Source organism: Burkholderia sp. WP9, assembly GCF_900104795.1.
Taxonomy (GTDB): domain Bacteria; phylum Pseudomonadota; class Gammaproteobacteria; order Burkholderiales; family Burkholderiaceae; genus Paraburkholderia.
In genome coordinates this window covers 2,924,268-2,981,938 of the sequence record NZ_FNTG01000002.1, presented here as the reverse complement: position 1 = coordinate 2,981,938, position 57,671 = coordinate 2,924,268, and the positions used below count along the sequence as shown (strand labels likewise).

Here is a 57,671-nt window from a genome sequence, read left to right as displayed (position 1 = left end):
CCGATCGTGCTGATCAACTCCAGCACTTCGATCAACTCGTCGCGCGTCGCGCCAAAAGACAGCGCCCGTTCAATATGGCGCGCGACACCCGGTGCGTACAACTGCGTCGCGCAGGCATCGGCGGCGAGCGCAATGAACGCGCGCGTCTTGTCGTCGAGATGATTCCTGCGCCGCGGTACGCCCGCGAACTTCAGGTACGCATCCACGAAACGCGGGTCGAGGCGCACGAGGCTGTCCCATTCGGGACTCGCCTTGCCGTGCAGACTGACGAGTTCATCGCGAAGACGCGACGCGTCGGGCTGCGGTGTGGTCTGGGTCATGATCTGGATTTCCTCGTTGGCGATACAGCGCGTGATTCTTTGGCGCGTGCGGGAGGGCTCACTGCGAACGCCAGTGCCCCGCACGCGCGGTCATGGTGCTCGCGCTAAGTTGCTGCCGTTGCCACGACCGTTGCCGCTACCGTTGCCGCTACCGTTGCCGGATAGTCCCGCTGCGCGACTTCTTCCTGCCACGTGCCCTTACCAATCGACGTCGCGATGTGAACCATGTAGCTGCCTTCGCTCGCACCATGCCAATGCCGCTCGTTCGGTCCGATGAACACAATGTCGCCCTGGCGAATCGGCTGCGGCTCTTCCCCGTCCAGACAGATCCAGCCCTGACCGGCCGTGACCTGCAGGACCTGGCCGTGCTCGTGCGTGTGCCAATAGGTGCGGCCGCCCGGTGCGAAAAACACCGTGTTAATGGTGACGCCGTTAGTGGCCGGCATTACCGGGTCGGCCCAGACGGTGCCGGTAAACGTGTCGCTGCGGCGCTCGGACATCGCGCCTGCCGCTCTGCCGTGAAAGACCTTCATGTGTTTTCCTCCTTGTGTGCTCCGTCGAACAGCCGCACGCCGCCCGACACGTCGCCGATCGCATCGACGACACGGTTGCTGATCACATCGCCATAACCAAGCGCCGTGCCCAGGCCAAAGCTCGCCAGAGGCCCGGCCGAATTCAGTGACATCACGCCGAGTTCGCGAACGCGGTCGACGTACAGCACGACGTCCTTGGTCATCAGCTTGCCGGTCAGGCCGCCTTCCAGATAGTCACCGTCGACGATCTTCGGGAACCTGTTGAGCGTGGCGAAGTTGACACCGCTGCTGCTGTTCAGCACGTCGAGCAGCAAGTGCAGATCGAGCCCCGCCTTCTTGCCCGCCACCATCACTTCGGCACTGGCGGCAAGACTCACGGCGTTCAGAAAATTGTTGAGCAGCTTGGTCGTGTGGCCGGCGCCGCTCGCTCCCATGTATGCGACTTTCGCGCTGATCGGCGCGAACGCCCATTGCAGCGCGGCAACGGCATCCGCGGCGCCGCCCACCATCAGCGTCAGCGAGCCCTTCTCCGCCGCTGCGGCGCCACCCGAAATACCCGCATCGACATAACGCACGCCGCGCTCGGCAAAACGCCGCGCGAGGCGGATCGTCGAACTCGCCGCCGCCGTGCTCAGATCGACCACGATCTGTCCTTCGCGGCAGTGCGCGAGCACGCCGTCCTCGCTCTCGACAACCGCTTCGACCACCTTGCTGTCCGGCAGCGACATCATCACGACGTCCGCAAACGCGAGCACTTCGCCCACTGTGCCCGCTGCCTTCGCGCCCGCCGCGTCGACGCGTTCGCGCGCGGTGTCGTAACCGAGCACCGCGATGCCTGCGTCGACGAGGCGCCGCGTCATGCGCCCGCCCATGTTGCCGAGACCGATAAAGCCGACCCGTTCCTTGTTCATGAATTCCATTCCTCCTTCAAAATCAGAAATCGACATCCTTCGTTTCCGGGCCCATCAGCGCGCCGATCATGCCGATCAGGCCACCCATGCACAGCAGCACGACCGAGGTCAGCCGCAGCGGCATGAAAGCGCCGAGCCAGTTCATATAGAACGCGTAAAACGAAGGGATAATCACCGACAGACTGAAGCCGACGCCGAAACCGGTTGCGCGCACATCCGTCACGAAGCGCTCGTTGATGTACGTGACGATCACGCCCCACGGCGACGTGACGAGCACCGCCAGCACGCACACCAGCGCCATGATGGCCGGCAGCGACAGCCCGTCCACATTCGCCAGCACGTACAGCAGCACCGCGCCGACCGTGGCGATCAGCGGGCCGACGATCACAAAGAAGCGGCGCCGTCCAATGCGCTGCGCAATCAGCCCCGAGCCGATGTAGCTGAAAAACAGCACGAAGTACGTGACCATCAGCGTCGCGGTCATCTGAAAGCCTGTCAGATGCAGTGTCTTCACCAGCAGGCCGGTCGGCAGATAAATCGTGATGATGTTTTGCGTAAGCCAGAAGCCTGTCATCATCACCAGCACCTGCAGCAGGTTGCGCCCGCTCTTGCCGCGCAGCAGGTCGGAGAGCGGCAGCTTTTCGGTGGTGGCCGCCTTGTCGGCCGCCTCGCTCTCCCAGATCTCCGATTCGGCGACCTTGCGTACGTAGTACATCGTCAGCAGGCCCGCGAGCGCCGCGCCGAGCACGAACGGAATGCGCCAGCCCCATTGCGCATACGGCGAATGCATGCCGTTCAGCGGAAACAGCGCGAACATGAGCATCGCGACGAGGTTGATCGTCACGTACGCGGCCGGAAAACCGGCAATGATGAAGCCGCCGACAAAGCCGCGTTGCTCTTTCTTCGAGTACTCGATCGCGAGCGGCATCGCACCCGTATACCCGCCGCCCAGAAAAATCCCGTCGACAAAGCGCAGCAGCACCAGCAGCCAGTAAGACACAATGCCGATGCTTTCATAGCCGGGCAGCAGCGCGATCAGCAGCGTCACCACCCCAAAGCCCGATACCGACCAGATCGACGCCATGCGGCGGCCAATGCGGTCCGCGATCATGCCGAACAGCAACGACCCGACCGGACGGCCGAGCAGCGTCGTGATAAACACGAGTGACGCCAGGACCGTCTCCATGCCGGTCGACAGATGCGGCGGCTGGAAATATCCAAGCACCGGTGACAACACCACCACCGGCAGATAGATATCGAACATATCGATGAACTCGGAGAAGAACGCGCCCTTGATCGCGTTGTGCCTCTTCGTTTCAATCGACTGCTCGCCCTCCGACATTGCAACGTCATTCCCAGTCAACGCTTTCATCTCTGTCTCCATTCGTTATTCGCACCGCGCGGTGCGATTCCCCTTGCGCTTTCCCGTGTGCTGTCAGCCGTTAGCTGTCCGGATGGGTTGCCGCGTCAGGCCGCGCCTGTTTCCGCTTCGTATGTCCTGATCGCCTCGCTCGCCACGCGGAAAGCCGCGAGCGCGAGCGGCGCGCCGCAATAAACGGCGGCCTGCATCAGCACCGCGCGGATTTCTTCCTTGCTCACGCCGTTGCGCAGCGCGCCCTTCACATGCACCGACAATTCGTGATGCTGGCTCATCGCCGTCAGCATGCCGAGGTTCAACATGCTGCGCGTCTTGAACGACAGCGTCGGGTCGCCCCAGATGTCGCCCCAGCAACTTTCGGTGACGAACTTCTGCATCGGCCGGTTGAAGTCGTCGGCATTGGCCCACGATTTTTCGACGTGAGCGGCGCCCAGTACTTCCTTGCGATTTTCGAAACCCTTGTTGAAGCGGTCGTTGGTATCCATCGTGTTTCCTTTGAAGTTCAATCCGGCAGGTGTTTGCCTGACTGGATGATTGTCGGACAAGTCAGGCGGAGAAAATTTTTTCGGCCTGCTGCGAGCCGCAGCGCGTCAATCCACGCCGTAGCCGACCAGCGCCTTGGTTTCCAGATATTCGCGCAGGCCCGCTTCGCCCCATTCCCGGCCATTGCCCGACCGCTTGTAGCCGCCGAAGGGCGCGCCGAAATCGGCGGGCGGGTAATTCAGATGCACGCCCCCCGCGCGCAACGCGCGTCCCACCTTGCGCGCACGCGCGACGTCCGCGGATTGCACGTAGCCCGCGAGGCCGTATTCCGTACCGTTTGCAATGTCGATCGCCTGCTCCTCCGAGTCGTAGGGAATCATCGACAACACCGGCCCGAAAATTTCCTCGCGAGCGATGGTCATGTGCGGCGCGACATCGGCGAACACGGTCGGGCGCGCATAGTAGCCCTTGTCGATGCCATCCGGCCGGCCCGTGCCGCCCGTGACGAGACGCGCGCCTTCGTCGATGCCGGTCTGGATCAGCGCTTGCACGCGCTTGAACTGGTTCGCGTTGACGAGCGGGCCAAGCTGCGTCGCAGGGTCGTCGGTCGGTCCGAGCCGATACGCCTGCGCGGCGCGCTTCGCGATCTGCGCGGCATCGTTCATCAAATGACGCGGCACCAGCATGCGGGTCGGAATCGAGCACGACTGGCCCGAGTTGGTGAAGCAGCCGGCGACGCCGCGCGTCACCGCCTGATCCAGGTCGACGTCGTCGAGCAGGATGTTGGCCGACTTGCCGCCCAGTTCCTGAGCGACGCGTTTGACCGTTTCCGCAGCAGACTGCGCGACCAGCACGCCGGCGCGGGTCGAACCGGTGAACGACACCATGTCGATATCCGGATGGCTCGCGATCGCCGAGCCGACCCCAGGCCCGTCGCCGTTGACGAGATTGAACACGCCGGCCGGCAGACCCGCTTCGTCGAGCACTTCGGCGAACAGCAGAGCGCTTAGCGGCGAATACTCGCTTGGCTTGAGCACCATCGTGCAGCCGGCCGCGAGCGCCGGTGCGATCTTCACGACGATCTGGTTGACCGGCCAGTTCCACGGCGTGATCAAACCGCACACGCCGATCGGTTCGAGCACCACACGCGTGCCGCCGCGCTGCTCCTCGAACTCGAAGCGTTCGAGCACGTCGATCAACGCATTCAGATGCGCCGGGCCGCGCGCCGCCTGACCGTTGCGCGCGAACGTGATCGGCGCGCCCATTTCGCGGCGCATCACCTCGGCGAATTCGTCGTAGCGGCGCTCGTAGATCGTGACAATGCGCTTGAGCAATGCGACGCGTTCAGCGACGCTCGTCGCCGCCCAGGCCGCGAACGCGCGGCGCGCAGCGGCGACAGCGCGATCGACATCTTCAGCGTTGCCCATCGCGAGTTTTTCGAAGGACGTTTCAGTCGATGGATCGACGATGTCGAACCAGACGGCGGACGCGGGCTCGACCCAACGTCCGTCGATATAAAACTGGGCTGCACGTGGCATGACAGGCTCCGGAATCAATGGATCAGAAAACAGGTTCAGGACGCGGCGCCGGGCAGGAGCCGGTATAGCTCGGTGTGGTCGGTGGCGGGCGTGGAGCGCTGTGCCGCTTCGTCCCACACGTCGACGCAGGTCGCACCGAACGTCATGGGATGCCCCACCGCCTGTGCAAGCGCGCGGGCAATCTTCAAATCCTTGTTCATCAACTGCAACGCGAAGCCGGAAGCGAACGTGCCGCTCAGCATGAACTGCCTGGCCTTGTTCTCCGACGTATTGCTGCGGCCCGTCGACGCATTGAGCACATCCGTCATCACCGCCGGCTCGATACCAAAGCGGCCGGCGATTTGCAGCGCCTCGACTGTCGCCGCGACACTCGCCGCCGACACATAGTTGTTGAGCGCCTTGGCCGCATGCCCGGCACCCGCCGCGCCGATATGCAGCACGTTCGCGCCCATCGCGGCGAGCAGCGGCTTGCAGCACGCGAGCACGTCCGCATGGCCACCGGCCAGAATCGCCAGCGTGCCTTCCTTCGCGCGTTTGACGCCGCCCGACACGGGCGCATCCAGATACGCGAGGCCCTGCGCTTCGAGCGTCTTGCCGAGTTCGCGCGAACGCTCCGGCTCCGACGAACTCATATCGATCACTACCGCGCCTTTCGCGAGCCGCGCGGCCCAGCCCGTGTTGTCCCCGTCGCCGAGCACCACGGCCTCGACGATCGCCGAGTTGGGCAGCATGGTGATCAGGACGTCGAGCGCACCCGCGTTATCCGCGCTCAGACGGTGCGCGCCGGTCTGTTCTGCCAGCGCATCGGCGCGCGCCGCGTCTGCGTCGTCGATGAACAGTTCGAAGCCCGCGTTGCGAAGGCATTGCACCATCGGTGCGCCCATCATGCCGAGGCCGATGAAACCGACCCGTTTGGCTTGTGTCATGAGAAAGCTCTCCTAGCGCAGCGCCGAGAAGGCGGTCGGCGTGAGGAAGTGGTTCTCGATGCGCTCGACGATCGGCTTGTCAGCTTCTGTCGCCGCCCGTTTGGCGATCCAGTCGGGATCGGCCTGGAACGCGTTCCATTTCTGCTCGCGCTCCGCGAGGCTTTCCCACTTCACCATATAGGTCAGCGCGTGATTGCTCGGACCGATCAGCGTGGTCCAGAAACCAATCTGTTCGATGCCGTACTTTTCGAAAAAGCCGAGCGTGGTCGACGTGAAGCGTTCGAGCAGTGCCGGCAGGCGCGTCGGCGCACAATGGTAAATACGCATTTCAACGATCATGTACCTCTCCTTCGAGATAATCAGATGGCCGCAGCCAATGAGTTTCGCTCGCGGCGAATTCAGTCTTTCAGTCCTTCACCCGACGACCAGCGTTCGACGTACTTGACGAGTTCGGTCATGTCGCGTTTCGAGCCGTCCTGCATCGCCGCGTAATTCCACACCTGACGCGCGACGCTGCCGACCCACATCGGCACGCCGAGCGCCTGACATTCGTCGACCGCGAGGCCGATGTCCTTGCACACGCTGCCAACCGGAAAGCCGAAATCGAAGCTGCCCGGCAGCACATGCTTCGGGAATTTGTCCATCGTCGCGCCGTTCTTGCCGCTGCCCGAATTGATCACCGACATCATCACTTCCGGATCGAGGCCGCCACGCACGCCGGCGACAAACGCTTCCGACGTAATCGCAAATGCCGTGGACGACAGCATGTTGTTCAGCAGCTTGAGCAACTGCCCCTGGCCCGGCTGATCGCCGACCACGAACACCTTGCCGAGCACCTCGAAAAGGCCGCGCACCTGGTCGAGCGCGGCCGGTTTGCCGGCCATCATGATCGCGAGCGTGCCCTTCTTCGCTCCGGCGGCGCCGCCGCTCACCGGTGCATCGACGGTGTCGATACCCTTCGCGAGCAGACCGTCGGCCACTTCCTTTTCCATGCGCGATCCGACCGTGGACAGATCGACGAGAATCTTCAGCGCGCCGCCCTCGATCAGTCCGCCTTCGCCGAGCGCGACCTGCCTGAAGATTGCCGGCGTAGGCAGACTCGTAAATACGATGCGCGCGGTGTCGGCCAGCTCTTTCACGGATTTCGCCGCGCGCGCGCCGAGCGCCGTCAATTCCGCGACCGCCTGCTCGTCGCGATCGAACACGACGAGCGTATGACCCGCCTCGATGAGACGGCGCGCCATCGGCCGCCCCATCACGCCTACACCGACAAACCCGATCGTGTTGTTGCCTTCATCACTGCTCGACATGACTGTCCTCATCTGTTGGAAAGCTGTTTTCGTTGCGCCATTCAGGCCGCGCGCGCGAGTCGCATTAGCGACGCGGCATCCGGTTCGCGGTCGAAACGCCACAGCGCGTCGATCAGCGGTTGCGGCGCCACGCCCGAGCCGCCGTGGGCGCTCAGATCGCGCAGTTTCGCCGCGAGTTCGACATCGGCGAGCGGTGCCGCGAGACTGCCACGCGCCGCGTGAATACGCCGTGACACCGTTTCGCCCGAGCGCAGCACGACGGCCACCTGGGCGGATTCCACCGGCCACGATGCATCGTCGATAAAGCGCAGACGCGCGCCGAACGCACGCAGCGACGGGTTGGCCACCGCGCTGTCGTCGAACTCCGTGAGGCTCGCTTTGCCCGTGGCCAGCGCGACCGCTACCGCATGCTGGGCACTGACCTGTGATTCCCGCCCGGTGCGCACGTTCGGCCTGTCGGTGCGCTCGCGCAGCAACGGATGTCCGGTCAGCTCGACACGCTCGACGTCGTCCACGCTCCAGCGCGCATCGCGGCGCAGATCGAGACACGCATCGATCACAGGGTTCAGCACCACGCCGCACGGGTACGGTTTATAGGTGTTCGACAGCAGTGCCCATTCGTGGCCGAGCTCACGCGTCAACGCCTCGACATCCGGCTTCGTTGCGCTCACGCGCAGGAAACCGCGCGTGCCTTCGAGCGGAGCGTCGGGACCGGAGAAGTCGTCGGCGGCGAGCAGCGCGGACAGCAGGCCGTTGCGCGCCGCATTGCCGACACTGATGCTCTTCGACATCGTGCCGAGCGTCTCGACGAGACCGCCCGCCTGCGCCGACGCGTTGCCGAGTGCCCAGCCGATCTGTTGCACACTCAGGCCTTGTGCTTTGGCAATCGCCGCCGCCGAGCCGAACACGCCGCAGGTCGACGTGATATGCCAGCCGCGCCGATAGTGCTCGGGTGAAACCGCATTGCCGATCCGGCATTCCACTTCCACGCCGACGACGAACGCGAGCAGCAGCGCTTCGCCAGTCAGCGGACGGGCGTCGGGAACGATCTCCGCGAGCGACTCGGCGAACGCGAATAGCGCGGCGGCGACCGGTGCGGTTGGATGGATGATCGTCGGGATGTGCGTGTCGTCGAAATCGAATACGTTCGCGCTCATGGCATTGAGCGCCGCGGCGTTCAGCATGTCGAAGCGCTCCCCGCGGCCGATCACGCTCGAACCCTGCCCGGCGCTAAAACGCTGATACGTGCGTACCGCCTTTTCGAGTGTCGGGTCGGAGCAGCCCGCCAGCGCGACGGCCACATAGTTGACGAGCGAGCGCTTCGCTTCGTGGCGCACGGCGGGCGGCACGTCTTGCCACGTCGTGTCCGCCACCCATTGCGCGACGCGCTGCGTCACGCGATCGGCGTCGCTGTTCGTGATGGTCTGGCTTGAACTGCTGTCTGACTGCGCTGCCATGTGCGGGTGTGTCCTCTACCGGATGTTTCTCTTGATTCGCTGCGTTACCTTGTGCGGATGCGCCGCTCGCAATTCGCGCTTACGGTTCCGTGGCCGAAGCCGCGCGAGTGCTGACTGTCTGGCCGGACGCGTCGATCGTGTCGCTGACTTCGGCGGCGATCGATTCGAGCGAACGCTTCCGGGTCTCCGCACCAAGCACGCCGACGATCAACGCCTGCACGAGCAGCGTGCCGACGATCAGCGTCAGGACACCGGCAATGCCGAAACCCGTGAAAGCCCAAGCCACGACGTAGGGCACGGTGATGCTGACCGCGCGCCCTGCTGTGTTCGACACGCCCGAACCGCGCAGCCGCAATTCGGTCGGGAACAGTTCCGGCACGTAGGTCGCGACGCTGAACGACGACAGCACGTAGATACAGCAGGTGATCGCAAAACCAAGCGCGGTGATCGCCACTTCCGATTGCGCGAACGGATAGGCCGCGCCGAAGGCCGCGCATATCAGCGAAAACAACACAATGCCCCATTTGCGGCCGACGCGTTCGGCGAGCGCAAAGGCGATCAGCGAGCCGACCGGACCACCGGCGAACATCACGCTCGTCAGGCCGAGCGAATTCGACACGCTGTGGCCCTGCTTGACGAGGAAGGTCGGAATCCAGCTGACGAACGCGTAATTGACGATGAAGAGCGCGACCAGCACGGTGATGCCGGTAACGGTGCGCGTGAGGAGGCGCCGCGAGAACAGATCGGCCAGACGCCCGTTACCCGGCGCGGCGCGGCGCGGTTGCTGGGCGGCTGCCGCGATCGCCGTGGCGGAATCGACCCCGCACGCTTTTTCGATAGTCGATACGACCTGATCCGCTTCTTCGGCGCGATTGCGCGAAGCGAGCCAGCGCGGCGACTCCGGCATCGACTTGCGCAGGAACCACACGAAGAGCGCGCCGCAGCCCGCGATCGCGAACATCCAGCGCCAGCCGTAGTGCGGCACGATCAGCCAGCCGAGAAAGGTCGACAGGAACAACGAAGTGTTGATGATCAGATTGAGGATCGTGCCGAAGCGGCCCCGCCACGCGGCCGGAATGAACTCGCTCAACGTGCCGTAGCCGACCACGATTTCCGCGCCCATACCGACTCCCATCACGAGACGGAAGAAGATCAGCCAGTACATGGACGGCGCGAGGGCCGCGGCGATCGACGCGAAGCCGTAAATACCGAGGTTGAACTGGTAGCAGAAGCGCCGCCCGAACCGGTCGCCGAGCAGGCCGGAGAGCCAGGCGCCCGACATCATGCCGACGAACGTGACGGACACGAATATCGCATTGAGTTTCAGCGTGGATTCGCCACTATGGATCATCGCGGCAAGCACCGTGCCGGCGATGTAGATATCGAACGAATCGAAGTACATGCCCGCGGCAATCAGCCCGAGCAACCGCCAGTGATAACCGGACAGCGGCAGGCTGTCCAGCCGGTATCCAATCGTTGCTTCGTTCTGCATGGATGCAGTCTCCGTCAATGGCTTTGTTCTGGTTGTTCTGGTTCTGCTGCCTTTACCACCACTCCACCACCGAATGTGAGCGGTAACATGAGAGTGGATTATATTCCTGTCATACAATCGGTCAAGACGAGATTGTGTGTTCCGAGGCTTCTTTTTGTGTTGCAGTGCATGACGTTCAGGCGTGTCCACGCATAGGCAATTCTGCGCGCATTTGAGAGGCACCAGCTACGGTGCCACACGCTGCGAGCGCCATTTTCAAGTCGTCGCGGCGAGTTGGCGTGGTCCGTTATCAAGCAATATAGGATAGCGCTATCATACGAACAGCGTGTGACGCGACAAAAACGGAGCGCCTCACCTTCTCCGCGCCTCGATCAGACACCTCGCAGGATTGAAGCGCGCCGCTACAGGTAGCGGGTTCAGACCCTGCCCGGACGAGGCTCGACCCTGACCGTCACCTGGAAGTTACGTCGCCAGCCAACCACCGTCGACGGGCAGCATCGCGCCCGTCATCTCCGCCGCCGCGTCGCTGCACAGGAACACCACCAGATCCGCGACATGCGACGCCTGGACAAAATGGCCGGTCGGCTGTTTGCCTGCCAGAAAACGCTCGATTGCCATTGCGCGGTCCAGCCCCTCGACTTCCATCAGCGCCTGGATGCGGTTCTCGCTAGTGGGCGTATGCACGGCGCCCGGACAGACCGCATTGCAAGTGACGCCCTGCCCCATCGTTTCGGCGGCCACCGCGCGCGTCAGACCGAGGAGCGCGGACTTGGTCGTCACGTAATCGACGCGATTCACCGTGCCGCGCATGCCATACACCGAAGTCATGTTGAAAATGCGGCCCCAGCCGCGTTCACGCATGCCCGGCAGCGCCAGACGGATCGCATGGAATGCCGCGCTCAGGTTGACTGACAGCGCCTGGTCCCATCTGTCTACGGGAAACGCTTCGATCGGCGCGAAATGGCGCACCACGGCATTGTTGATCAGCACGTCGATCGCACCGACCCGTTCGATCGTTTCGAACATCATCCGCTCGACCGCGCGTGCATCGCCGAGGTCCACCTGCAGATAGTCCGCGCGATAACCATGCTTGTGCTCGAAGGCCGCACGCGCCGGTTCGACCTGCTCGGCCGTTTCGACACCATGCAGCACGACCCGGCAGCCGGCGGCTGCAAGCGCATCGGCCATCGACAAACCCAGCCCGTGCGACGAGCCGGTGACGAGTGCAATTCTCCCCTTCATTCCGCGATTTTCCCTGTCGAAAGCATGCCCGTTGCCAGGCCGTGGCGAAACACCAACGTTCGCCGCTTTGAATGATAGCGCTAACTTAACCGAAAAGAACGGGCGCCGCAATATCGGGAATTGCCCGGGAACAGGCAAGAAGTGCACGACCGAACGGCCACAGCGCCGCTGCGCAGCCAGCGTCGAGCCACGCGGCAAGCCGTTCGAAAGGCACAAAAAGAAGGGGCGCATTGTGCGCCCCGCAGGTTCAACAGCAATGAAACCGCAGCCTCAGGTGCTTTCGCGCTGGATGATTTCGAACCCGAGGTCGAGTCGCGCCGGCACGACCGGCTCGTCGCGCATTCTTTGCAGCAGCGCTTCGGCGCTGCGTCGGCCGATCTCGAGGCGCGGCAGGTTCAGGCACGTCAGGCGCGGCACCGTGTGGCGCAGGATGTCGAGATCGTCAAAGCCGGCAATCGCAATGCGTTCCGGCACTTTCCAGTTACGCCGCTGCGCTTCGAAAAGCGCGCCGACGGCGAGCACGTCGCCAGCGAAGAAGATCGCGTCTACTTCCGGCGCGCGCTGCATCATGTCCACCATCGCATGTGCGCCGGAGGTCAAACCGCCCTCCACTTCGCGCACCAGGGCGGGGTTGCGCTCGCGACCGAGCGCGGCGAGCGCCGCGTGATAGCCCTTCAGTCGCTCGCGGGCACGCATGTTGTTTTTGGTGGCGAGGCAGACGAAACCGATCGACTTGTAGCCGCGTCCTGCCAGATACAGCGTCATTTCCTTGGCTGCGTTGAAATTCGAGTAGCTGACCGCCATGTCGAGCGGCGTGCGCACCAGGTCGCCCGTTTCAACAATGGGAATGCCGGCGGCGCGGATCAACTGGATGGCGCGCGGCGTATGCACGGTGTCGTGCAGCACGAGGCCGCTCACACGCTGGGCGATGAACGCATCGATCAGCGCCTCTTCTTCTTCGAGCGAGTAGCCGCTGTCGGCCAGCAACAACTGCTTGCCAGCGGCACGCAGCACGTCGGCGCAGCCCTTGATACTGTGCGAATACAACGAGTTCTGGATACTCGGGACGATCTGACCGACCACGTTGGAGCGTGCCGACGCGAGGTTCGACGCGATGTGATTCGGAACATAGCCCACGCGGCGCACCGTATCGAGCACCAGCTTGCGGGTCTCCTTGGAGAGCCGTTCAGGTTCGTTGAGCGCGCGCGACACTGTCATCAGGGACACGTTCGCCGCCTTCGCAACGTCGATCATGCGCACCGCCTGTCCACCCGGGCGCGTCTTGCCCACGCTCCCGCCCGTCTTCCGCGCAGCTCTCGACGTGGTTTTCACTTCCGCTGCCGGCCCGCCTGCCAACCCGATCTTCCCGTCATCGACGGCCGCCACACGCTTTTTCACTCGCCCATCCGGCTCTTTGATTTGATGGCTGATTGTAGCCTATGGCAGGCGGCGTTCTGGGCCGTGTTGCGGCAACCGGCGCAGCCCGACACGGTCCGAACCGTGCCCGCAACAACGCAACACAAGCCGACGGACGCTTGCTATGATAGCGCTCTCATACATTGGGAACAGGAGGCCTCTGCCATGACAACCGCACCTGAAAACTACAAGATTTACGCGATCAAGTACGCCCATCACGACCGTCCCGCCCGCGACAACTTCATTGGCGGCGACCCGCACGATGTGAACATGCCGCTCGATTATTTCGTGTGGGCGGTGGTCGGCGAAAGCCGCACTTTTCTCGTCGACACGGGTTTCGATGCCGACGTGGGCGCGAAGCGCCGCCGCATCATCACGCATTCTGTCGAAGAAGGGCTCGGCGCAATCGGCATCCGTCCCGACACGGTCGAAGACGTGATCGTCACGCATATGCACTATGACCACGCCGGCAACCGCTCGCTGTTTCCGAAGGCGCGCTACCACCTGCAGGATCGCGAAATGGCGTATTGCACGGGCCGCTGCATGTGTCATGGCGCACTGAACCACCCGTTCGATCCGGAAGACGTCAAATCCATGGTCGGCCGCGTTTTCGACGGCCGCGTGGCGTTTCATGACGGCGCGTCGAACATCACGGCGGGCTTGAGCGTGCATCGCGTCGGCGGCCATACCGACGGCTTGCAGGTGGTGCGTGTGCATACGGAGCGCGGCTGGGTGGTGCTCGCTTCCGACGCATCGCACCTGTACGCGAACATGGAACAGAACCGCCCGTTCCCGGCCGTCTACAACGTGGGTGACATGATCGAAGGCTACCGTCGCGCGTACGAACTGGCGGACTCCGCGCAACACGTCGTGCCCGGTCACGACCCTGCCGTGCTGACGCGTTATCCGGCACAGAGCAAGGAAACGGAAGGATGGATCGTGCGGCTCGACGCGCCACCACGGTGAGAACGTGCCCGTCATCGTCGAATATGCGCACCGTGATGCAGCGTTTCCGGCACCGTAATGGTGAGTTTTAAGCGAAGACTAAAGAAGTTCTCCAACCGGTCGATACCATGATCAGGGGGTTTTTCCGCCTTCGGACCTGACCCGGGTCCGGCGCTCCCCGCATGGAGAAACGCAGTGAAACGTCTGGCTTATGGCGCACGCGGTGAAAGCTTCGCGGTCGAGCGGCAGCGCCTATGAAACGCAATCTGTTCTTCCGGTTTCTCGCGCGCCTTCGCGTCGGCCGCAAGCTGCTGCTGATCTATCTGCTCGACCTGAGCGCGGTGCTGTACATCAGCGGCATTCTGATCCACGAGAAATACATCGCGATCGACTTCTCCGACAAGGAGCTGGTCGGCAACGCCTACGTCGCGGCCGTACACGACGCGCTCATCGACTTCGCGCTCGCGGGGGCCGGGCAGCCGCGAACGGCGGCCCAGTTGCAACGCACGGCGGACGGGCTCGCCGACGCGGAGCGCCGCTATGGCGCGAACATGCAAAGCGCGGAACTCAATGCGCGTGTGCTCGCGGCGCTGACGGCCAGCGCCGCGCCGCATGCGGGCGCCGCGACAGTGGACGTCGGCCTCGAAGCGACACGCGAGCTGGTCACACGCGTCGGCAACCAGTCGAACCTGATTCTGGACCCGGACCTCGACAGCTACTACTCGATGTCGCTGTCCATCCTGCGCTATCCGGAGCTGCTCGGCGACGTCAACCGGATGGGCCGGCACCTGCACGACGCCGGCGCGCGTCTTCACGCTGCACGGATGAGCCACGACGAGATGCGGACCCGCTACCTCGTACTGGAAGGCCAGCTCGATGCGGTATTGCAGGGACTGCGTTCCGACTATGCGGAGGCCGCGGCCACGAACGGCACGCTGACCACGACGATCGGCCCGCCCCTCACGCGCATGCTCGCCGCGATCGACGCGTATCGGCGTGTGGCCGGCGCCGCCGTCGATGCCGGCTCGGATGACGCCACCCTCGCCGCGCTCGATGCCGCCCAGCAGCGCGTGGTGATGAGCGTGAGCGACGCGTGGAGCGCGACCGGCAACCAGCTCGAACGACTGCTGCACGAGCGCGTGCGCGGCCTCTTTGAGCGCATGTGGCTGCATCTCGGCACAGCGCTATTTCTGCTGTGCGCGATCCTGAGCATGGTGTATTTCGTCGCCCAGCAGATTTCGCGGCCACTGCGCCAGCTCGCGCGCGTGATGGACACGGTGCGGCGCACGGGCGACCATTCGCTGCGCGCCCGCTGGCATAGTCAGGACGAAATCGGCCAGCTGGTGCGCGGTTTCAACGACATGCTCGCGCAACTCGATCGCGAGCGCGACGTGCAGAAGGAACTCGCCGCGACCGCACGCGCGTCGGCCGCCCAGTACGCGCTCGTCGAGGCGACCCCGGTGCCGATGGTCGTCACGTCGATCCCGGGGCACGAGGTGTTGCACGCTAACAAGCCCGCGCTTTACTGGCTGAACGGCTGTACGGTCGACCCGTGGGCCGTCGGCCTCGACTCGGAGGTGCGCGCGCGTTTTTTCCAGCAGCTCTCCGACCGCGAGGCGGTCGACGAATTCGAGGTGCACTGGAAAGCCGCCAAAGAGTCCACATGGGCCATGCTGTCGGCGCGGCGCCTCGACTTCCAGGGGCGCGACGCCGTGCTGACCGCCTTCACGCCGATCAACCAGATCAAACTGATGGAGCAGCGCCTGGAATTGTGGGGCAAGGTGTTCGAGGCGTCCTCGGAAGCGATCCTTATTCTCGATGCGCAACGGCGGCTCGTGACCGCCAACGCGTCGTTCTATCGAGCAACGGGATATCGCGCCGACGACGTGACAGGCAAGGAGCCCGCGTTTCTCTTCGCCTCGCAGGAACATGACGACATTCTCCCGGCCGTGATCGATTCCGTCGACCGCCTGAGCGCATGGCACGGTGAAGCACATGTGCGCCGGCGCGCGGGCAGTGACTATCCGGCGTGGCTGATGGTGAGCGCGGTGCGCGACCGGCGCGCGAACCTGTCGCACTACATCTGCACGCTGATCGATATCACCGACCGCAAGAAGAGCGAGGCGCGCATCCAGTTCCTCGCTGAGCACGACGTGCTGACGGAGCTGCCGAACCGCGAGCTGTTCGTGAAACGCCTCGGCGTGGTGCTCGGCAACGCGCGGCGCACCGGGCAGCGCGTCGCGGTGTTGTTCATCGATCTCGACCGCTTCAAGAACATTAACGATTCACTGGGTCATCACATTGGCGACAGTCTGCTGCGCTCGGTCTCGCGACGCCTGTTGCAAGCCGTGCGCAGCAACGACACAGTGAGCCGGCTCGGCGGCGATGAGTTCACGGTGATCCTGAACGGCGTCAGCAACGCGGCGGACGTGACGCGTACGATCGAGGATCGTCTGCTGCCGCTCGTGCGCCAGCCGCACGAGGTCGGCGGCGTTACGCTGCAGGTGTCGTGCAGTGTCGGCGTGGCGCTGTTCCCCGAGGACGGCGAGGACATCGAGACGCTGATGCAGAACGCCGACGCCGCGATGTACCAGGCGAAGGGTGCGGGGCGCAATCTCGTGAAGTTCTTCGCGCCCGACATCGCCGAACGCACCCGCTACCGGCTGACGCTCGAAGCCTGCCTGCGCACCGCCATTGCGATGCACGAGTTCCGGCTCGAGTACCAGCCGTGCGTCGATGCGCACACGGGCGAACTGCTAGCAGTCGAAGGGCTGCTGCGTTGGAACAGCCCGCAAATCGGCATCGTGTCGCCCGCGCAATTCATTCCGGTCGCGGAAGACACGCGGCTCATCATTCCGATCGGCGCGTGGGTGATCGACGAAGCCTGCCGGCAGATCGCCGAGTGGGACGCGCAAGGCCTGATGCCGCTACGCGTGTCGATCAACCTGTCGGCCATCCAGTTGCGCGATTCGGACCTGATCGGCACGCTCGCGGACAGTCTCGCGCGGCATGGCGTCGAGCCGTCGCGGCTAGAACTCGAGATCACCGAGACCGTGTTGATGGACAACGCGGAAAACTATCTCGCCATGATCAACGCGATCCGCGCGCTCGGAGTCAAACTCGCGCTCGACGATTTCGGCATCGGCTATTCGAGCCTCAGCTATCTGAACCGCTTTCCGCTTGATCGGCTCAAGATCGATCGCGCGTTCGTGCTCGACATGCTCGATGCCCGCGCGGACCTCGCCATCGTCCGCACGATCATCGAACTCGGCCATGAATTGGGTCTGCGGGTGGTCGCCGAGGGTGTCGAGAGCGAGCATCAGGCGCGCATTCTTCGTACGATCGGTTGTGACGAACTGCAGGGCTTTCTGTTTTCGAAGTCGTTGTCGCCGGCCGATTTGTGGTCCTGGACCCATGCGCGCATGGTGGCGTGAGCGGCGCGTCCTGTCGCGGTCGTACGGGTGTTCCCGCAGTAACTCGGGCGCTTGAGGGCCACCGGCGAAGCCGCCGCTCGCCGAAGCGGATAAAGTCGCGGCCATTTCACGGCAAATGCCGGTTTTCCCACATACCGCGAGCTTACGGCTTGTCATCCTGACGACTCAGGCGTGCGGCGGGAGATGGCCATGTCAGTCTATGTGGATGAAGGGTTCAGGCCCTGTGTGACGGAATGCGCGACGGTCGCGTTCCGGGTGTGCTGCGATGATCGCGCGCAGATCTTCGAGGTCAGCGCCGAAGCACTCGTGACCTATTGCGGCGCGGCGAGCAAGCGCAAGCAGGACCTGCTCGTCGCATTCGAGGACGCGCAGCTGGAAATCCTTTCGGTCGCCGCGCAGAAATGGGCGTTCAGACCGTCGGAGCCGGTGCGTCTCGGCCTCGACGAATTCCGAATGGTCAGACATTAAATAGCAGGCATGCCAGAATAGCGTCATGACCTGGATCGCCGCCCTGCCAATGTATAACGTCACACCCGCGCTCGACTTCGAGTGGCGCGAGTGGCTCGCCGACGTGCTGCGCATGGTCAAGCCGGCGTGCCGCATCGTCGAACCGGACGAAGAATTGCACGGCTTCTGGCGGCGCCCCAATCTGCTGATCTCGCAAACCTGCGGCTATCCGTTCATGCATGGCTTGCAGGACCAGGTACAACTGATCGCGACGCCCCGCTTTGACGCGCCGGGCTGCGAGGGCGCGCATTATTCAAGCGTGCTGGTGACGCGCGCGGATGCGCCGTTCGATACATTAGCGGCGTGTCGCGGCGCGCGTGCGGCGTACAACCAGGACGATTCGAATAGCGGCATGAACGTGTTTCGCCACACCGTGGCGCCGCTCGCGCGCGCTGGTCTATTTTTCAGCGCGGTATTGCGAACCGGCTCGCATCTCGGCTCGTTGCGCGCGGTGGCCGAAAATCACGCGGATGTCGCGGCGATCGATTGCGTGACCTTCGCTTTCGTCTGCGACGAAATACCGGAACTGGCCCGTCAGGTGCGCCGGATCGGCACGACAGCGCCCTCGCCGGGCCTGCCTTTGATCGCTTCCGACACGGTACCCACGGCCACCGTGGAAGCACTGCGCGAAGCATTGAACGAGGTACTCGTGATCCAGCCCGAGCGTGCGAAACGCCTGCGTTTGCAGGGGTTTTCCGTGTTGCCGCGCTCGGATTACGACCGCATCGAGCAGCTTGAAAGCGAGGCGCGCGCCGTCGGCTATACGCGCCTCGCCTGAGTTGCGCCCTTACTGCTGCTGCACATCCAGCACCAGAAGCTGCGCGCCGTCGGCAACCTGATCGCCGACTGAATACAGCACCTCCGAAACCGTGCCGGCAGCCGGCGCACCGATGGTGTGCTCCATCTTCATCGCTTCCATCACGATCAGCGGCGTGCCCTTCTCCACCACCGTGCCCGGTTCCACCAGCACCGCGATCACCTTGCCCGGCATCGGCGCGGTCAGACGGCCTTCGCCGCCTTCGGCGTCCGCAGCGTGTGCGAGCAGGTTTTGCCATTCGAACGCGAGCGCTTCGCCGAGGCAAAACACATGGAACGTATCGCCGTCGACGAATACACGGCCCGTTGCCCGCGCATCCCCGATCGTCGCGCGGAATTCATGCGGGCCGCTGCCGTTCGACCAGCTGAAGTCCTCGCGCACGCCGTCGTGTTCGAGCGTTTGCGTGCTGCCGTCGCGCGCGAACGCGACCGTGAACAGGCTTGCGTGATCGCCGCTGCTGTCCATGTCGCGCCAGCCGAGCGTCTGCGTATAACCGCCATTCAGCCGCCAATGCGACAACGCGTCCCACGGCGACGCGCCGTGCGCCGTGCCGCCCTCGCGCGTGAGCAGCGCCGCGCAAGCGAGCGCCAGCGCTTCCTTGTATGGCTTCTTGCACGGCGCGAACAAGGCGTCGTGATGACGCTCGATCAAGCCCGTGTCGAGATCGCCGGTCGCAAACGGCTCGCTAGCCACGATGCTTTGCAGGAACTCGATGTTGGTGTGCGGGCCGACCACCTCGCACGCATGCAGCGCGCGGCTCAGACGCGCGAGCGCCTCTTCACGCGTGGCGCCGTGCACGATCAGCTTCGCAATCATCGGATCGTAGAACGGCGTGATGGTGTCGCCCTCACGCACGCCGCTGTCGATACGCACCGGCGCCTTGCGTCCCGGCTCGCCAAGACCTGCCGCATCGATCGCGAACTCCACGCCTTCCGGCATGCGCAGATGCTTGAGCGTGCCTGTGGACGGCAGGAAACCGCGCGCCGGGTGCTCAGCGTAGATACGCGCTTCGATGGCGTGGCCGTCGATCTTCAACTGTTCCTGCGCGAGCGGCAGCGGCTCGCCGGCGGCGACGCGCAGTTGCCATGCCACGAGGTCCTGGCCGGTGACCATTTCCGTGACCGGATGCTCGACCTGCAGGCGCGTATTCATTTCCATGAAATAGAATTCGCCCGTGCTGGTCATGATGAATTCGACCGTGCCCGCACCGACGTAATTCACCGCGCGCGCGGCGGCCACCGCGGCCTCGCCCATTTCGCGCTTGACTTCAGCGGGCAAGCCGGGCGCGGGCGCTTCTTCCAGCACTTTCTGGTGACGCCGCTGCACCGAGCAATCGCGGTCGAACAGATAGACAGCGCCGCCGTGGCGGTCCGCGAACACCTGCACTTCCACATGGCGCGGCCGCGTCAGATACTTTTCGATCAGCACGCGATCATTGCCGAAGCTGCTCGCGGCTTCCCGCTTGCACGAAGCCAGCGCCGCCGCGAAATCCTCGCTGCGCTCGACCACGCGCATGCCCTTGCCGCCGCCACCGGCGCTGGCTTTGAGCAGCACCGGATAACCGATCGCATCGGCCTCGCGGTGCAGCAGTTGCGGGTCCTGATCGTCGCCGTGATAGCCCGGCACGAGCGGCACGGCGGCCGCGTGCATCAGCGCCTTCGCGGCGGCTTTCGAGCCCATCGCCGCAATCGCCTCGACCGGCGGTCCGATGAACACAATGCCGGCGGCCTCGCACGCATGCGCGAAAGCTTCGTTCTCCGACAGGAAGCCGTAGCCCGGATGCACCGCCTGCGCGCCGGTGGCGCGCGCGGCTTCGATGATGCGTTCGACGCGCAGATAGCTTTCCGCCGCCGTCGAACCGCCGATATGCACCGCCTCGTCACACGCGGCCACGTGCTTCGCATTGGCGTCCGCATCGGAATAGACGGCCACGCTCGCAATGCCGAGCCGCTTGCAGGTCGCGGCGACGCGGCACGCAATCTCGCCCCGGTTGGCAATCAGGATCTTGTTGAACATGAAGTGTCTCGATGAAGTGTGCCGTTTTATCGGGGCTGTTGTTCTGGTCAAGGCGCTGCGCGCGCCCTGGAATGGATGCGTTAGTTACGCCAGGCGGGCGGGCGTTTTTCGAGGAACGACGCCACGCCCTCGCGCCCTTCGGCGCCGGCACGCGTGCGCGCGATGCGCGCCGCCGTGTCTTCGATCATCGCGTCGTTCAACTCGTGGTCCGCGATGTCCTGCACGAGCTGCTTGCACGCGCGCACCGCCTGCGGACCGTTGGCGCAAAGCGTCTCGGCAATCTGCCGCACGGTGGCGTCGAGTCGCTCCACGCTGACGGCTTCACTGACCAGCCCGAGGCGCAACGCCGTCGCACAATCGAACTGCTCGGCGGTGGTGAAATAGCGGCGCGACGCCTGCTCGCCCAGCGCACGAATCACGTACGGCGCGATGGTGGCCGGAATCAGACCGAGGCGCGCTTCCGAAAGGCAAAAGCGCGCGTTTTCAACGGCCACCACGATGTCGCACGCCGAGATCAAACCCATGCCGCCCGCGTACGCGTCGCCGTTCACGCGCGCGATCACCGGCTTGTTGCAGCGATAGATCGACGACAGCATGTTCGCCAGCAACATTGCATCGGCTCGATTCTCGTCGTCCGAGTAACCGGCCATCTTCTTCATCCAGTTCAGATCGGCGCCCGCGCAGAATGCCTTGCCGTTCGCGGCGAGCACCACCGCGCGCACGTCGTCGCGATCGTTGAGCGCCGTGAAGGCCGAGGTCACTTCGGCGATCATCGTTTCGTTGAACGCGTTGCGCACGTCCGGCCGATTCAATGTGACCGTGGCGATCTGTCCGGCGAATTCGACCGTCAGTGTTTCGTATTGCATCGTCGCAGCTCCCGCGCTTTCTCGCGCATCGTCACATTCTGAACACGCCGAAACGCGTGTCTTCGATCGGCGCGTTCATCGCGGCCGACAGGCCGAGACCGAGCACGTCGCGCGTTTGCGCCGGATCGATCACGCCGTCGTCCCACAGGCGCGCGCTGGCATAGTACGGGTGGCCCTGATGTTCGTATTGATCGCGGATCGGCTGCTTGAACGCTTCTTCTTCTTCCGCGCTCCACGCACCGCCCTTGCCTTCAATGCCGTCGCGCTTCACCGTGGCCAGCACCGACGCCGCCTGCTCGCCGCCCATCACCGAGATGCGCGCGTTCGGCCACATCCACAGAAAGCGCGGCGAATACGCGCGGCCGCACATGCCGTAATTGCCCGCACCGAACGAGCCGCCGATGATCACCGTGAACTTCGGCACCTTGGCCGTGGCCACCGCCGTCACCATCTTCGCGCCGTTGCGCGCAATGCCTTCGTTTTCGTATTTGCGGCCCACCATGAAGCCGGTGATGTTCTGCAGGAACACCAGCGGAATCTTGCGCTGGCAGCACAACTCGATGAAGTGCGCGCCCTTGAGCGCGGACTCCGAAAACAGAATGCCGTTATTCGCGATGATGCCGACCGGATGTCCCCAGATATGCGCGAAACCGCACACGAGCGTGGTGCCGTAGCGTGCCTTGAATTCGTCGAACGCGGAGTCGTCGACGATACGCGCGATCACCTCGCGAATGTCGAACGGCTTGCGCGTATCCACGGGAATCACGCCGTACATGCTCTTTACGTCGTAGCGCGGCGGCTTCGGCTCCTGCAACGCAACCGGCACCTGCTTGCTGCGATTCAGATTGCCGACGATACTGCGCGCAATCCCGAGCGCATGCGCGTCGTTTTGCGCGAGATGATCGACCACGCCCGACAGACGCGTATGCACATCGCCGCCGCCGAGATCTTCCGCGCTGACCACTTCGCCGGTGGCCGCTTTCACGAGCGGCGGACCGCCCAGAAAAATCGTCCCCTGATTCTTGACGATGATCGACTCGTCGCTCATGGCCGGCACATACGCACCGCCCGCGGTACAAGACCCCATCACGACGGCGATCTGCGGAATGCCCGCGGCGGACAGATTCGCCTGGTTGTAGAAGATGCGGCCGAAATGATCGCGGTCCGGAAACACGTCGTCCTGGTTCGGCAGATTCGCGCCGCCCGAGTCGACCAGATACACACAGGGCAAATGATTTTCAGCGGCGATTTCCTGCGCCCGCACGTGCTTTTTGACGGTGACGGGATAGTAGGTACCACCCTTGACCGTCGCATCGTTGCAGACGATCACGCACTCCTGCCCCGCGATCCGGCCAATCCCGGTGATGACACCCGCGCCGGGCGCATCGTTGTGATACATGCCGTAAGCCGCGAGTTGCGAGAACTCGAGAAACGGCGTACCCGGATCGAGCAGTTGCGCGATGCGATCGCGCGGCAGCAGTTTGCCGCGGCCCGTGTGTTTGTCGCGCGCCGCCTGACCACCGCCCAGCGCGAGTTTTTCGACTTTCGCGCGAAGGTCGGCGACCAGCGCTTCGAGCGCTGCCGCATTGGCGCGGAAGTCGTCCGAGCGCGGATTCAGCTTTGATTCGATGATCGGCATGGCGGGCTTCTCCTTCAGACCGTCTCGGCGAACAGTTCGCGGCCGATCAGCATGCGACGGATTTCGCTCGTGCCCGCGCCGATTTCATAGAGCTTCGCGTCGCGCCACAAACGGCCGACCGGATACTCGTTGATATAGCCGTTACCGCCGAGAATCTGGATCGCCTCGCCCGCCATCCACGTGGCTTTTTCCGCGGTGTAGAGGATCACGCCCGCGCAGTCTTTGCGCACCTGGCGCACATGTTCCTTGCCGAGCGTATCGAGCTGGCGGCCCACTGCGTAGAGATAGGCTCGACATGCCTGCAACGTGGTGTAGAGATCGGCCACCTTGCCTTGAATGAGCTGGAATTCGCCGATCGGCTGACCGAACTGCTTGCGGTCGTGAATGTACGGCACGACCGCGTCCATGACCGCGACCATGATGCCCGTCGGGCCGCCCGCGAGCACGGCGCGTTCGTAGTCGAGGCCGCTCATCAGCACCTTAGCACCGCCGTTTAGCTGGCCGAGAATGTTTTCCTCCGGCACTTCCACGTCCTGGAACACCAGTTCGCCGGTATGCGAGCCGCGCATGCCGAGCTTGTCGAGTTTCTGCGCCACCGAGAAACCCTTCATGCCCTTCTCGACGATAAACGCGGTAATACCGCGCGAATTCGCTTCGGGATCGGTTTTGGCGTAGACGACCAGCGTGTCGCAATCCGGGCCGTTGGTGATCCACATTTTCGTGCCGTTGAGCACGTAGTGATCGCCCTTCTTCTCGGCGCGCAGCTTCATGCTGACGACGTCCGACCCCGCGTTCGGCTCGCTCATGGCAAGCGCGCCGATGTGTTCGCCGGACACCAGCTTGGGCAAGTACTTCTGCTTCTGCGCTTCCGTGCCGTTGCGATGAATCTGGTTGACGCACAGATTCGAATGCGCGCCGTACGAGAGACCGACCGAAGCCGACGCGCGCGAGATCTCCTCCATGGCGATCATATGCGCCGTGTAGCCCATGTTCGCGCCGCCGTACTCCTCCGAGACCGTCATGCCGAGCACGCCAAGATCGCCGAACTTGCGCCACAGGTCCATGGGAAACTGATCCGTGCGATCGATTTCCGCGGCACGCGGGGCGATTTCTTTGGCAGCGAATCCCGCGATGCTGTCGCGCAGCATTTCGATTTCTTCGCCGAGCGGGAATTGCAAACCGGGCAGGTTGCTCATTGCTGTGTCTCCAGGAGTTCGTTGGCGGCCGGCCTTGGGGCGGCGGCTGGTCCGGATGCGGCTCAGCGGACGGTGGCGGACCGGTGGACCCGCCTTTATCGTCCCGCACGAAGCGCAACGTTCAAGCCGCATTTCACGCCAGATTTACGTAAGCGTCAATAGATATTTTTGAGTATCACTCAGAAAACGGCCGAACCCTCTACAAGGCTGAAATGGCGTGGTAGCATCGGCGTCACGGGGTCAATCGGCAGGCTTTCACGCCGAATTCGACCAACAAATCTGAACTGGACTCATATGACGGTTGCCACGAAGGCCGAGTTACCCGCCTCGCGCCGCCAGCCGGCCGGGCGCAAGTCGCAGCAACGCGTGAAGGAGATCCTTCAGGCGGGGCGCGACGTGTTCTCCGAAAAGGGCTACGAGCGCGCGACAACGGCCGAGATCGCACAGCGCCTGGGCATTTCCGAGGCGACCGTGTTCAGCTATTTCCGCGGCAAACGCGAGTTGTGCGCCCGGGTGATCGGCGACTGGTACGACGAGATCATCGAAGCGATCGAATCCGGCTTGCCGCGCGACGGCAATGTGCGCCAGCAGTTCGCGTTCATTGTTCGCACGCACTTGCGGTTGATGCTCGTAAACGGCACCGATCTGTGCGCGCTGGTGTTGTCCGAAGGACGGGCCCGCCACCATGAATTGAGCGAGGCGCTCACCGAGTTGCAGCGCCGCTATACCGCACCGTTGATGCGCGTGCTCGCGCAAGGTCAGGAGAGCGGCCAGATTCGCGCCGACATGCCCTTGCGCTTGCTGCGCTCGATGGTGTTCGGCCCAATGGAGCACGTGCTGTGGGACGCCACGCTCGCGAACCGGCACATCGATATCGATGCGACCGCGGACCGGCTCATCGACGTGTTGTGGGCCGCGCTCACGCCGCCCGACCTGGCGGTGAACGCGTTGCAGCAGTTCAGGGCGGAAGTGGCGGAAGCGAACCGGCGGTTCGAAGAGGCCGCGCGTCAAGCGGCAGACGCGTCGCGAAGCGGCGAATAGCAGGCGCGCTTCCGGTTCTCCGGACTTACGCGTTATTTGGCGAAAAAGCGGCTAATCTACTGCTTCCCCTGCGAAGCCAGATGGAGAGCCCAAGTGCCGAAAGAACCCGCCGTAAAAACCACAAAAACCGCGAAGGCCACCAAAACGACGAACATCCGCATCGGTATAGGCGGCTGGACCTATGCGCCCTGGCGCGGCACCTTCTACCCCGACGACCTCACGCAAAGCCGCGAACTCGAATACGCGAGCAGGAATCTCACATCGATTGAAATCAACGGCACGTTTTACGGTTTGCAGAAACCGGCGAGCTATGAGAAGTGGTATCAGGAAACGCCGGACGATTTCGTCTTTTCACTGAAAGCGCCGCGTTATGCGACCAACCGAAAAGTCCTCGCGGACGCGGGTGAAACCATCGAACGCTTTTTCGGCAGCGGTGTGCTGCTGCTCAAACAGAAACTCGGCCCGATCAACTGGCAATTCGCAACCACCAAAAAATTCGATAAGGAAGATTTCGAAGCCTTTCTGAAACTACTGCCCGCCAGCATCGAAGGCCAGAAGCTCAGGCATGCGATCGAAGTGCGCAACGACACCTTCAAGACGCCGGAATTCGTCGCGCTCGCACGCAAACACAAAGTCGCCATCGTCCTCGCTGGCGACAGCGAATACCCGCAGATCGCCGACATCACCGCGCCCTTCGTCTACGCGCGCATCATGGGCACAACGGACAAACAGGCCAACGGTTATTCGACCAAAGCGTTGGAAGCATGGGCGGAACGCGCGCGGCAACTGGCAGCGGGCGCGACACCGGACGATCTGGAAACCTCGGCGAAAGCACCCGCAAAAACAGGCGCACGCGATGTCTACCTCTACGTGATCAGCGGCTTCAAGGAGCGCAATCCGGCCGCCGCCATGGCCTTGATCAAACGCCTTTGACGCGTGCCGTCCCGGCCGCAGCACGCGAGTGTCATAATCCCGGCAGCGAAGACAGCCAGCATCGACGCACCCACACTCACGCAGTCAGGCCGCGAGGCCGCCTCATCATCACAAGGTCCGGGAGAACATTTTGAGCGCCATCGACAATCCTTTGCACGATCAGGAAGTCGGCTCAGCCGACGCCACCCAGGACACCACGCGCATCGACGACGTTCGGATCGGCGCGGTACGTCCGTTGATTTCCCCTGCCCTGTTGCAGGACGAATTGCCCACGCCGCCTTCGGTGCAGACGCTGGTCGAGAAGACCCGCGCGGAAATCGCCGACATTCTGCATGGCCGTGACGACCGGCTCGTGATGATCGTCGGACCGTGTTCGATTCACGACCACGACCAGGCGATCGAATACGCGCGCAAGCTGAAGGCCGCCGCCGACACCTACAAGAACGATCTCCTGATCGTGATGCGGGTCTACTTCGAGAAGCCGCGCACTACCGTCGGCTGGAAAGGTTATATCAACGACCCGCGGCTCGACGGCAGTTTCCGCATCAATGAAGGTCTGCGTCTTGCACGGCAACTGCTGCTCGACATCAACGGCCTCGGCTTGTCCACGGCCACCGAATTTCTCGACCTGCTCAGCCCGCAATACATCGCCGATCTCGTCGCCTGGGGCGCGATCGGCGCGCGCACGACGGAGAGCCAGAGCCATCGTCAACTGGCTTCGGGACTGAGCTGCCCGATCGGCTTCAAGAATGGCACGGACGGTGGCGTACAGGTCGCCGCGGACGCGATCGTCGCCGCGCGCGCGAGCCACGCGTTCATGGGCATGACGAAAATGGGCATGGCCGCGATCTTCGAAACGCGCGGCAACGACGACGCGCACGTGATCCTGCGCGGCGGCAAGAAAGGGCCGAACTACGACAGCGCGTCGGTGGAAGCCACCTGTGCGGCGCTCAAATCAGCGGGGCTGCGCGAGCAGGTCATGATCGACTGTTCGCATGCGAACTCGGGCAAATCGCATCTGCGTCAGCTGGAGGTCGTGCAGGATATCGCGCAGCAATTGTCGCAGCGCGAGCGCCGCATTATCGGCGTCATGCTGGAAAGTCATCTGGAAGAAGGCCGCCAGGATCTGAAGCCCGGTGTGCCGTTGCGTCGCGGTGTATCCATTACGGATGCCTGCGTCAGTTGGGCGCAGACCGAGCCGGCGCTCGAGACGCTCGCCGAGGCCACCCGCAAACGCCGCGCGGGCTGAGTGCGCCGGGGCGCAGGCGCTGCTTCGAGCACGCCCTGCGTCGAACACCCCTGCGGAAAGTCCCGTTGGGGGTCGGCTCAAAAACACACGCGCCGCACCATCCGCCGGTTGATCCATCTGACCGGGGTTGGGCAGCGCGTGATTCCTCACACCCGATGCATCGCCCGCCGCGCGCCACGGCAGCGCGCGTGGATGCTCCGGCGTGAAGCGCGTTGCATTACGACGCGTTGACGGCTTCCTTGAACGCCTTGCCAGCGGTGAACTTCACCGTCTTGGCAGCCGCGATCTGGATCTCTGCACCGGTCGACGGATTGCGGCCGACGCGTGCTGCGCGCGCGCCAGTCGAGAAAGAACCGAAACCGACCAGTTGCACCGTATCGCCACCCACCACGGCCTTGGTCACCGCTTCGACGATCGCGTCGATGGTTTGGCCGGTGGCCGCTTTGCTTTCGCCCGTCGCTGCGGCGACTGCATCAATCAGTTCCTGTTTGTTCATAGCACTTCCCGTATGGTAATCATGGAACCGGCGCCACGTCTGTCGCGCCGGGACCGACACACTAACGCATAGGCGCCGGTTCGCGCAAACCTTGGGTGTAAGGCTTGTATCACCCGCCCACAGGGAATTTGACGATTTTTTCCTGCAAAGTGCCATAAGAATCGCACGCTTAGGCATTTATCGCGCTCCATGCGTATTCTCCCGCTATCACAATCCGTTGCAATTTCAGTGATTTAGCGCTGCGCAAACCTTGGCCGGCGGCCTTTTTTACTATGTTATGGTGGATTAGAGAGTTTCTAAAATTGTCAGGACGAGAGGTCCGCAATCAAGAATCCGGGAGGAATAAAAAAATGAAATTTCGCCATATTGCAACATGTGCGCTCCTCGCTGTGACCTCGTGCGCAGCCTTCGCAGCCGACGACAAGGCCTGCGCCACCCTGGTCGGCGCGGCACATTCCGGGTCGCCGCAGAGCTTTCAGGTGCGTGACGGCGAACCCGTCGACCTGGTGAGCCATGCCGGAACCGTCCACGGCAAGCTGCTGGTTTTCGGCGATGGCGGCACTTTCCGGGCTTATTGGCAACCCGAAAACAGCCCCGAAAAATATGTGCTGGCAAATGCCGGCGTGAATGCCGTACGTCTCGTCTCCACCCCGCCGCAAGGCACGCAGGCTCAAAACGGCCAACCGGGCACAACCCTGGAGCCTCAGCGTGTACTTTCGTGTCCTGCACTTTGATACGCGAACCTGTCATTTGCGCCACCTCGATTCGGCATAAATGACGGATCGCGCAGCGTTTTACGGTCGAACTTACCGCTCGTTCGCACCGGGATTCGATTTCGTTCAAGGTGTCCTTAAGATCCCACCTGTCCTGCCGATATACCAAGCTGCGAGTGCAGCGCAAACGTTTAAAAAAGGACGGGAATGGTTCTGCTAACCCAATTCAGGGATGCGCTGTCTGTCGCTAAACGCGACCCCGAACTCGTGCGCTCGCAGCTCGAGGCATTTGGCCACCAGGTCCCGCTTCTCTACTTCATTCTGCTGGTCAACACGACGACGGTCGCCATTACGCATATAAGTTGCGCGCCTGCGTGGTTGGCGATCTACTTTCCAGCGGCGCTGTGCGCCATGTGTGTGGTCCGATGCATACGATGGTGGCAACTCCGGCACCGCGTTCTGACCGACGACAGAGCGGTGTCCGAACTGCGCAAGCTCACCTGGCTGGCCGGCCTCTTCGCCGTTGCGTTCAGCAGCTGGTCGTTGCTCCTGTTTCCCTACGGCACCGCCTACGAACAGACGCAAGTCGCGTTTTACATGGCGACCACGGTAGTCGGCTGCGTGTTCTGCCTGATGCACCTGCGCGCGGCGTCCATGTTGCTGCTGTCGATCGTCATCCTAAGCTTTTCCACCTTTCTGGTCTTTACCGGCTATCCGGTTTTCATCGCAATGGCTGTCGATATGACACTGGTGGGCGTCGCGCTCGTCTTTATCATTCAACTGTATTGCCGGACTTTTGCCGATGTGGTGCACGCACAGCGCGAGTTGCAGGCGAGCCAGCAGAAAACGCAGCGCCTGAGCGACGACAACTTCCGGCTCGCGAGCATCGACAGCCTGACCGACCTGCCCAACCGGCGCAGTTTCTTCGCCTCGCTGCGCGCGTTGTCCGAGCACGCGCTCGGCAGCGGCGGCGGATTCAATGTCGGCCTGATCGATCTTGACGGCTTCAAACAGGTCAACGACATCTACGGCCACGCCAGCGGCGATCTCGTCTTGCAGGAAGTCGGCGCACGCCTGTTGTCGCTCGCCGAGCCCGGCATTTTCTTCGCGTGCCTCGGCGGCGATGAGTTCGGCGTGCTCGCACAGCACAAACTGGCGAACGCGACGCTCGTCGAATTGGGCGAGCGTATTTGCGGGGCGCTCAGTCAGCCCTACCGGGTCGCCGGCAACGTTGCCGAACTGTCGGGCACCATCGGCTGGGCCGCGTTCCCCGAAGCCGGCACGACGGTCGCGCAAGTGTTCGAACGCGCCGACGCGGCGCTATACGCGGGCAAGGAAAGCCGGCGCGGCACGCCGGTCATTTTCTCGACCGAACATGAAACGCGCATCCGCCGCTCGAGCCTCGTCACCCAGGAGCTTCGCCATGCGGATCTCGAGTCGGAACTGTTCCTGGAGTTTCAGCCGATCTACGACGTGCTCACGCAGCGCACCATCGGCATGGAAGCGCTCGGCCGCTGGCATAACGCACGGCTCGGCGCCGTCAGGCCGGAAGAATTCATTCGGATTGCCGAGCGTACCGAACTGATTCTACGCATCACGGAAGTGCTGCTGCACAAAGCACTCGACGAAGTGGCGCGCTGGCCGTCGGAGCTCTACCTGTCGTTCAATCTGTCGGCGATCGATATCTGCACGTCGGCACGCGCCCGCCGTCTGATCGATATCGTCATGGCAAGCGGCGTGCCGCCGCATCGCGTGTCGTTCGAAATCACCGAAACCGCGGTGACGCGTGATTTCGAACAGGCCCGTTGTTCGCTCACCATGATCAAGAAAGCCGGCTGCCGGGTATCGCTCGACGATTTCGGCACCGGCTATTCAAGCCTTAGCTACGTGCATCGCCTGCCCTTCGATACGATCAAGATCGACCGCAGTTTCATGACGGACGTGGATTCCAACAGCGCATCGAAAAAGATCGTCAAGTCGGTGCTCGACCTGTGCGGGAACCTCGGCCTCGAATGCGTCGTGGAGGGACTCGAGACGGTGTCGCAAGTCGAGGTCGTCAAAGCACTCGGCGCTCGCGCGGTGCAGGGTTATCTGTTCAGCCGGCCGATGCGGGCGAGCGCCATTGCCGCGTATTTGCAGGCGCCGCGTGGGCACGACCATGCCGTGCAAATGCTGGAGCAATAGAGCCCGCGCGTCTCGGCGCCCTGCTCTATTGCCGCACGCCGTCCACGCCGCCAAGTTCATGCGGCAGAATCATCTGCTCGGGAATGTCAGCCCTTTTGGCTCGTGCTGCGAAGAAGTACAGCAATGCAGGCGCGGCCAATCCGACGATCCACGAAATGTCGACGCCGCCCAGCGCTTCCACCAACCCGCCGGTATAGAAACTCGTCGCGATGAACGGCATCTGGATCAGAACACCGAATGCGTACACCGCGATGCCCGTCATATTCCAGCGGCCATAGCGGCCTTGCGGATCGAACAGCGCCGGCACGTCGTAGCGCTCCCGGGTTACGAAATAGTAGTCGACCAGATTGATGGCGCTCCACGGCGTGAAGAAGGCGAGTAGAAAGAGCAGAAATGCGGTGAATTCCTTCAGAAACGCGTGATGTCCCGCCAGCGCAAGCCCCGTCGATGCACCCACCATCAGGAAAATGAAGACAAGGCGCGTGCGGCTCGAAATCGACCGTTGGCCGCCGAAGCCGGTCATGATGGTCGCCACCGACATCACACTGCCATAGGCATTGAGCGTGGTGATCGTGAGCTTGCCCAATGCGATCGTGAAGTACAGCACAGCTGCGAGCATGCCGCTCGCGCCCAGTCCGACGATGAACGACACCTCGTGCCCCGCGAAACGATTACCCGCCAGCGCTGCGGCGAAAACACCGAACACCATCGAGACCTGCGCGCCGATCACGGAACCGAGGCCGACCGCCCAGAACGTCTTCAGTGCCGAAGTGGCACGCGGCAGATAGCGCGAGTAATCGGCGACGTATGGACCGTATGCGATCTGCCATGAAGCCGACAACGACACGGCGAGCAGAAACGAGCCGAGCGTAAAGTGCCGGTTGTTCAACAGCACGCCGATATCGTGCCCATGCAGCAGACTGGCGAACAGATAGAGAAACGCCAGTACGCCGACGATGCTCGACATACGGCCCATCGCGTGAATGGTGCGATAGCCGAGTGCGGTCAGCAAGGCGATCAACCCGGCGAAGATGACGATCGCCGTGGTGTTCTCGACATGCAGCAACTGCCCGATCGCCTGCCCGGCAAGCACGGTACCGCCCGCGGAAAAGCCCACGTACATCACGCACACCAGCGTGAGCGGAATGATCGCGCCATAGACGCCGAACTGCACGCGGCTCGAAATCATCTGCGGCAAACCGAGTTGCGGACCCTGCGCGCCATGCAACGCCATGACCGTGCCGCCGATCATCTGTCCGACGAGCAAGCCGATCAACGACCAGAAGACGTCGCCGCCGAGCACCACCGCGAGCGCGCCGGTCACGACCGCCGTAACCTGCAGGTTCGCGCCGAACCATAGCGTGAACTGGCTAACGAGACTGCCGTGGCGCTCCGCTTCGGGGATATAGTCGATGGAGCGCCGCTCGATCAGCGAAGGCGTCGCTGCGCGCGGAATAGAAGTTGCCATGTGTATCTCCTGACATGTCGCTACGCTGCCTTGCAGCAGCAATGGGAAAGCGGTTTGAGTGACGATCGATGGCTGTCTGATGTTGTTATTCGATTCGCCAGCCTGCGCAGCGCGCAGGGGCGCGCTAGAGCGCAGTCGTGAATTGCGGCACTGCTTCGAATAGATCGCCTACGAGACCGTAATCGGCGACGCTGAAAATCGGCGCTTCCGGGTCCTTGTTGATCGCGACGATCACTTTGCTGTCTTTCATGCCGGCCAGGTGCTGGATCGCACCGGAGATGCCGACCGCGACATACAGTTGCGGTGCGACGATCTTGCCGGTTTGTCCCACCTGGTAGTCGTTCGGTACAAAGCCCGCATCCACTGCTGCACGCGATGCGCCGAGGGCGGCTTGAAGTTTGTCTGCCAGCGGTTCGAGAACCTTGGTGTAGTTTTCGCCGTTGCCCAAACCGCGACCGCCCGAAACGATGATCTTCGCCGACGTCAGTTCCGGACGGTCCAGCTTCGTCACTTCACGGCTCACGAACTGCGAAATGCCGCTGTCTGCTGCCGCTTCAATCTTCTCGACCGTTGCGCTTCCGCCTTCCGCCGCCACAGCGTCGAAACCGGTCGAACGAACCGTGATGACCTTGATCGGGTCAGGCGATTGCACCGTGGCGATTGCGTTACCTGCGTAGATCGGGCGCTCGAACGTATCAGCGCTGTCGACTGCGGTGATATCGCTGATCTGCGCGACATCGAGCTTTGCGGCGATACGCGGCGCGATGTTCTTGCCGTACGCCGTTGCCGGAGCGAGGATGTGCGTGTAGTCCTTCGCGATGTTCAGCACCGTTGCTTCGACGTTTTCTGCCAGACCTGCTTCGAGTTGCGGCGCGTCGGCGAGCAGGACCTTCGAAACACCCGCAATCTTCGCTGCCGCATCCGCTGCGGCTTGTGCGTTGTGCCCTGCCACCAGCACGTGAATATCCCAGCCAATCTTCTGCGCCGCTGCGATCGTGTTCAGCGTCGCGACCTTGATCGACGCGTTGTCGTGTTCTGCTATTACCAGATTAACCAGATTCGTCATTTGCTCTGTCTCCCTCACAGCACCTTGGCTTCGGTCTTCAGCTTCTCGACCAGCGTCTTCACATCCGGCACCTTCACACCGGCGGAGCGCTTCGGCGGCTCGACGACTTTCAGCGTCTTCAGGCGCGGCGTGACGTCGACACCCAGGTCTTCCGGCTTGATCGTTTCCAGCGGCTTCTTCTTCGCCTTCATGATGTTCGGCAGCGTCACATAGCGCGGCTCGTTCAGGCGCAGGTCGGTCGTGACGACTGCGGGCAGCTTTAGACAGCGTTTCAGCGCCTCCGTCTATTTCACGCGAAACCGTCGCCTTGCCATCGGCGACGACAACCTTCGAGGAAAATGTCGCTTGCGGCAATCCGGCCAGCGCAGCCAGCATCTGGCCGGTCTGGTTCGAATCGTCGTCGATAGCCTGCTTACCGAGGATAACCAGCGAAGGTTGCTCCTTCTCGACCAGCGCCTTCAGCAGCTTGGCCACCGCCAAGGGTTGTAACTCCTCGGACGATTCGATCAACACAGCGCGATCCGCGCCGATCGCCAGCGCTGTACGCAGCGTTTCCTGCGTTTGCGCGATACCGCAAGAAACCGCCACTACCTCGCTAACCACGCCCGCTTCCTTCAACCGCACCGCTTCTTCGACCGCGATCTCATCGAACGGATTCATCGACATCTTCACGTTCGCGATGTCGACGCCCGTGCCGTCCGATTTGACCCGAACCTTCACGTTGTAATCGACCACCCTCTTCACAGCCACCAGCACCTTCATATCGCTCTCCTCTCGCAACCGCTCCATCGATCAGGCCAGCACCATCCGCGCAATCACGGTGCGCTGAATCTCCGACGATCCCTCGTAGATCCGCAGAATTCTCGCGTCGCGCACCAGCCGTTCGAGCGGCATCTCGCGGGTGAATCCGTAACCGCCGTGAATCTGCAAGGCGGTATCCGTGACGAAGCCGACCGTCTCCGATGCATACAGCTTCGCCATCGACGCGTAATCGGTGAACGGCTCGCCCGCCGCGCGCCGCACGGCCGCCTGCAAGGTCAGAAGCCAGGCGGCCTCGAGCCGGGTCTTCATGTCGGCGAACATCCATTGCAAACCTTGCTTGCGCGACAGCGGCTCCCCGCCAACCTGGCGCTGCCTCGCCCACTCCACCGCGCTCGCGAGCGCGGCCTCGGCAATCCCCAGGCTCGTTGCGGCGACATCGAGCCGGCTGTTGTCGAGCACTTTCATCGCCGTGCGAAAACCGGTGCCTTCGGCGCCGAGCCGATTCGCGGCCGGTACGAAACAGTCGAAAGCGATCTCGTGCGCCGGCGCGCCGCGAATGCCCATCAGCTTTTCGGCCGGCGCCACGTCCACGCCCGCGCTATACCGGTCAACCACGAACGCGCTGATGCCGCGCGCGCCGGCGTCCGGATCCGTCTTCGCATAGACGACGATGAAGTCCGCCGCCTGAGCGTTCGAGATGAAATGCTTCACGCCGCGAATCCGGTAACCGTCGCCCTCGCGCGTCGCGCGGGTCGCCATGTCGGCGGGATTCGAACCGGCGCGCGGTTCGGTCAGCGCAAACGCGCCGAGCTTCGTGCCCACGGCGGCTTCGGGCAAATAGCGGTCACGCAGACTATCGTCTCCACCGATCAGAATCGAGTCGGTCGCGAGATAGTGCGCACCGATCATCGACGACGTCGACGCACACGCCTTCGCGATTTCGACCAGCGACAGAATGATCGCCACCGGCGATGCGCCAATGCCGCCCCACCGCTCGGGCAGGTTCATACCCATCACCCCGAGTTCGGCGAGTTGCGCGACATAACGCGTGGTGGGAATTTCGTCGCGGTCCACTTCGGCTGCGCGCGGCGCGAGTTCGCTTTGCGCAAAGCGTTCGATCGCGTCGGCGATCTCCAGATCGTTCTGTTCGACGCCCATTCGTTTAAGCACGGTCGCTCTCCCTGGCGAGTTCATCGGAATGCGCGAATTGCGCGCTGTTGGCGGCATCGCCGTTGCGACCGAACACACCTAGCCTACGCAGCTCGGCGATTCGCGCTGCGTCGAGGCCGAACGTATGCAGTATTTCCGCGGTGTGTTGGCCCAATCGCGGCGCGGCGGTGACACGGTTGCCGCCGTAGGCCGAAAATTTGACGGGCTGTGAAGGCAGACGCAGCATAGGGCCGGCAGGACCGTTGGCGCGAGGCACCTCGGTGAGCAAGCCACGGAAGGCGGCCTGTTCGCTTTCGAGCGCCTGCTGCACGTTGCGGATCGGCGCGACCGGAATACCGGCGGCGCCGAGAATCCGGTTCACTTCGGCGACCGAACGTTGTGACGACCACGCTTCGACACACGCGCGCAACTCCGCTTCGTGCTCGCAACGCGACGCATCGCTCGCATAGCGCGGGTCGCCCGAAAGTTGCGGCTCGCCGATTGCGTGAGCGAAGGTATCGAACAGTTTGTTGTTGAGCACCGCAACCACATAGAAACCGTCTTGCGCGCGGAAAGCACCGAACGGCGCCGACGACGGGTGACGATTCCCGACGCGCCGCGGCGCGATCCCGGTGGCGGCAAAGCGGGCCACCAGCGTTGCGCTCAGGCTCAGCGTCGCGTCGAACATCGAGACGTCGACGTGCGTGCCTTGACCGGTCTTCTCGCGCGATAACAGCGCGGCAAGCACGCCCCACGAGGCGAACAACCCGCTCACCACATCCGAAACCGATTCGCCGATCAGAGTCGGCGAGCCGTCGGGAGAGCCGGTGGCGTCCATCAGGCCGCACATGGCCTGCAAAATGATGTCGTAAGCAGGGCGATGCGATTCGGGACCGGTTTGGCCGAAGCCCGACACGCTCGCATAGACGAGCGCCGGGTTGCGCGCGGCAAGTTGCGCGTAGCCGATGCCCAGCTTGTCCGCCACGCCCGGCCGGAAATTTTCGACCACCACGTCGGCGCCGGCGCTCAGCGTTTGCGCCAGCTCGCGGCCCGCGGCGGTTTTCAGATCGATCACGATGCTGCGCTTGTTGCGATTCATCGCGGCGAACAGGCCGCTCTCGCCATCCGCAAAGGGACCCACCGCGCGGTAGTCGTCGCCGCCCGGCGGCTCGACCTTGATGACATCCGCGCCCAGATCGCCCAGCAAAGCCGTGCAGAACGGCCCGGCGAGCACACGCGAGAAATCGACGATACGCACGCCGGTGAGCGGCAAAACGGGTAACTCAGGCAACGTCACGGCGAACTCCTGTTGAAGACGATGCACCGATTCTCGTCACCCAGACCTATCAAGTAAAATATGGGAATAAATTAGCTGCTATAGGAATTATTAATGCGTATCTCACTGCGGCTGTTGCGTTATTTCGCGGCTGCGGCGCAAACCGGCAGCACGACGGCAGCGGCACGTCAGCTCAACGTTTCGCAACCGTCTATCTCCGTTGCGATCCGCGAACTGGAAGCGCTATTCGAAGAAACCCTGTTCGCGCGCGACGCCGGTTCGAAGATGACGTTGACGCGCTTCGGCGTGCGCAAGCTTGCGGAAGCGCGTCAACTGCTCGCCGCCGCCAATGCCTTCGAACTCGACGACAGCGGCGACGCGGCGTCGGGAGAAGTCCATATCGGCGTGTTCAGCACGCTGGCTCCGGTGTATTTGCCAGTGTTGCTGCGCATTGCGCAAACACGTTTTCCGAACCTGACGGTGCGCTTCGTGGAAGGCAATCTGGTGGAACTGGAGGAATGGCTGAACAGCAGCCATATCGAACTGGCGCTGACCTACGACGTAGGCTTGCCCGCCGAACTCGAACTCGAGCCGCTGGCATCGTTGCGTCCATACGGCCTCGTACCCGCCGACTCGAAGCTCGCCAAAGCGCGCGGCGGCATTTCGCTCTCCGAGCTTGCCAAAGAGCCGTTGATTCTCATCGATCTGCCGCACAGCCGTGAGTTTTTGATGGCGCCGTTCTGGCAATTTGGGCTGACGCCGGAAGTCCGTTATCGCGCGACGTCGATCGAACTGGTGCGGAGCATGGTGGCCAACGGCCTGGGGGTATCGCTGCTGATCACGCAGAGCCCGGCGGCTGCGGTCAGCACAGCGGTCGCCGAGCGGCCGATCCGCGAGGAAACCATCCGCCAGCCGCTCGTGATCGCGCGCTCGAAGCGGGCGACGCGCACCCGAGCCTCGGAGCTAGTAGCGCAGTGCATCCGCGACGCCGTGCGTGAAGCGATGGCCGCGCGCGCGGGCCATCGCCGAAAGACCCGGCCAATTCTCTCTGGTCAGGCCGAATAGCGGCCTAAACCGCCGCAGCGCCGTATTCGAGCTTCGGATACCAATCCGTGCCGCGACCGCCGGGCGTCATGTCGAGCACGGTCCAGATCGGCATCACGTCGGGTGCGCCGCGTGGATCCTGGCCGGGGTCCGCCGTCGAGGGGCCCATCTCCTCGGCCCAGAAGTGCCGCACGGTGCCGCCTGAACGCGAGAAAACATTGAACGCGGGATTATCGTCGCCGGCCGGATCTTCGGCTGCGTAATCGCGATTGAAGGTGTTGCCGCCTGACGAATAAAGCCGCAGGTGCCGCCAGCCACGCTCCTTCTTGAACGCAACCAGTTTCTCGATCGGCGAGCGGGCAATCACGGCAAACGCCACGCGCTGCAGGATATCGGGCATTTCGCCGTCGTATGCGCTCAGCAGCGACGTGCACATTGGACACGGCCGGGCACGCTGCGGGCCGAACATCCAGTTGTAGGTGACGAGCGTGTCATGCGCGCCGAACATCTCCGATAGCGTTACCGGCCCCGCTTCGCCCATGAACAAATAATCCTCGGGCACGACGCCGCCGGGCGGCAGCGCGCGGCGCTGTGCGGCGACGCGCTCAATATGCCGGCGCAATTCGATTTCCTCGGCGAGCAGATCGTTGCGCGCGCGACGATATTCGGCGCTCTCGCCGGGAAACCGGCTCGGCGCGTCGGCCAGCAGCCGGGCCGGCGTCAGGGTCTGGGTGGATGCGTGTGCGTCGGTCATCAGCCATCTCCTCTTACGGAACAAGGATAAAGGGCGTGAGCGCCGCGATGGCGGACGCGTTCCCGTCCTCTATATAGCCACGACGAACCGCGCGGCGGCAAATCGACAGCGTCGGCGAAAATTCTCTGGCGATGCTCACGCCCCAAGCGCGGCAACCGAAAGCGCGCGGCAAGGTATCCTTGAGCGAAACCGCACGCGCAACAGGCGCGCCGTTCATGGGGATGCAACATGCCGCTTCGTCTGCCACCGCTGCCGGCGCTTCGTTTTTTTGAAGCGGCCGGCAGGCATCAGAGTTTCAAACTCGCCGCCGCGGAACTGAATGTGACGCCGAGCGCCGTGAGCCACGGCATTGTCGGACTGGAACAGGCGCTCGGCGTCGAACTGTTCGCGCGCGAGCCGCGCGGCATTTCCCTCACGGCGGCCGGCGCGGATTATTTGTCCTACGTCTCCGAGGCGTTTTCGCTGATCGCCATCGGCACGCAGCGCCTGCCGAACCACCGCGCCGACCGCCCGATCGCGCTGAGTTGCGCGCCGACCTTCGCGTCGCGCTGGTTGTTGCCGCGCCTCGCCGGCTTTCGCGCGCGCTGGCCGAATGTGAACGTGAGCGTCGACACGTCGCATCGTCAGGTCGGTTTTCCCGTCGACGGTTTCGACTTCGCGATCCGCTTGAGCCGCGCGCCGGTTGCAGGCACCGCCTGGACGCGCCTGTTCGGCGAGCGCTTCGTGCCCGTGTGCAGCCCCGCGTATCTGGAAACGCTGCGCGACGAGAACGGCCACGCCGACCTGCGACGCGCGACGCTCGTTCACGTCAACGCCGCCAGCGAAGACTGGCAGGTGTGGCTGGATGCGACCGGCACGGAAGGCATCGACACGACCGGCGGCTTGCATGTCGACACGATCCAGCTCGCGTTCGAAGCCGCCGCCGTGGGCCTCGGCGTCGCGCTCGGCAGAAAGCCGCTGGTGGATTCCGAACTGGTCAGCGGCGTGCTGGTGGAGGCGAGTCCGGCGACCATCGCCTCGACCACGGCCTACTGGCTGGTGAGCGCTGAAAACGCGGATCGTCGGCCGGAGCTTTTCGACTTCAAGCGCTGGCTGGTGAGCGAGGCCGAGCACCTGGCGACGGACGCCGACGCAACCGCCCACGCAGTGCGCAGCGCCGCCAACTAAACCGCCTGCGTAATTCGCACAGGTGAGCCACGCTCACCTGTCGTCGAAATCTTTTCTTTTGCCGCTTCTGATGCTCGCTGCGACCATGGTGTCAAAGGAGATCAGAACCATGTCGACCACCAACGGCAGCAAACGCTTCAGCCCCGCATTCAACCAGACGACGCTCGTGATCCTTGCCGGTGCGCTCATTCTGAGCGCCGCGATGGGCATCCGGCAGACCTTTGGTCTCTTCATCGGGCCGTTCTCGTTCGACCGCGGCTTGCCGATCACGCTGATCGCGTTCGCGATCGCGCTGCACAATCTGGTGTGGGGTTTCGCCCAGCCGTTCGCGGGCGCGGCCGCGGACCGTTACGGTTCAGCGCCGGTGGTCGCGTTCGGCGCGACGACGTTCGCGGCCGGGCTCAGTCTCGCGGCCGTGGCGCCGGGCGGCGCCATGCTGATCGTCGGTATGGGATTGCTGGTGGGCATCGGCGTGAGTTGCACGACCTTCGGCGTGGTGTTGCCGGCGGTCGGCCGAATCGCCTCGCCTGAAAAACGCAGCATGGCGATGGGTCTGGTCAGCGCCGGCGGTTCCGCGGGTCAGGTGCTGATGGTGCCGCTCGTGCAGAATATCCGGCTGAGTTCGGGCATCGCCACATCGCTTTTCGTGCTGGCTTTCCTGATGCTGTTGATCGCGCCGCTCGGCATGATGCTCGACCGGCGCGCGCGGGTGGGCACGCCGGTTCAGGAAGCGCCGCTTGAGCCGCTTCGTAAAGTGCTCGCCCAGGCGGCCCGGCATCGCGGCTACCGGCTGCTGACGCTTGGCTTCTTTACGTGTGGCTTCCAGCTTGCGTTCATCGCCACGCATCTGCCCGAATATCTGTCGCTATGTCATATGCCGGTCGGACTCGGCGCCACCGCGCTCGCGCTGATCGGCCTCTTCAATATGGCGGGCAGCTGGGCCTGCGGCTGGCTGGGCGGGCGTTTCCGGCAGCATGTCGTGCTCGGCTGGCTGTACCTGATTCGCAGCGCGACGATCGGCGCGTTCTTTCTGTTGCCGAAAAGCCCGGCTTCGGTCGTGATCTTCGCGGCCGTGATGGGGCTGACCTGGCTCGGTACCGTACCGCTCACGAGCGGGCTCGTCGCCAAAGTGTTCGGCACGCGCCACCTCGGCAGCCTGTTCGGGTTCTGCTTTCTGAGCCATCAGATCGGCTCGTTTCTCGGCGCGTGGTTGGGCGGTCTGGTGTTCGATCTCACCGGCTCGTATTCCCTGCTGTGGGAAGCGACCGTGATAGCCGGCCTCGTTGCCGCGATGCTGCACTTCCCGATCGACGACACCGCGGTGAGTACGCATACGCTGCGGGTCGAGCCGGCGGCGGTGTGAACGTGCGTGTGGGCGCTGGGGGCCTTGCGGCACTTGCGGGCGGAGGCTACAAGCGCAGCCTCCCATGCACTCGCATCGACCCGGCGAGAAACATAGCAAAAAAAAAGCTGCCAGCAGGCGCCCCCGCTATTTTCGCGGCGTATCCGCAGCAGCTTTCGGCACACGCCCCATCAGATAGAACTCGTCGTTCGGACGCATGGAAATAACGTTGGCCATACGATTCGACAAACCGAAAAACGCCGTAATCGCGGCGATATCCCAGATGTCTTCGTCGGAAAAGCCATGCTCGCGCAGCGTTTGAAAATCGGCGTCGCCGACCGTGCCCGACTCGCTGCACACCTTGACCGCGAAATCGAGCATCGCCTTCTGCCGCGGCGTGATATCCGCCTTGCGATGATTCACGGCGACCTGATCCGCCACCAACGGCGCCTTCTCGTAGATGCGCAGAATCGCACCGTGCGCGACCACGCAATACAGGCACTGGTTGATCGCGCTGGTGGCGACCACGATCATTTCGCGCTCGCCTTTGCTGAGGCCACCGTCTTTCAGCATGAGCGCGTCGTGATAGGCGAAGAACGCGCGGAACTCGTCCGGACGGTGCGCGAGCGTCAGAAAGACGTTCGGCACGAAACCGGCTTTCTCCTGCACTTCGAGAATGCGAGCGCGAATGTCGTCCGGCCATGCGTCCGGTTCCGGCACGGGGTAGCGGCTGATCGGTCGGGGATTTGTCATGCGATGTCTCCGTCGTATCTGTATGGGTATGAAGACGATTCTAGCAAGCCGCGCCGCCGCAGCACCTCCGCGCTCGACACGGTCCGATATCGACGCCCATATCGTCTAGACTTTGCAGTCAAGGGAGCTCGAGACACGCCGCGACGACCCCGCGCGGCCGGATTTCAACAGGAGTTGACCATGTCAGACGTTTTGCGCGACGCGCGAGCGCCCGTCGTCAAGGTGCGCCCCGACCGGGAAATGGCGACGACTCAGCGGCTGCCTTACTTTGTCGGCATCTCGGCCGGCACCGCGGGCACCACGGGTTTGTCCATGTATATGGTCGTGGTGCCGCCCGGCGGCCACGCCGAACCCCACTTCCACGCCGACTACGAAACCGCGATTTACATGCTCGAAGGCAAGATCGAAACGCGTTATGGCCCTGGCTTGCGCGAGTCCGTCATCACCGAAGCGGGCGATTTCCTCTTCATTCCACCCGGCGTGCCGCATCAGCCGTTCAATCTGGACGCCAATACCGCAGCGCGAGCGATCGTGGCGCGCAACCATGCGGACGAGCACGAACGGGTCGTGCCATACGATCCGGCCTCGGACGCTTGAACCGCCGCGCGACGCGCGGCGAGCCTCGTACCGGATATAACCCGGCCGGCGCTCGCCGCCGCAGTCGGTCACGCATATCTTTGGCCCCGTCATTCCGCGTAAGGCCCAAGGGCAACTGGCCGCCTTCAGAGCGCCCTTTTGCCACTTGTGCTTAAATCCGCCTTTCATACCTTTCTTGTACTATGGCGTCCGGTGTCGTACGGGAACGGAACATGCGCTGCCTGCTCGCAACGCGCCACCCGGGCGCGGACATTTCGAATCCCTTCATCGCATTCTGAGGAGCGCGGTTGTGTGGCATTTTCCGGTTGCTATTCCACCCTCGCTGGGCGTGTGGGCCGTGTTCATGAGCGTGCTCGTCACGCAACTCGGCGTGCCGATTCCGGCCGCGCCGATGCTGATCCTCGGTGGAACCATGGCCGCCATGGGGCAAACCTCGTATGCGAGCGTCGTATGCGCCGCGGTCGGCGCCACGCTGATTGCCGACTCGCTCTGGTTCTTCACCGGCCGGGCTTATGGCCGCCGCCTGCTGAATTCTCTGGTGCGCTTCTCCCTCTCGCTCGACACCACGGTCCGTGTCGCGCGCAACACCTATGAGCGCTACGGCGCGCCGATCCTCACCATCGCGAAGTTCCTGCCCGGACTCGGCCTGATTTCCGCGCCGCTGCTCGGCACGACAGCCATCAACGTCGGCGTGTTTCTGCTGTGGGATTTTGTCGGTGCCGTACTGTGGTCCGGCGTGTGGGTGATTGGCGGCGGCGCCCTGCATGACCAGATCGTGCAACTGATGCTCCTCGTACGCCATAACGGCGGCACGATTTTCGACGCGTTCGCAGTGATCTTCGTGGCGGTGCTGCTGTATCGCTGGGTGCGCCGCTGGCAGTTTCGTCGATGGCTCGCGCATACGCGCATTTCGCCGGATCAACTCGACGAGTTGATGAAGTCGAACGAGCCCCCGCTGATTTTCGACGCGCGTCCACGCAGCGTGCGCGAAAAGGAATCGCACCGGATCGCCGGCGCGCGGCCGCTGGATCTCGATTCACCCGAACCGATCGATCCCGAGTTGCTGAAGCGGCCGATCGTCGTCTACTGCGTGTGTCCGAACGAAGCAACGGCAAAGCGGATCGTCAACCAGTTGCATCGCAAGAATATTCACCATATCCGCGCGCTCAAGGGCGGACTCGACGCGTGGGAGAAACGCGGTTATCCCGTGGAGCCGTTGCCGCCCGACTTCCATACGGCAAAGGCTCACATGCTGGAAGACGAAGGCGAGGAAGGCGAATACACGGTGCGGGCGCGGCTGGCGAAATAAGAGCCCATACTGCGAAGCTCGCGGCGCGCGTCTGTCGAAAAACCGCTTGCGCTTCACACCCAATGTGTGCACCATGCATATATGCACGTTGCACACATTGAGGTGTTGCCATGACGCAGCGCACAGAAAATCTGCTGGGCGTGCTAGCCCTGCTGATCACCGACGAAATGAACGCGCAGCCCGCCGTGGAGGCGCTCGCCGGCCCCACCGCCCGCGCCATGCTCAACGCGGTCGGCCAATATCCCGATTCATCCATTGAAGTGCTGCGCGAAGCAGTCGACCTGTCGCATCCGGCCGCCGTGCGCGCCGTGGCGGGACTGGTCGAGGCGGGTCTCGTCGAGAAAAGAACGGGCTCGGACAAACGCGCTGTTGCACTGGCCTTGACCGTGGCCGGCAAACGCGAAGCCAAACGTCTGCAAACGGCGCGCGACAGGATGCTGCAACGCGTTGTCGGACGGCTCGACGGCAGCGAGCGCGAAGTGCTGGAAAGCCTGCTGATCAAGATCTTGTGGCACGAGACGCGCGATCCGGCGCATGCCATGCAGTTGTGCCGCCTCTGCGACGACGGCCCATGCCTGAAAGCCGGCTGTCCGGTCGAATGCCGCGAACAGGGCCTGCCTATGCCAGAGCGGGGCCATTCATGAAAGCCGCCGCACCGGTGCGCTGGCCGGCCATCGCGGCATTGACCGCGGTATCGGCCCTGGCGCAGGTCGGCCAGTTCGGCATCGGCTTCATGGTGTTGCCAGTGTGGCTCGCCCACCGCGGGCTGGATGCGCCGCGCGCCGGTCTCTTTTCCGCCGCGCAATGGACCGGCATGCTGGCCGGCTTGCTGATCGCGCCGTGGCTGGTGGCGCGCATTGGCGCAAAAAGCACGGTGTCGCTGGGCCTGCTGGCCACGCTCGTGGCGTTCGCGGCCATGGGCGCTTTGTCGTGGCCGCTTTGGCTAATTCCCGGACTGCTCACGGGACTGGGCATCGGCTTGCGCTGGATCGCCAACGAGACCTGGCTCTATAGTCTGGTCCCCGCTGAATCGAGCGGCCGCGTGGTGGGCGTGCATGAAGCGCTGATCGCCACGGCGGGCGTTATCGGCCCTGCGCTTGCGGTGTGGTGCGATGTCGATGGGCGCATGACGTTCGCGGCCGGTGCGGCCTTCACGTTCGCGGCGGCGCTGCCGCTGTGGTCGACCGCATCGGATGAGAAGCGGCCCGCTCTGGACACCGCGCGGCCCGTGCGTAAAACAAGCGATGAACGGCGCTTGCCGATCGGCGCGCTCGTGAGCCTCGGCATGGTGGTCGTCGCGGCGGGCGGTATCGGCGACGGCGCGCTGTACGGCCTCTTCCCACTATTCGCCGACGCGCACGGCCTCAGCGCCACGCAAACCGCCACGTTGCTCACGCTGTTCGGCGTGGGCGGCATGGCGCTGCAATTTCCGGTCGGCTGGCTGGCCGATCGCGCGGGGCTCGCCGCCACGGTGATCGTCTGCGCCGCGCTCAGCACGCTGGCCATCTGCGGATTCGCGTTGAACGCGCCCGCCTCGTGGCTCGCGGCCGCGAGCGCACTGTTGCTCGGCGGCATGAACAGTTCGTTCATCACACTCGGCATGTACGCGGCGGCTTGCAGCGACAAGGCCGCGCTCACGCGCAACATGCGGCTGGTGTCGCTCACCTTTACGGCGAGTTCGATCGTTGGGCCGCTTGCCGCGGGCTTCGCCATGAAAGCGCGTGGCAGCGACATGTTGATGTGGCAACTGGCGCTCATGAGCGGCGCATTGGTGATCTATACGCTCGGATTGCGCGAAGGCCGGCGCCAGCCCGAGCGCTCGTCGTCGTTGGGCTGAGCCGGTTCGCGCAGATAGAAACGGATGGTGAGCGCGCCTAAGCCTCGCGATGCGCAACCTTGCGCTGACGCCACAGGCACAACAGATCGCAGGCGATATGCGCGGCGGCAATCGCCGTGATCTCGCCGTGGTCGTATGCGGGCGCGACTTCCACGACATCCGCGCCGACCAGATTCAACGCGCCCAACGCGCGCACGATCGCCAGCCCCTGCGCCGACGACAAACCACCCGCCACGGGTGTGCCCGTGCCCGGTGCGAAAGCCGGATCGAGACAATCGATATCGAAAGTCAAATAAGCGGGACGCTCACCCACAATCGACGTGATCCGCTCCACCGCTGCCCGCGTGCCATGCTCGTGCACCCAGGCGGCGTCGAGAATATTGATGCCCATAAAATCGTCGTTCCATGTGCGAATGCCGATTTGCACCGAAGTCTTCGGATCGATCAGACCGTCTTTCACCGCTTTGTAGAACATCGAGCCGTGGTTCAGGCTGTCGGGACTGTCATCGGCCCAGGTATCGCAATGGGCGTCGAAATGAATCAGCGAAAGCGGCTTGCCGTACTTTTCCGCATGCGCGATCAACAACGGATAGGTGATGTAGTGATCGCCGCCGAGCGTCAACATCTTCGCGTCCGAGCGCAGAATCGCGCGCGCATGCTCGACGATGGACGCGTTGATGGTGAGCGGATTGTGGGCGTCGAACCAGCAATCGCCATAGTCGGTCACGGCGAGGTCATCGAACGGATTGAAACCCCACGGATACGGATGCAACTCCGACAACTGCACACTGGCCGCGCGCACCGCGGCGGGGCCAAGACGCGCGCCCGAACGGAACGTAGTGGCCAGATCGAGCGGCACGCCGGAAACAACCACGTCGACACCGTCGAGTTCACGCGTGTACTTGCGGCGCATGAACGACAGCACGCCCGCATAGGTGTTTTCGATCGACGAGCCATAAAGCGACGTGCGGCGGATCGCGCCGTCGCCATAGACGAGTTCAGTCATGGATGACCTGATACCTGTAGACAGTCCAGCGTTGCGCGTGAAGTTCCTGGGTGGCACGCGCAACGCCGGCATCGGATTCATTGGGAACGCGACGGCGCGCCTCATGCACGCCGCCGCGCTGGCTTCGCGAATCCTTTAGCGCAGCCGCACCAGCGTGGACTTCAGCTCGGTGTATTTTTCCAGCGCGTGCAGCGACTTGTCGCGGCCGTTGCCGGATTGCTTGTAGCCGCCGAACGGGAAGTTCATGTCCCCGCCTTCGTCGTAGCAATTGACCCATACCGTGCCGGCGCGGAGCTTGCGCGACATTTCGTGCGCGGTGGTCAGGTTCGAGGTCCAGACAGCGGCGGCGAGACCGTATTCGCTGTCGTTAGCGATCCTGATCGCCTCTTCAACGGTATCGAACGTGATCACCGACAACACCGGCCCGAAGATCTCCTCCCGCGCAACCTTCGCACCTGAAGCCGGAATCTCGAAGATGGTCGGCTCGATATAGAAGCCGCCCGTTTCTTCTTTCACGCGCGCGCCGCCCAGCAGCAGCTTTGCTTCTGAACGGCCTGCCTCGATATAGCCGAGCACGCGTTCGAGCTGCACCTTGTCGACGATCGCGCCCATCGACGTCTTCGGGTCGAGCGGGTTGCCCGGCGTATAGCTGCGCGCCGCGGCGATCAACTTGTCGAGAAACGCATCTTTGATGTCGCGGTGAACGAGCAGGCGCGAACCCGCCGTGCACATTTCACCCATGTTGTAGAAGATCGCACCGGCCGCCGCGTTCGCCGCTCGGTCCATATCCGGGCAATCCGGCATCACGATGTTCGGCGACTTGCCGCCGAGTTCGAGCCACACGCGTTTCAGGTTCGACTGGCCGGCGTACTGCATGATCAGCTTGCCGACGTTGGTCGAGCCGGTAAACGCAAGGCAGTCCACGTCCTGATGCAGCGCCAGCAGCTTGCCTGGCTCGCCCGCGCCCGGCACGACGTTGAACACGCCAGCGGGAATGCCTGCCTCCAGTGCGAGCTGCGCGAGGCGGATCGCGGTGAGCGGCGACTTTTCCGAAGGCTTGAGCACGACGCTATTGCCCGCGGCCAGAGCCGGGCCGAATTTCCACGACGCCATCAGGATCGGGAAATTCCACGGCACCACTGCCGCCACCACGCCGATCGGCTCGCGCGTGACCAGTCCCACCAGATGATGATCGGCCGGCGCGACTTCGCCGCCGACCTTGTCGATGGCTTCGGCAAACCACTCGACGCAATATGCCGCCCCCGGCACGTCCACGCTGGTGGTGTCGGCGATCGGCTTGCCGGCGTCGAGCGTTTCGAGCAGCGCGAGCTCGTCCATGTGCTCGCGGATCGACGCGGCCCAGCGCAACAGAACCGCTTTGCGCTGACGCGGGTTGAGGCCCGACCACACACCGGAATCGAAGGCACGGCGCGCGGCTGCAACGGCGGCGTCGACGTCTGCCGCGCCACTGTCGGCGACCTTGGCGAGCAGCTTGCCGTCGATCGGGCTCAGGCAGTCGAACGTGCGGCCGCCGTCGGCGTCACGGTATTCGCCGTCGATAAACGCCCGGCCCTCAATAGTCAGCGTAGCGGCTTTGTCTTGCCAGAAAGCGAGAGATTTCTTGTCCATCAGGATGCCTCAATGTTATGCGCTCGACGCAAAGCTGCATCGACTTCATGCGGCACTGAACTGCGGCGCTGAGTTGTGTCGAGGCGCGTTGGCGCGGAGTCTTCAGAAGGTGGGCGGCGAATTGGCCGACACGATCTCGCAGAGATGCTCCGCGCTGGGATTGCGAAAACGGTGCGGAAGACGGCTTTCGAAGTAGTAGCTGTCACCGGGGTCGAGCAGCCATGTGATGCCGTCCACCGTCAGTTCGATCTGACCGCTGACCACCACCCCGCCCTCGTGCCCCTCATGCTCCAGCATTTCCGGACCGGTGTCCGACAACGGCTGATAGACCTCGCGCAAAATCCCCATGTTGCGGTCTTTCACGCTCGACCCCGCGAGATAGAACTCGATCGACTCATTGCCGAGGTTCGGCATATCCGCCCGGCGCGACACGACCGAACGCTCCACCTCGACTTCGAAGGTGAAGAATTCGGCGAGGCTCATGGGAATGCATTCGAGCAGTTTCTTCAACGAGCCGACCGACGGGCTCACGCGATTCTGTTCGATCAGCGAGATGGTGCCGTTCGTCACTCCCGCCCGTTTCGCCAGTTCACGCTGTGACAAGCCGTGCTTCTTGCGGATGTATTGCAGACGGGTGGCTACTTCTATGGACATCGCTAGGTTCTCTGACATGGAAGACGATCGGGCACTGAGTGACGACATGACTCGGGCAACGAAGTGGCCCTGCGAGTGTTGAATATTCTAATCACTTTAATCGTTGCGCCGCTGGGGAAAACCCTGAAAGGATTCCGAAATGTGTTTCTCGCAACGAACGTTCCCACACGGCGGGATTCTAGCCGGACCCTCGGGAAAGCCCTGATAAATGTTTTATCAAAAAGCATTTGACGGCTTTATTGGCTCGTATATGCTGATTCACAGGCGATCGTCATACCGGCGTCCGGAAGCACCAAAGTGTGTTTTTGCGGCGCAGCGAACCCGGTTCGCATCGGTTCGAGGCGATCATCCCAGCGTCCTGTTTCTTTAAACGCCCCGTGCGGATTTCGAGCAGGCCGTTCAATACTTTCAACGTCGCTAGTCGAGTGTAATCGTGAGAGTCCGAGGCCCTTTGGTGAGATGGAATCGTAGTCAGGCGAGTTGTCCTCGCGCTGACGGCGCCATCGCCGACGGCAGCAACGGCAGCCTTGCGTTCCGCCGCTTTCTGTCCGTCTTCACGATCCTGTCCCGCCGTTCAGTTCGACGTCACAACTCCATCTCCGCGCGCGCCTTCATTGCCGTTCGCACGGACGAAGTCGCCTCGCTGCTGCCGTAGCGCCTCTCTCCTTTTCGCTGTTCGATTCATCCGTTTGCGTGAGCGCGCTCCTTCGAGCCGTGCGTTCCTGCATGTGCGGTGCCGTCTGCCGCCCGCGCGTTTCATGCACATCGGCTCAGTTGCGCACCGCAGCGGATCGAATCGAACAGCCCATCTGATAACCACGCGCGGCGCGTTTCCATTGACGACGACCGCCCGCACCATCCGGTGGCCTCGCGCTCGGCGCACGGCTGCGGAATCGTGCCGCGCAGTGTTTAACGTTGTTCATGCCGCGTCCCGCGGGGAACACACACGTCTATTCGTTATGCGAAACAAACCCCTCGTCGGCATCAGCGCCGACAGAACGATGATGGGAGTCCACCCGTCGCACGTGGTCGGCGAGAAATATATCGCCGCGATCGTGGACGGTTCACAGGCGCTGGCCATGCTGCTACCGGCGCTCGGCGAGCGTCAGTCCGCCGCGGACGTGCTGGCGACAGTCGACGGTCTGCTGTTTACCGGCAGCTATTCGAATGTCGAACCGCACCGCTACGGCGGCCGGCCCAGCACGCCGGGCACGCTGCACGACGCAGCACGCGACGCGACGACGTTGCCGCTCATGCGTGCGGCGATCGAAGCTGGTGTGCCGGTACTGGCCGTATGCCGGGGCTTCCAGGAAATGAACGTGGTTTTTGGCGGGACGTTGCATCAAAGCGTTCACGCGGTGGACGGCCTGAACGACCATCGCGAGAACAAGGAAGACGACCTCGACGTGCAATACGCACCGTCGCATTCGATCACGCTGACGCAGGGCGGCTTGTTGCAGCGTCTCGCGGGCGGCACGAATGAAGCGCGTGTGAATTCATTGCATGGTCAGGGCGTCGAGCGGCTGGGCGTGGGCCTCATGGCCGAAGCCACCGCGCCGGACGGCCTGATTGAAGCGGTAAGCGTGAAAGATGCGCGTGCCTTCGCGCTGGGTGTGCAGTGGCACCCGGAGTGGAAGCATGCCACCGACGCGCTTTCCACCGCGATCTTTCGGGCGTTCGGCGACGCCTGCCGCGATCGAATGCGCACCAAGGCCGGCTATGGCGCGGCATCCGCCGCTGCCACGCACGCCTGAGCCGGTCGCGCACCAAAACAGAGAGAATAATCATGCATGACATCGACGAATTTCTGAAGAAGAACCGTGTCACCGAAATCGAAGCGATCATTCCGGATATGGCCGGGATCGCGCGCGGCAAGATCATTCCGCGCAGCAAGTTCGAGTCCGGCGAGTCCATGCGCTTGCCGCAGGCGGTGATGATCCAGACCGTCACAGGGGACTATCCGGAAGACGGCACGCTCACCGGCGTCACCGATCCGGATATGGTTTGCGTGCCCGACCCCAGCACCATCCGCATGATTCCGTGGGCCGTCGATCCGACTGCCCAGGTGATTCACGATTGCGTTCACTTCGACGGCACGCCGGTCGCGATCTCGCCGCGCCGCGTACTGCGCCGTGTGCTAGAACTCTACAAAGCCAAAGGCTGGAAGCCGGTCATCGCGCCCGAGCTGGAGTTCTACCTGGTCGACATGAACAAGGATCCGGACCTGCCGCTGCAACCGCCTATCGGCCGTACCGGCCGCCCGGAAACCGGCCGTCAGGCGTATTCGATCGAAGCGGTCAACGAATTCGATCCGCTTTTCGAAGACATCTACGAGTACTGCGAGGTGCAGGAACTGGAAGTCGACACGCTGATTCACGAAGTCGGCGCCGCGCAGATGGAAATCAACTTCATGCACGGCGATCCGCTCAAGCTCGCCGACAGCGTATTCCTGTTCAAGCGCACGGTGCGTGAAGCCGCACTGCGCCACAAGATGTACGCGACGTTCATGGCCAAGCCGATGGAAGGCGAACCGGGCTCGGCAATGCACATGCATCAAAGTCTCGTCGACGAAGAGACCGGCCACAATCTCTTCACCGGTGCCGACGGCAAGCCGACCTCGCTGTTCACGAGCTATATCGCCGGTTTGCAGAAGTACACGCCCGCGCTGATGCCCATTTTCGCGCCGTATATCAACTCGTATCGTCGTCTGTCGCGCTTCATGGCGGCGCCGATCAACGTGGCATGGGGCTACGACAATCGCACAGTGGGTTTCCGGATTCCGCATTCGGGGCCGGCCGCGCGCCGCATCGAAAACCGCATTCCGGGCGTGGACTGCAACCCGTATCTCGCGATTGCAGCGACGCTCGCCGCCGGCTATCTCGGCATGACGCAGAACCTCGAAGCCACCGAGCCGCTGCTCAGCGACGGTTATGAATTGCCGTACCAGTTGCCGCGCAATCTCGAAGAGGGTCTGACGTTGATGGGCGCCTGCGAACCGATCGCCGAAGTACTCGGCGAAAAATTCGTCAAAGCGTACCTCGCCCTGAAAGAAACCGAATACGAAGCGTTCTTCCGCGTGATCAGTTCGTGGGAACGCCGGCATTTGCTGCTGCACGTGTAAGGCAAACGCAAAAAATTGGAGGCAGTATGAGCTACAGAACAGAAGAAGTCGCTTACGTGCAACCGGCGCAGCCCGCCGCGAACGCACAAGCCGCGCAACAGCAACGCACCACCGCCGAATATCGCGCGCTCGACGCCGCGCACCACATTCACCCGTTTTCGGATATGGGTGCGCTCAATCGCACCGGCAGCCGCGTGATCGTCAAGGCGCAAGGCGTGTACTTGTGGGACTCGGACGGCAACAAGGTGATCGACGGCATGGCTGGGCTGTGGTGTGTGAACGTCGGTTATGGCCGCAAGGAACTGGCCGACGCCGCGTACAAGCAGATGCTGGAGTTGCCCTTCTACAACACCTTCTTCAAGACGACGCACCCGCCGGTGATCGAACTGTCGGCCCTGCTCGCGGAGCTCGCGCCGGAACCGTTCAATCATTTCTTCTACTGCAACAGCGGTTCGGAAGGCAACGACACGGTGCTGCGTATCGTCCACCATTACTGGGCGACGCAAGGCAAGCATTCGAAGAAATTCGTCATCTCGCGCAAGAACGGTTATCACGGGTCGACGATCGCGGGCGGCACGCTCGGCGGCATGGGCTATATGCACGAACAGATGCCCTCGAAAGTCGAGAACATCGTGCATATCGACCAGCCGTACTTCTTCGGCGAAGCAGAAGGCAACCTGACGCCGGAAGAATTCGCACTGGCTCGCGCGCAGCAACTGGAAGCGAAGATTCTCGAAATCGGCGCGGACAATGTAGCCGCTTTCATTGGTGAGCCTTTCCAGGGAGCGGGCGGCGTGATCTTCCCGGCATCGACCTACTGGCCGGAAATCCAGCGCATCTGCCGCAAGTACGACATTCTGCTCGTCGCCGATGAAGTGATCGGCGGTTTCGGCCGCACCGGCGAATGGTTCGCGCATCAGCACTTCGGTTTCGAGCCGGATCTGATCACGACGGCAAAGGGCTTGACGAGCGGCTACGTGCCGATGGGCGCGGTCGGCCTGCATGACCGCGTTGCGAAGGCGATCATCGAAAACGGCGACTTCAACCATGGTCTCACGTACTCGGGTCATCCGGTCGCCGCCGCCGTCGCGGTCGCGAACCTCAAGCTGTTGCGCGACGAGAAGATCGTCGAGCGCGTCAAGACCGACACAGGTCCGTACTTTCAACAGAAGCTGCGCGACACGTTCGCCAACCATCCGATCATCGGCGAAATCTCCGGTGCGGGTCTGGTGGCCGGCCTGCAACTCGCAGAAGACCCGAAAGCACGCAAGCGTTTCACCAATGGCGGTGATGTCGGCACGATCTGCCGCGACTTCTGCTTCAACGGCAATCTGATCATGCGCGCCACCGGCGACCGCATGCTGCTGTCGCCACCGCTGGTCATCAACAAGCTCGAAATCGACGAAATCGTCTCGAAGGCCAAAAAAGCCATCGACGCAACGGCACAACAACTCGGCATTTCGTAACGGCAGTCCGTTCCGGCATGGGCACACCCACACATCACGCTCATGCCGGTTCTTCACATCAAGGGAAAAAACCATGAGCGTTAGTCATCTTCGTCATGCGGTCGCGGGGGCCGCGCTTCTCGCCTTCACCGGTTTTGCGGCGCTGTCGGTGACGCCGGCCCTTGCGGCCGACACGGAACTGAATGTGTATAACTGGTCGGACTACATCGCGAAGGACACGATTCCGAACTTCGAAAAGCAGGACGGCATCAAGGTCAAATACGACAACTACGATAGCGACGACACCCTGCAGGCCAAGCTGCTCGCGGGCAGTTCCGGCTACGACATCGTGGTGCCGACGTCGAACTACATGGCCAAGCAGATTCAGGCCGGCGTGTACCAGAAGCTCGACAAGTCGAAGTTGCCGAACCTCGCCAATCTCGACCCCGTGCTGATGAAGATGATTGCCGACGCGGACCCGGGCAACCAGTACGGCGTGCCTTGGGCATACGGTACGGACGGCATCGGTTACAACGTGCAGGCCGTGCAGAAAGCGCTCGGCGCCAATGCGCCGGTGGATAGCTGGGCCCTCGTGTTCGATCCGGCCAATATTTCCAAGCTGAAGGGCTGCGGTGTGTCAATTCTCGACCAGGCCGTCGATGTCTTCGCCGCCACGCTGCAATACATGCACAAGGATCCGAACAGCACGAATCCCGCCGACTATCAGGCCGCATTCGAAGTGCTGAAGAAGATTCGCCCGTATATCACCCAATTCAACTCGTCGGGCTACATCAACGACCTCGCCAACAACGACGTGTGCGTGGTGCTGGGCTGGTCTGGCGACGTCGGCATCGCCAGCCGCCGTACCGAAGAAGCCAAGCGTTCGTACCAGATCAAGTTCTCGAACGTGAAGGAAGGCGGTCTGCTGTGGTTCGACGTGATGGTGATCCCGAAAGACGCGCCGCATCCTGAAGCCGCGTTGAAATGGATCAACTACATCTCGGACCCGAAGGTCAACGCCGCGATCACCAATGAAGTGTTCTATCCGACCGCGAACAAGGCCGCGCGCCAGTTCGTAACGCCGGCTGTCGCACAGGACAAGACCGTTTATCCGGGCGATGAAGTGTTGAGCAAGATGACGCTGATGAAGCCGATGCCGACCGACATTCTGCGCCTTGAAAACCGTCTTTGGGCACAGCTCAAAACCGGCCACTAATCAGGCGACGATATCAAGCATAGATCCCGCGCTCAGGGATCGCTCGAACCCTGAGCGCATGAATAGCAGTAACCGTAGTCAGCCTGCGCGATTTTAGTGTCCCACCTGCGCGCAGTCCCATGTTTTCCGATCGCAGCGCACGTTGCGAGACGCTTCCCGCGCCTCGTATGGAGACACTTGCGCCCGCGATCCGCAAGGAATGGTTACATCATGAACTCGACGACCTTAAATAGCGCCGCCGGCGCCACCCAGATGGCCCGCCCCGCAGCGACGGCAAAATCGAAATCGGACGAATTCGTTCGCATCGAAAATGTCGTGAAGAAATTCGGCGACAGCACCGCTGTCGACAATGTCAACCTGAGCATCGCCAAGAACGAGTTGTTCGCGCTGCTCGGCAGCTCCGGCTGCGGCAAGTCCACGCTCCTGCGCATGCTCGCGGGGCTCGAGACGGTCACGTCCGGGCGCATTTTCGTCGACGGCGAAGATCTCGCCGCGATGCCGCCGTACAAGCGCCCGGTCAACATGATGTTCCAGTCGTACGCCCTCTTCCCGCACATGAGCGTCGAGGCGAACATCGCCTTCGGTCTGAAGCAGGAAGGCACGCCGAAAAACGAAATCAGGGAACGCGTGGCCGATGCGCTCAATCTCGTGCAGATGAGCAAGTACGCGCAACGCAAGCCGCATCAACTGTCAGGCGGCCAGCAGCAGCGTGTGGCGCTCGCCCGTTCGCTCGTGAAGCGCCCCAAGCTGCTGCTGCTCGACGAGCCGATGTCGGCGCTCGATAAAAAGATCCGCCAGAAGACCCAGCTCGAACTCGTGAACATTATCGAAAAGGTCGACGTGACCTGCGTGATGGTCACGCACGATCAGGAAGAAGCGATGACCATGGCCGGACGCCTTGCCGTGATGAGCGAAGGCCGCATCGTGCAGATCGGCTCGCCGAGCCAGGTTTACGAGTTTCCGAATAGCCGCTTCTCCGCCGAATTCATCGGCTCGACCAACCTGTTCGAAGGCACGGTGGTCGCGGATGAACCGGACCACATCTTTGTGGAAAGCGAAGACCTCGAATCACGCATTTACGTGAGCCACGGCATTACCGGGCCGCTCGGCATGCCGGTCGGCATCTCCGTGCGTCCGGAACGCATCAAGGTCTCGCTCGACAAACCGTCGACGCCGCACAACTGGGCGCGCGGCGTAGTCTCGGACGTCGCGTACATGGGCAGCTATTCGCTGTATCACGTGCGTCTGCCGAGCGGCAAGACCGTCGTGTCGAATCTCTCCAGCTCGCATCTGATGGCCGAAGGTGCGCCCTCCTATAACGACGACGTGTTCGTCTACTGGTCGCCGGCTAGCGGCGTGGTGCTGACGCAATGAGCAATCCCACTACCTCTCCCGCGGCGCTCGGCGCGCCGTCCGGCAGCCGTTTGCTCGGCTCGCTGAAAAAACGCCTGTCGACGCTTGCGCCGTCGGGCCGCACGACCGTGATCGGCGTGCCGTTCCTCTGGCTCACGGTGTTCTTCGCGTTGCCGTTCGTGCTGGTGCTGAAGATCAGTTTCGCCGATCTGCGTCTGGGCATTCCGCCTTACACGGATCTCGTGACGGTCAAGGACGGCATGGTGCATTTCGCCATGCAGCTCAGTCACTACGCGTTCCTGCTGCAAGACGATCTGTATGTCGCCACGTATATCAGCTCGCTGAAGATGGCCGCGGTCTCGACCTTCTTCTGCCTGCTGATCGGTTATCCGATTGCGTACTACATCGCCCGCTCTGAACCGACCAAGCGCAACCTGCTGATGATGGGCGTGATGCTGCCGTTCTGGACCTCGTTCCTGATTCGCGTCTACGCATGGATCGGCATTCTGAAAGACGACGGCCTGCTCAATCACACGCTAATGGCGATCGGCATGATTCATTCGCCGTTGCGCCTCTACCACACGGATATTGGCGTTTATATCGGCATGGTCTATTCGTACCTGCCCTTCATGGTGATGCCGCTGTATGCGCACCTTGTGAAGATGGATTTGACGCTGCTCGAAGCGGCCTACGACCTCGGTTGCAAGCCATGGACGGCCTTCACGCGCATCACCTTGCCGCTGTCGAAGAACGGCATTATCGCCGGCAGTCTGCTGGTGTTCATTCCGGCGGTCGGCGAATACGTGATTCCGGAACTGCTCGGTGGCGCCGACACGCTGATGATCGGCCGCGTGATGTGGGATGAATTCTTCAACGATATGGACTGGCCGATGGCATCCGCCGTCACGGTCGCCATGGTGCTACTGCTGCTCGTGCCGATGGCCGTGTTCCAGTACTACCAGGTCAAGGAACTGGAGGGCGCGAAATGATCAAGCCTAATAAGACGCTGTCCAATAGCGTACTGACTTTCGGATTTCTGTTTCTTTACATTCCGATCATCAGCCTGGTGGTGTATTCGTTCAACGAATCGAAGCTCGTCACGGTGTGGTCCGGCTTCTCGCTCAAATGGTACGGCGCGCTGTTGCACGACGGCGAACTGCTGAATGCCGCATGGCTTTCGCTGAAGATCGGTCTGTTGACCGCGTGCGCTTCCGTTGTGATCGGCACATGGGCCGGTTTCGTGCTCGCGCGCTTCGGACGCTTTCGCGGCTTCACGCTGTTCGCCGGCATGATCAACGCGCCGCTCGTGATTCCGGAAGTGATTCAGGGTATCTCGCTGCTGTTGCTGTTCGTCGCGCTCGAACAGATGCTCGGTTGGCCGAAGGGCCGCGGGCTCTTCACGATCTGGATCGGCCACGTCATGCTGTGCGTGTCGTATGTGGCGATCATCGTGCAATCGCGTGTGAAAGAGCTCAACAAGTCGCTCGAAGAAGCCGCGCTCGACCTCGGCGCCACGCCTTTCAAGGTGTTCTTCCTGATTACCCTGCCGCTCATCTCGCAGGCGCTGATGTCGGGCTGGCTGCTGTCGTTCACGCTTTCTTTCGACGACCTCGTGCTCTCCGCGTTCCTGTCCGGCCCCGGTTCGACCACGCTGCCGCTCGTCGTGTTCTCGCGTGTTCGT

Annotated in this window: 51 protein-coding genes and 1 pseudogene (2 of these 52 cut by a window edge); 24 read left to right on the top strand and 28 right to left on the bottom strand. The window is 62.9% G+C overall.

The genetic code is table 11. The features are described from left to right. The 13 genes from BLW71_RS34415 to BLW71_RS34355 form a co-directional block, all read right to left on the bottom strand. Positions 1 to 320, bottom strand: partial view of a carboxymuconolactone decarboxylase family protein gene (locus tag BLW71_RS34415; protein WP_091807637.1) — the 5' end (the start) only. The gene continues 469 nt to the left of window position 1, outside the view; 320 of the gene's 789 nt are visible here — the first part of the coding sequence; it begins with the start codon at positions 318 to 320; its stop codon lies beyond the left edge, outside the window. Positions 321 to 424: 104 nt separating this feature from the next. Then, positions 425 to 853, bottom strand: coding sequence for a cupin domain-containing protein (locus tag BLW71_RS34410; protein WP_091807635.1), 429 nt, complete (start codon positions 851 to 853; stop codon positions 425 to 427). After that, entirely contained in the window at positions 850 to 1,764 is a 915-nt protein-coding gene (locus BLW71_RS34405; protein ID WP_091809227.1) for an NAD(P)-dependent oxidoreductase, read from the bottom strand. Before BLW71_RS34405 ends, BLW71_RS34410 begins: the two co-directional genes overlap by 4 nt. Positions 1,765 to 1,786: 22 nt before the next feature. After that, the gene (locus BLW71_RS34400; protein WP_091807633.1) at positions 1,787 to 3,136 is read right to left on the bottom strand and encodes an MFS transporter; all 1,350 of its coding nucleotides are present in this window, start codon (positions 3,134 to 3,136) and stop codon (positions 1,787 to 1,789) included. Between the two features lie 95 nt (positions 3,137 to 3,231). Continuing rightward, positions 3,232 to 3,627, bottom strand: a complete 396-nt coding sequence (locus BLW71_RS34395; protein WP_091807631.1) for a carboxymuconolactone decarboxylase family protein — start codon at positions 3,625 to 3,627, stop codon at positions 3,232 to 3,234. A 105-nt stretch (positions 3,628 to 3,732) separates the two neighbouring features. Continuing rightward, entirely contained in the window at positions 3,733 to 5,163 is a 1,431-nt protein-coding gene (locus tag BLW71_RS34390; protein ID WP_091807629.1) for an aldehyde dehydrogenase family protein, read from the bottom strand. Positions 5,164 to 5,198: 35 nt separating this feature from the next. After that, positions 5,199 to 6,089 (bottom strand): NAD(P)-dependent oxidoreductase, encoded by an 891-nt coding sequence (locus tag BLW71_RS34385; protein WP_091807627.1) that lies wholly within the window; start codon positions 6,087 to 6,089, stop codon positions 5,199 to 5,201. A 12-nt stretch (positions 6,090 to 6,101) separates the two neighbouring features. Continuing rightward, positions 6,102 to 6,428: an NIPSNAP family protein gene (locus BLW71_RS34380; RefSeq protein WP_091807625.1), complete on the bottom strand. Its 327-nt coding sequence runs from the start codon at positions 6,426 to 6,428 to the stop codon at positions 6,102 to 6,104. 59 nt (positions 6,429 to 6,487) lie between these two features. Beyond that, on the bottom strand, positions 6,488 to 7,399 hold the full coding sequence (locus BLW71_RS34375; RefSeq protein ID WP_408352989.1) for an NAD(P)-dependent oxidoreductase: 912 nt from the start codon (positions 7,397 to 7,399) through the stop codon (positions 6,488 to 6,490). A 41-nt stretch (positions 7,400 to 7,440) separates the two neighbouring features. Beyond that, positions 7,441 to 8,856 carry an MmgE/PrpD family protein gene (locus BLW71_RS34370; protein ID WP_091807621.1) on the bottom strand — a complete coding sequence of 472 codons (1,416 nt, stop codon included), beginning with the start codon at positions 8,854 to 8,856 and terminating at the stop codon, positions 7,441 to 7,443. A gap of 79 nt (positions 8,857 to 8,935) precedes the next feature. After that, on the bottom strand, positions 8,936 to 10,348 hold the full coding sequence (locus BLW71_RS34365) for an MFS transporter (RefSeq protein WP_091807619.1): 1,413 nt from the start codon (positions 10,346 to 10,348) through the stop codon (positions 8,936 to 8,938). A 462-nt stretch (positions 10,349 to 10,810) separates the two neighbouring features. Next, complete coding sequence (locus tag BLW71_RS34360) at positions 10,811 to 11,590, bottom strand: SDR family oxidoreductase (protein ID WP_091807616.1); 780 nt, start codon at positions 11,588 to 11,590, stop codon at positions 10,811 to 10,813. Between the two features lie 270 nt (positions 11,591 to 11,860). Then, a complete protein-coding gene (locus tag BLW71_RS34355; protein ID WP_286162185.1) occupies positions 11,861 to 12,988 on the bottom strand; it encodes a LacI family DNA-binding transcriptional regulator in 1,128 nt (375 codons plus the stop codon). Positions 12,989 to 13,171: 183 nt separating this feature from the next. Here BLW71_RS34355 and BLW71_RS34350 point away from each other — a divergent pair, with 183 nt between their 5' ends. From BLW71_RS34350 to BLW71_RS34335, 4 genes are all read left to right on the top strand, one after another. Further along, positions 13,172 to 13,972: an N-acyl homoserine lactonase family protein gene (locus BLW71_RS34350; protein ID WP_091807614.1), complete on the top strand. Its 801-nt coding sequence runs from the start codon at positions 13,172 to 13,174 to the stop codon at positions 13,970 to 13,972. 233 nt (positions 13,973 to 14,205) lie between these two features. After that, complete coding sequence (locus tag BLW71_RS34345) at positions 14,206 to 17,385, top strand: EAL domain-containing protein (RefSeq protein WP_091807611.1); 3,180 nt, start codon at positions 14,206 to 14,208, stop codon at positions 17,383 to 17,385. Positions 17,386 to 17,574: 189 nt separating this feature from the next. Further along, positions 17,575 to 17,853 (top strand): DUF1488 family protein, encoded by a 279-nt coding sequence (locus BLW71_RS34340; RefSeq protein WP_091809223.1) that lies wholly within the window; start codon positions 17,575 to 17,577, stop codon positions 17,851 to 17,853. Between the two features lie 25 nt (positions 17,854 to 17,878). Further along, a complete protein-coding gene (locus BLW71_RS34335) occupies positions 17,879 to 18,670 on the top strand; it encodes a phosphate/phosphite/phosphonate ABC transporter substrate-binding protein (protein ID WP_091807609.1) in 792 nt (263 codons plus the stop codon). A gap of 9 nt (positions 18,671 to 18,679) precedes the next feature. Here the strand turns inward: BLW71_RS34335 and BLW71_RS34330 are convergent, their stop codons facing one another. From BLW71_RS34330 to BLW71_RS34315, 4 genes are all read right to left on the bottom strand, one after another. Further along, complete coding sequence (locus tag BLW71_RS34330; RefSeq protein ID WP_091807606.1) at positions 18,680 to 20,725, bottom strand: acetyl/propionyl/methylcrotonyl-CoA carboxylase subunit alpha; 2,046 nt, start codon at positions 20,723 to 20,725, stop codon at positions 18,680 to 18,682. Positions 20,726 to 20,805: 80 nt separating this feature from the next. Beyond that, entirely contained in the window at positions 20,806 to 21,591 is a 786-nt protein-coding gene (locus BLW71_RS34325; RefSeq protein WP_091807603.1) for an enoyl-CoA hydratase/isomerase family protein, read from the bottom strand. A gap of 31 nt (positions 21,592 to 21,622) precedes the next feature. Beyond that, on the bottom strand, positions 21,623 to 23,230 hold the full coding sequence (locus BLW71_RS34320) for a carboxyl transferase domain-containing protein (protein WP_091807600.1): 1,608 nt from the start codon (positions 23,228 to 23,230) through the stop codon (positions 21,623 to 21,625). Between the two features lie 14 nt (positions 23,231 to 23,244). Next, entirely contained in the window at positions 23,245 to 24,426 is a 1,182-nt protein-coding gene (locus BLW71_RS34315) for an isovaleryl-CoA dehydrogenase (RefSeq protein ID WP_091807598.1), read from the bottom strand. Positions 24,427 to 24,720: 294 nt separating this feature from the next. Here BLW71_RS34315 and BLW71_RS34310 point away from each other — a divergent pair, with 294 nt between their 5' ends. The 3 genes from BLW71_RS34310 (at position 24,721) to BLW71_RS34300 (ending at position 27,649) form a co-directional block, all read left to right on the top strand. Continuing rightward, the gene (locus tag BLW71_RS34310) at positions 24,721 to 25,467 is read left to right on the top strand and encodes a TetR/AcrR family transcriptional regulator (protein WP_091807595.1); all 747 of its coding nucleotides are present in this window, start codon (positions 24,721 to 24,723) and stop codon (positions 25,465 to 25,467) included. Positions 25,468 to 25,560: 93 nt separating this feature from the next. Then, positions 25,561 to 26,400: a DUF72 domain-containing protein gene (locus BLW71_RS34305; RefSeq protein WP_091807593.1), complete on the top strand. Its 840-nt coding sequence runs from the start codon at positions 25,561 to 25,563 to the stop codon at positions 26,398 to 26,400. 130 nt (positions 26,401 to 26,530) lie between these two features. Continuing rightward, positions 26,531 to 27,649 carry a 3-deoxy-7-phosphoheptulonate synthase gene (locus BLW71_RS34300; protein ID WP_091807591.1) on the top strand — a complete coding sequence of 373 codons (1,119 nt, stop codon included), beginning with the start codon at positions 26,531 to 26,533 and terminating at the stop codon, positions 27,647 to 27,649. A gap of 217 nt (positions 27,650 to 27,866) precedes the next feature. On the opposite strand, the gene BLW71_RS34295 is transcribed toward BLW71_RS34300, so the two are convergent. Then, the gene (locus BLW71_RS34295) at positions 27,867 to 28,145 is read right to left on the bottom strand and encodes an HU family DNA-binding protein (protein WP_006049832.1); all 279 of its coding nucleotides are present in this window, start codon (positions 28,143 to 28,145) and stop codon (positions 27,867 to 27,869) included. A gap of 350 nt (positions 28,146 to 28,495) precedes the next feature. Between BLW71_RS34295 and BLW71_RS34290 the strand changes: the two genes are divergently transcribed. Continuing rightward, a complete protein-coding gene (locus BLW71_RS34290) occupies positions 28,496 to 28,879 on the top strand; it encodes a hypothetical protein (protein ID WP_091807589.1) in 384 nt (127 codons plus the stop codon). A 186-nt stretch (positions 28,880 to 29,065) separates the two neighbouring features. Next, positions 29,066 to 31,042, top strand: a complete 1,977-nt coding sequence (locus BLW71_RS34285; RefSeq protein WP_091807587.1) for a putative bifunctional diguanylate cyclase/phosphodiesterase — start codon at positions 29,066 to 29,068, stop codon at positions 31,040 to 31,042. Positions 31,043 to 31,067: 25 nt separating this feature from the next. Here BLW71_RS34285 and BLW71_RS34280 read toward each other — a convergent pair whose 3' ends face one another. From BLW71_RS34280 to BLW71_RS34260, 5 genes and pseudogenes are all read right to left on the bottom strand, one after another. Beyond that, positions 31,068 to 32,510: a purine-cytosine permease family protein gene (locus BLW71_RS34280; RefSeq protein ID WP_091807585.1), complete on the bottom strand. Its 1,443-nt coding sequence runs from the start codon at positions 32,508 to 32,510 to the stop codon at positions 31,068 to 31,070. A gap of 124 nt (positions 32,511 to 32,634) precedes the next feature. Continuing rightward, positions 32,635 to 33,567 (bottom strand): electron transfer flavoprotein subunit alpha/FixB family protein, encoded by a 933-nt coding sequence (locus tag BLW71_RS34275; RefSeq protein WP_091809221.1) that lies wholly within the window; start codon positions 33,565 to 33,567, stop codon positions 32,635 to 32,637. A gap of 23 nt (positions 33,568 to 33,590) precedes the next feature. Next, a pseudogene (locus tag BLW71_RS34270) lies at positions 33,591 to 34,338 on the bottom strand (electron transfer flavoprotein subunit beta/FixA family protein). 30 nt (positions 34,339 to 34,368) lie between these two features. Beyond that, complete coding sequence (locus tag BLW71_RS34265; protein WP_177205162.1) at positions 34,369 to 35,508, bottom strand: acyl-CoA dehydrogenase family protein; 1,140 nt, start codon at positions 35,506 to 35,508, stop codon at positions 34,369 to 34,371. Further along, complete coding sequence (locus BLW71_RS34260; protein WP_286162184.1) at positions 35,501 to 36,811, bottom strand: CaiB/BaiF CoA transferase family protein; 1,311 nt, start codon at positions 36,809 to 36,811, stop codon at positions 35,501 to 35,503. The genes BLW71_RS34265 and BLW71_RS34260 overlap by 8 nt, the downstream gene beginning before the upstream one ends. A 66-nt stretch (positions 36,812 to 36,877) precedes the next feature. Here BLW71_RS34260 and BLW71_RS34255 point away from each other — a divergent pair, with 66 nt between their 5' ends. Continuing rightward, a complete protein-coding gene (locus BLW71_RS34255; protein ID WP_091807580.1) occupies positions 36,878 to 37,828 on the top strand; it encodes a LysR family transcriptional regulator in 951 nt (316 codons plus the stop codon). A gap of 4 nt (positions 37,829 to 37,832) precedes the next feature. Here BLW71_RS34255 and BLW71_RS34250 read toward each other — a convergent pair whose 3' ends face one another. After that, a complete protein-coding gene (locus BLW71_RS34250; protein ID WP_091807577.1) occupies positions 37,833 to 38,561 on the bottom strand; it encodes a DUF899 family protein in 729 nt (242 codons plus the stop codon). A 228-nt stretch (positions 38,562 to 38,789) separates the two neighbouring features. Between BLW71_RS34250 and BLW71_RS34240 the strand changes: the two genes are divergently transcribed. Both BLW71_RS34240 and BLW71_RS34235 read left to right on the top strand, forming a co-directional pair. Continuing rightward, a complete protein-coding gene (locus BLW71_RS34240) occupies positions 38,790 to 39,728 on the top strand; it encodes a LysR substrate-binding domain-containing protein (protein ID WP_091807573.1) in 939 nt (312 codons plus the stop codon). 109 nt (positions 39,729 to 39,837) lie between these two features. Further along, positions 39,838 to 41,091: an MFS transporter gene (locus tag BLW71_RS34235; RefSeq protein ID WP_091807570.1), complete on the top strand. Its 1,254-nt coding sequence runs from the start codon at positions 39,838 to 39,840 to the stop codon at positions 41,089 to 41,091. A gap of 126 nt (positions 41,092 to 41,217) precedes the next feature. On the opposite strand, the gene BLW71_RS34230 is transcribed toward BLW71_RS34235, so the two are convergent. Next, positions 41,218 to 41,823 carry a peroxidase-related enzyme gene (locus BLW71_RS34230; protein WP_091807568.1) on the bottom strand — a complete coding sequence of 202 codons (606 nt, stop codon included), beginning with the start codon at positions 41,821 to 41,823 and terminating at the stop codon, positions 41,218 to 41,220. A gap of 180 nt (positions 41,824 to 42,003) precedes the next feature. On the opposite strand from BLW71_RS34230, the gene BLW71_RS34225 reads away from it, so the two are divergent. From BLW71_RS34225 to BLW71_RS34210, 4 genes are all read left to right on the top strand, one after another. Beyond that, positions 42,004 to 42,420 (top strand): cupin domain-containing protein, encoded by a 417-nt coding sequence (locus tag BLW71_RS34225; protein WP_091807566.1) that lies wholly within the window; start codon positions 42,004 to 42,006, stop codon positions 42,418 to 42,420. Positions 42,421 to 42,709: 289 nt separating this feature from the next. Continuing rightward, positions 42,710 to 43,729 carry a VTT domain-containing protein gene (locus tag BLW71_RS34220; RefSeq protein WP_091807564.1) on the top strand — a complete coding sequence of 340 codons (1,020 nt, stop codon included), beginning with the start codon at positions 42,710 to 42,712 and terminating at the stop codon, positions 43,727 to 43,729. 110 nt (positions 43,730 to 43,839) lie between these two features. Further along, entirely contained in the window at positions 43,840 to 44,373 is a 534-nt protein-coding gene (locus tag BLW71_RS34215; protein WP_091807562.1) for a MarR family winged helix-turn-helix transcriptional regulator, read from the top strand. Continuing rightward, on the top strand, positions 44,370 to 45,566 hold the full coding sequence (locus BLW71_RS34210) for an MFS transporter (protein WP_091807560.1): 1,197 nt from the start codon (positions 44,370 to 44,372) through the stop codon (positions 45,564 to 45,566). The genes BLW71_RS34215 and BLW71_RS34210 overlap by 4 nt, the downstream gene beginning before the upstream one ends. Positions 45,567 to 45,603: 37 nt before the next feature. On the opposite strand, the gene speB is transcribed toward BLW71_RS34210, so the two are convergent. The 3 genes from speB to BLW71_RS34195 form a co-directional block, all read right to left on the bottom strand. Then, entirely contained in the window at positions 45,604 to 46,572 is a 969-nt protein-coding gene (speB, locus tag BLW71_RS34205) for an agmatinase (protein WP_091807558.1), read from the bottom strand. A 135-nt stretch (positions 46,573 to 46,707) separates the two neighbouring features. Continuing rightward, positions 46,708 to 48,201 (bottom strand): aldehyde dehydrogenase, encoded by a 1,494-nt coding sequence (locus tag BLW71_RS34200; RefSeq protein WP_091807556.1) that lies wholly within the window; start codon positions 48,199 to 48,201, stop codon positions 46,708 to 46,710. A 102-nt stretch (positions 48,202 to 48,303) separates the two neighbouring features. After that, the gene (locus BLW71_RS34195; RefSeq protein WP_091807554.1) at positions 48,304 to 48,855 is read right to left on the bottom strand and encodes a cupin domain-containing protein; all 552 of its coding nucleotides are present in this window, start codon (positions 48,853 to 48,855) and stop codon (positions 48,304 to 48,306) included. 433 nt (positions 48,856 to 49,288) lie between these two features. On the opposite strand from BLW71_RS34195, the gene BLW71_RS42995 reads away from it, so the two are divergent. The 8 genes from BLW71_RS42995 to BLW71_RS34155 form a co-directional block, all read left to right on the top strand. After that, complete coding sequence (locus tag BLW71_RS42995) at positions 49,289 to 49,510, top strand: hypothetical protein (RefSeq protein ID WP_171983793.1); 222 nt, start codon at positions 49,289 to 49,291, stop codon at positions 49,508 to 49,510. Between the two features lie 304 nt (positions 49,511 to 49,814). Continuing rightward, positions 49,815 to 50,609, top strand: coding sequence for a gamma-glutamyl-gamma-aminobutyrate hydrolase family protein (locus BLW71_RS34185; protein ID WP_091807553.1), 795 nt, complete (start codon positions 49,815 to 49,817; stop codon positions 50,607 to 50,609). Positions 50,610 to 50,641: 32 nt separating this feature from the next. Next, positions 50,642 to 51,976 carry a glutamine synthetase family protein gene (locus BLW71_RS34180; protein ID WP_091807551.1) on the top strand — a complete coding sequence of 445 codons (1,335 nt, stop codon included), beginning with the start codon at positions 50,642 to 50,644 and terminating at the stop codon, positions 51,974 to 51,976. A gap of 26 nt (positions 51,977 to 52,002) precedes the next feature. After that, the gene (locus BLW71_RS34175) at positions 52,003 to 53,442 is read left to right on the top strand and encodes an aspartate aminotransferase family protein (protein ID WP_091807548.1); all 1,440 of its coding nucleotides are present in this window, start codon (positions 52,003 to 52,005) and stop codon (positions 53,440 to 53,442) included. Between the two features lie 73 nt (positions 53,443 to 53,515). Next, the gene (locus BLW71_RS34170; protein ID WP_091807545.1) at positions 53,516 to 54,637 is read left to right on the top strand and encodes a polyamine ABC transporter substrate-binding protein; all 1,122 of its coding nucleotides are present in this window, start codon (positions 53,516 to 53,518) and stop codon (positions 54,635 to 54,637) included. Between the two features lie 210 nt (positions 54,638 to 54,847). Further along, positions 54,848 to 56,011 (top strand): ABC transporter ATP-binding protein, encoded by a 1,164-nt coding sequence (locus tag BLW71_RS34165; RefSeq protein ID WP_091807543.1) that lies wholly within the window; start codon positions 54,848 to 54,850, stop codon positions 56,009 to 56,011. Further along, the gene (locus BLW71_RS34160) at positions 56,008 to 56,979 is read left to right on the top strand and encodes an ABC transporter permease subunit (RefSeq protein ID WP_091807541.1); all 972 of its coding nucleotides are present in this window, start codon (positions 56,008 to 56,010) and stop codon (positions 56,977 to 56,979) included. The genes BLW71_RS34165 and BLW71_RS34160 overlap by 4 nt, the downstream gene beginning before the upstream one ends. After that, positions 56,976 to 57,671, top strand: the 5' portion of a protein-coding gene (locus tag BLW71_RS34155; protein ID WP_091807539.1) for an ABC transporter permease subunit. Its footprint extends 216 nt past the window's final position; 696 of the gene's 912 nt are visible here — the first part of the coding sequence; the start codon lies at positions 56,976 to 56,978; the stop codon falls past the right edge of the window. The genes BLW71_RS34160 and BLW71_RS34155 overlap by 4 nt, the downstream gene beginning before the upstream one ends.

Coding starts and splice junctions, on each gene's coding strand:
- BLW71_RS34410 (WP_091807635.1), bottom strand. CDS start 853: ATGAAGGTCTTTCACGGCAGAGCGGCAGGCGCGATGTCCGAGCGCCGC.
- BLW71_RS34405 (WP_091809227.1), bottom strand. CDS start 1,764: ATGAACAAGGAACGGGTCGGCTTTATCGGTCTCGGCAACATGGGCGGG.
- BLW71_RS34400 (WP_091807633.1), bottom strand. CDS start 3,136: ATGAAAGCGTTGACTGGGAATGACGTTGCAATGTCGGAGGGCGAGCAG.
- BLW71_RS34395 (WP_091807631.1), bottom strand. CDS start 3,627: ATGGATACCAACGACCGCTTCAACAAGGGTTTCGAAAATCGCAAGGAA.
- BLW71_RS34390 (WP_091807629.1), bottom strand. CDS start 5,163: ATGCCACGTGCAGCCCAGTTTTATATCGACGGACGTTGGGTCGAGCCC.
- BLW71_RS34385 (WP_091807627.1), bottom strand. CDS start 6,089: ATGACACAAGCCAAACGGGTCGGTTTCATCGGCCTCGGCATGATGGGC.
- BLW71_RS34380 (WP_091807625.1), bottom strand. CDS start 6,428: ATGATCGTTGAAATGCGTATTTACCATTGTGCGCCGACGCGCCTGCCG.
- BLW71_RS34375 (WP_408352989.1), bottom strand. CDS start 7,399: ATGTCGAGCAGTGATGAAGGCAACAACACGATCGGGTTTGTCGGTGTA.
- BLW71_RS34370 (WP_091807621.1), bottom strand. CDS start 8,856: ATGGCAGCGCAGTCAGACAGCAGTTCAAGCCAGACCATCACGAACAGC.
- BLW71_RS34365 (WP_091807619.1), bottom strand. CDS start 10,348: ATGCAGAACGAAGCAACGATTGGATACCGGCTGGACAGCCTGCCGCTG.
- BLW71_RS34360 (WP_091807616.1), bottom strand. CDS start 11,590: ATGAAGGGGAGAATTGCACTCGTCACCGGCTCGTCGCACGGGCTGGGT.
- BLW71_RS34350 (WP_091807614.1), top strand. CDS start 13,172: ATGACAACCGCACCTGAAAACTACAAGATTTACGCGATCAAGTACGCC.
- BLW71_RS34345 (WP_091807611.1), top strand. CDS start 14,206: ATGAAACGCAATCTGTTCTTCCGGTTTCTCGCGCGCCTTCGCGTCGGC.
- BLW71_RS34340 (WP_091809223.1), top strand. CDS start 17,575: ATGTCAGTCTATGTGGATGAAGGGTTCAGGCCCTGTGTGACGGAATGC.
- BLW71_RS34335 (WP_091807609.1), top strand. CDS start 17,879: ATGACCTGGATCGCCGCCCTGCCAATGTATAACGTCACACCCGCGCTC.
- BLW71_RS34330 (WP_091807606.1), bottom strand. CDS start 20,725: ATGTTCAACAAGATCCTGATTGCCAACCGGGGCGAGATTGCGTGCCGC.
- BLW71_RS34325 (WP_091807603.1), bottom strand. CDS start 21,591: ATGCAATACGAAACACTGACGGTCGAATTCGCCGGACAGATCGCCACG.
- BLW71_RS34320 (WP_091807600.1), bottom strand. CDS start 23,230: ATGCCGATCATCGAATCAAAGCTGAATCCGCGCTCGGACGACTTCCGC.
- BLW71_RS34315 (WP_091807598.1), bottom strand. CDS start 24,426: ATGAGCAACCTGCCCGGTTTGCAATTCCCGCTCGGCGAAGAAATCGAA.
- BLW71_RS34310 (WP_091807595.1), top strand. CDS start 24,721: ATGACGGTTGCCACGAAGGCCGAGTTACCCGCCTCGCGCCGCCAGCCG.
- BLW71_RS34295 (WP_006049832.1), bottom strand. CDS start 28,145: ATGAACAAACAGGAACTGATTGATGCAGTCGCCGCAGCGACGGGCGAA.
- BLW71_RS34290 (WP_091807589.1), top strand. CDS start 28,496: ATGAAATTTCGCCATATTGCAACATGTGCGCTCCTCGCTGTGACCTCG.
- BLW71_RS34285 (WP_091807587.1), top strand. CDS start 29,066: ATGGTTCTGCTAACCCAATTCAGGGATGCGCTGTCTGTCGCTAAACGC.
- BLW71_RS34280 (WP_091807585.1), bottom strand. CDS start 32,510: ATGGCAACTTCTATTCCGCGCGCAGCGACGCCTTCGCTGATCGAGCGG.
- BLW71_RS34255 (WP_091807580.1), top strand. CDS start 36,878: ATGCGTATCTCACTGCGGCTGTTGCGTTATTTCGCGGCTGCGGCGCAA.
- BLW71_RS34250 (WP_091807577.1), bottom strand. CDS start 38,561: ATGACCGACGCACACGCATCCACCCAGACCCTGACGCCGGCCCGGCTG.
- BLW71_RS34240 (WP_091807573.1), top strand. CDS start 38,790: ATGCCGCTTCGTCTGCCACCGCTGCCGGCGCTTCGTTTTTTTGAAGCG.
- BLW71_RS34235 (WP_091807570.1), top strand. CDS start 39,838: ATGTCGACCACCAACGGCAGCAAACGCTTCAGCCCCGCATTCAACCAG.
- BLW71_RS34230 (WP_091807568.1), bottom strand. CDS start 41,823: ATGACAAATCCCCGACCGATCAGCCGCTACCCCGTGCCGGAACCGGAC.
- BLW71_RS34225 (WP_091807566.1), top strand. CDS start 42,004: ATGTCAGACGTTTTGCGCGACGCGCGAGCGCCCGTCGTCAAGGTGCGC.
- BLW71_RS34215 (WP_091807562.1), top strand. CDS start 43,840: ATGACGCAGCGCACAGAAAATCTGCTGGGCGTGCTAGCCCTGCTGATC.
- BLW71_RS34210 (WP_091807560.1), top strand. CDS start 44,370: ATGAAAGCCGCCGCACCGGTGCGCTGGCCGGCCATCGCGGCATTGACC.
- speB (WP_091807558.1), bottom strand. CDS start 46,572: ATGACTGAACTCGTCTATGGCGACGGCGCGATCCGCCGCACGTCGCTT.
- BLW71_RS34200 (WP_091807556.1), bottom strand. CDS start 48,201: ATGGACAAGAAATCTCTCGCTTTCTGGCAAGACAAAGCCGCTACGCTG.
- BLW71_RS34195 (WP_091807554.1), bottom strand. CDS start 48,855: ATGTCCATAGAAGTAGCCACCCGTCTGCAATACATCCGCAAGAAGCAC.
- BLW71_RS34185 (WP_091807553.1), top strand. CDS start 49,815: ATGCGAAACAAACCCCTCGTCGGCATCAGCGCCGACAGAACGATGATG.
- BLW71_RS34180 (WP_091807551.1), top strand. CDS start 50,642: ATGCATGACATCGACGAATTTCTGAAGAAGAACCGTGTCACCGAAATC.
- BLW71_RS34175 (WP_091807548.1), top strand. CDS start 52,003: ATGAGCTACAGAACAGAAGAAGTCGCTTACGTGCAACCGGCGCAGCCC.
- BLW71_RS34170 (WP_091807545.1), top strand. CDS start 53,516: ATGAGCGTTAGTCATCTTCGTCATGCGGTCGCGGGGGCCGCGCTTCTC.
- BLW71_RS34165 (WP_091807543.1), top strand. CDS start 54,848: ATGAACTCGACGACCTTAAATAGCGCCGCCGGCGCCACCCAGATGGCC.
- BLW71_RS34160 (WP_091807541.1), top strand. CDS start 56,008: ATGAGCAATCCCACTACCTCTCCCGCGGCGCTCGGCGCGCCGTCCGGC.